This is a genomic window from Psychrosphaera algicola (assembly GCF_028401425.1).
Classification (GTDB): Bacteria; Pseudomonadota; Gammaproteobacteria; order Enterobacterales; family Alteromonadaceae; genus Psychrosphaera; species Psychrosphaera algicola.
On record NZ_JAQOMS010000002.1, the window covers coordinates 2,941,247 to 2,998,917 of the forward strand.

Genomic DNA, 57,671 nt, shown 5'->3' on the forward strand with positions numbered 1-57,671 from the left:
TTAAATAAAATGCCAGATTACGTTTGTGACGAAGGTAATAATTAACACCAACAATTTCACCCCTGCGGATAAAACTGCGATACAGGCGTTGTCTAACTTTTGCCGAATAAAGCGGGAGTGAAAATCCTGAAATGTATCGTTATTAAAGCCACTTGGAGTGGCAGTACCTTCCCATTTGGTTATGTGCCAATGGGAGAGTTGTTCTAACGTATTAAGTATTGCTGTGGGATCGGTAACAAATTCAAAGGTTAAGTCATTATCTTGGTTTAAACGACGAATGGTACGTTCTACATGCTTATATGTAGAGTTTGAAATTTCCTGTGGAAACCGCGAGCTATCTTTTATCGCATTTATAGCGAGTAAATAGCCGACGTCGATATTTTCTTTTACTAATTGATAGTCCGTGTTGTGGGTGGTAATTCCAATGGATGTTTCATCAAGAGCGACGTTAACAATAAATTCATCAACATCAGGCTGATTCAAAAAAGGTGTTGCCACATTGCGGACGTAATTTGACGTGAATTTTGGTCACTTACTAAAAAGTTGTTTTTCTCGATCCAAATTTGGTCTAACTTGTCATCACCTGTTCGGTGTAAATACCACTGTTTAGATTTAAAAAACCCATGCCTTGTGACGTGTTTCTCAACAAATATTCCAATACCAACACACTGGTTGTGGTTTGAAGCAGTAATAACATAAGTATCATTTTGGTCTTTTAATAAAGACAACCAGCTGTCGATCCACGGCCAACTCAAAAATATATTGGGAATTGCCGTTTGTGCGACGGTAAACCACATGTTTTTTAGGTCGGAATGTGTAAAATGAGACAGCCGTTTTAATTCGATAAAATACACTACGTATTACCATTTTAAATTTTGTTAAAAAGCTTAGTTTCAAATATACGAGAAAATAAACATTTTATGAAAGCACAAAAGACAGAAATACAAAAGATAGTGCATCTTGTCCCTAGCTTTGGTTGCGGTGGTTTAGAGAAAGTTATTGTCAATCTGGTCAATCATTCCCGTGATTATCCAGTTAAACATGTTTTAATTTCCTTAACCAGCGAATTTGGCCTGATCAAAGCGTTCGATGTGCCAGTTGATGTGTATTGTATTGGAAAAAACTAAGGCAACGATTTATTTAGTCACTATAAGTTACTCCGCCTCTTACGTCGTCTCAAGCCTAAGGCAATGCATACTTATAATTTTGGCACGATAGAATACCATTTGGCTGCCAAGTTAGCGGGTGTACCTACCACCGTTCACTGTGATCATGGTCGTGGAGGAGATGATCCAAAAGGCCTAAACCAGTTTAACAATCGTTTCAGAAAGCTCATTTCGACCTTTATCAATCACTATACCGTAGTGTCATACGATTTATATAACTGGGTCATCAACGACTTAGGTATTAATAACAAAAAGGTAAGTCTGGTTTTTAATGGGGTTAATGTCCCTGCGCAAATGCCGATACAAGATCGAACCAATAACGCTAAGGTGATTACAACCGTTGGCCGGCTCGACCCAATTAAAAATCAAACTATGTTGATGAAAGCGTTTCAATTAGCCAAAGAAACGTCAAACGTTATGGATACGACTATTCTACAATTTGTTGGAGATGGCCCTTCGTATCAGGAGCTCGATACGTTTAAATCGACCCTGACCCATCAAACCGATATTCATATGCTAGGTTATCGGTCAGATGTTGACGATATCTTGTCTGGCACCGATTTGTTTGCTTTGTCGTCTCATTATGAAGCAATGCCAATGACCATATTAGAATCCATGGCGCTTGGCATACCAGTTGTTACCACCAATGTGGGTGGGATATCTAAGTTTATCACCGACAACGAAGTGTGGTTTGTCGAGCCAAATAATGCAGAGCAAATGAGTGAATTGTTTGTTCAAATACTAAGTGGTTCAACGGATGTTCAGCAAAAAGTCGAGCGTGCCTACGACTTGGTTTCTAGTAAGTACAGTGTTGAGTCGATGGTCGCGCAGTACATGACGTTATATAAGGTTCTACCTAATAGCTAATACACTCTGCTTAACGCGCTGCATTGAGCGAGCTAAACAGAGTAACTATCATTACATGCTTCTACCAAATACATGTTTCTGCTGAGTGCATGCAAGCCATCAAATAACTGGAAGCATTAATTCACTGAAAGATTGTTTTAAGGTAGGTTTTTTACGATAGGAGGTCCTATCAATTTTGTTATCCCAAGAGGCAGTTTTTGCCAAATTTTAATGGCTAACTCAAACTTACTGTTGGTCGGGGATAAATTAGGAAGCGTTTTTCCATCTGGAACCCAGTGATACCAGTAACATTGGCTCGGTTCAGCGCCCCATTGTTTCTTAAACTTGTACGTACCCGCGTCGATAGTAGAACGTCCGAAGTCGAACTCTTTAAATTCTTGCTCGATAGCGTAGCTTAGGATTTGCCAGTAAAGGTACATATTTACTGAAATTCTATTTGCGTACCTTACGGTGCTCGCCCATGGAATTTCCATGCGATTATTGTGATGCAATAAGAACCCGGTTGAAACCGGTTTTCCTTCCCAATAGATCACGCACAATATGGCATTGCTCGCAAATGTCGTTAATATTTCTTGGAAAAACGACTTCGCGTAAACCGGTGTACCTAAATCTCGCATGTTAAGGCAGAATACTTCATAAAAATCGTCGAGCAGTTCTAAGCCACCAAATTTGTGACTGACACCTTCTCTAATCGGTCGTTTAATTTGTGAGCGACGTTTAGAGCCTATTGATTTACCAAGCAACTCTGCAGTTTCAGGGAGTTGCAGGATCATATTCACTTTGCTGGTGGATACTTCTAGCGTTGAATCTGGGTCGGCCTGATTTTCTCTAAACTGGACATAGTCAATGCCTTGCTGTTTAGCAAATTCAATCGTTGCTTGAGTGAGTTTTTGTGCAATTTCGGTTGAGTCTGCAATGGCGCCACCGTAATTGAAATAAGGCATAGAGATTAGATTATTGCCAAATAGGGCACTTTTAACGTTTACCGCAGGCAATACGCCACAGATCTTGCCAGACTCATTGATAGCGTAAAGGTACGAGGCTTTGTGGCCAAAACACTTTTCAATTAACGGTTTCCAACTCATGAGATGATAAATAGAACCATTGTCATGTGACTTAACGTACTCGTCCCATTCAGCATCGATGGCGCTGTTGTATGTTTTAACTAAAATCGTCATTTATTAGGTCCATTTAATCACAGTAATAAAATCTTATGGTTGCTCGGCGGTCCCATAAGTTGTTGCTCTAAAGATAATATCATCAAAATCTTCTAATTTTGGAATATATGGCAATTCAGCAATAAATGCCTTATTTCTCGATGAATACCAAGTGTTATTTGGTAAAAAATCAGTGGTGTACAAAAAGTCACCAATATAAACGTTGTCTGTTATTTCAATTTTATCCGCAAGTCGATAGCTAACAATGACACTGGATTTTGCTCTATCTAGGATAAAAATATTATTTTTAATTTCAATTGAATTAACATCAAATAACCGCTCTACTTTTTCTCAAGGCCGTAGGCTATGAGTTGTCGGTTAGTCGAATTATCACCTTGCTGCAAAATACTCTTTTGAACAATAAGTTCGCCAAAGTTTGCAGTGTCTATTAATCGACTATCATCACCATTAATTGTTGCAAGTCTCGACTCCAATATGACGGTTTTTTAGAACGACTTTTGATCCCAGAACCGCTTCCTCGCATCGAAAGAATCTCAGAGCGATAAATTCGGAGCTCGTCTGCAAAAGCATACACCGCATGAGCATAACCCACTCCTTTGCCTTTCCCGCCTAAACGTTCAAACTTAGAATATTCAATGGTTATATTGCCTGCATCTCTATTTGTTAAAATGCCAGCTTGGCTGTCGTGGGCGTATAGGTTGCGAACAGTGAGATGTTGACCTTCAAATCGAATACAAGCGCCGTTTTTGTCTTTTACTGCAATATTGCGGCACTCAATGGATTCAACAGTAATATTATTGCCGGTAAATACCAAAGCGGCTTTGTCGTCGGCAATGGCATTGTCAAAAACAACGCCTTCTTCGCCAATGAGTTCTATATCGCTTGCTTTAATATAAGCGCCTACGGCATAAACGCCTTTTTGGAGGTAAATACGGCTACCATCTTTAATGGCCGTGCGTGCTGCAGATAGTGAGGTAAAGTCGACTCCATCTACCGTCACCATTGCCGCGAGGCAATGATGACTAAGTAATGTGATGAGCAGTAGGAGCGACTTCATAAAAGCGATGCTTTTATAAAAGACCGCGTGTATCGATAACGACTTTTTGGCAAACAATGAGCGGTCCGCTGCTTTAAATTCTTTGTGATCAACCAAAATGACCACAACATTGGCAACTTCTAGTGCTGCAGCAACAGACGCAAGAGTGACATTTGCATCCGAAAGTGAACCCGGAAGCTCGCTAATATTAGGCTCAACCGCAATTATTTCGCCAACTTTGGCTTGGGCAAGATCTTCAACGATTTGTACCGCTGGGCTCTCTCTGAGGTCGTCGATATCGGCTTTAAATGCTAGGCCTAAACAAGCAATAACTGGGCGTTTAAACTGATCAGCCGCTTCTTTAATTTGATTAACAACGTAATGAGGTTTTGCATCGTTTGTTAATCGGGCTTGTTTGATTAGTTTTGCATGTTCCGGGCAGCTATCAACAATAAACCATGGGTCTACAGCGATACAATGGCCACCAACACTAAGATCCTGGGCTCAAGATATTTACGCGAGGGTGCCTGTTTGCTAATTTGATCAGCTCCCATACATTAATACGCAGTTGGTCACATATGGTGGATAATTCATTGGCAAAGGCAATGTTAACGTCTCTAAATGAATTTTCAGTTAACTTAGCCATTTCTGCTGTTCTAGCATTGGTGATAATACACTCACCGCGCACAAATGTTTTATACAAACCTGCAGCTGCGGCGCTGCATGCAGGGAGATACCACCAATGACACGGTCGTTAGACACTAATTCTTGTAATACATAACCAGTAAAACACGTTCTGGGCAATGCGCGACTTTAATGTCTGCTTGATCGCCAGCATCCTGTGGGAAGGTTAAGTCTGGGCGTGCTTCTTTTAACCAACCCGCGAGTTTTTCAGTTGCGCCCACAGGTGAGGTAGATTCTAAAATGACCAAATTACCGGCTTCAATCACAGGTGCAATGGCTTTTGCCGCTGACTCAATATAGCTTAGGTCAGGTGAATGTGAGTCATCATCACCGTGTTTAAACGGTGTAGGAACTGCAATCATAAAAGCGTCGGCTTTTTCAACGATTGTAGTCGCTCTGAGATAACCGGTAGAAACAACACTTTTAACCACTATGTCTAAGTCTGGTTCTACAATATGAATTTTACCAGCATTGATTGTATCAACTGCGTGTTGATTTATCTCAACACCAACAACCTTGATACCACGGGAAGCAATAACGGCGGCCGTTGGCAAGCCTATGTAACCCAAACCAATAACTGAAACTGTCTTAAAGTCCATGACTATAATTCCTCTACTAATGTTTGTACTATTCTTTGACAAGCTTGACCGTCACCATATGGGTTATGGGCCTGCGACATCGTATTATATTTAACTTCATCGTCTAGCAATGTAATTGTTTGCTCAACAATGCGTTGTTCATCGGTTCCTACTAATATGACAGTACCTGCATCAACGGCTTCTGGGCGCTCTGTTGTATCACGCATAACCAGTACTGGTTTACCTATTGAAGGCGCTTCTTCTTGAACACCACCTGAGTCAGTAATGATCAAATAGGATTGATTCATTAAATAAACAAATGGCAGGTAATCTTGTGGTTCAATTAAAAATACGTTGTCTAAGCCAGATAATAATCGGTTTACCGGTTCCCTAACGTTAGGATTCATGTGCATTGGGTAAACGATTTGTACATCTGGACGTTGTCTAGCAATAGTCGCTAACGCACTACATATCCGTTCAAATCCGTCACCAAAACTTTCACGTCGGTGACCGGTGACTAACACTAATTTTTTATCAGGGTTAATAAATGAGAACTTTTCAGTAAACGCAGAGCGCAACGCGTCATTGTTGTCTAATTTTTGTTTAACCCACAATAATGCGTCGATTACCGTGTTACCAGTGACATAAATATTAGACGCTGGCGTATTTTCTTTAAGTAGGTTTGATTCAGACGATGCTGTTGGCGCAAAGTGGAATTGGGTGATTGCACCTGTTAATTTGCGGTTGGCTTCTTCTGGCCAAGGAGAATAAATATTGCCAGTACGCAGTCCGGCTTCAACGTGTCCTACTTTTACTTGCTGATAAAAGGCCGCTAAAGCAGCACTAAATGTTGTGCTAGTGTCGCCGTGAACCAAAACAATATCAGGTTTAAAATCGGCAATGACCGCTTTTATGTCGGTAAGGATCTTGGTTGTCACATCGTATAGGTCTTGGCCCGGCTTCATGATATTGAGATCGTAGTCAGGGGTGATTTCAAACAACTTCAACACCTGATCTAGCATTTCTCTGTGTTGTGCTGTAACACATACGCGGGATTCAATTAAATTAGACTCGGCTAATTTGTGAACAAGGGAGCCATTTTGATTGCTTCTGGCCGTGTACCAAATACCGTGAGGACTTTTTCATTAACCTTGCCTATTAAAAAAGAGTGTTCCGTAACTAATTTACCATATTGTTTAAGTTATTTTCCTTTTCGTCCAGCACTAAATGGATTAATTTACCATTAACTAATATATAAGCGTGGTTCACAATAAATTAAACAGCGTGTACTCTAAGCTTGTTTGCAATTCAATCGTAATGGATTATAGGGATTTATTAACAATGCTGAGCTGGGGTTTGAATATTTTAGCCTGGATAAACTTTCGAAAACATCGAGAGTATCCTTTGGCCGTTTTGTATTTTCATCGCGTTTTAGATAAAGCGGACCCGTTTTGCCCAGACGACTTAGATGTTGCTGGTTTTGAGCAACTCATCGCAGCGCTAAGCAAACACTTTACTATTTATCCCCTGTCCAAAGCCTTGGCACTGCAAAAAAGGGTAAGCTACCTAAATTAGCTTTGGCGCTCACGTTCGACGACGGTTACTTAGATAACTACACCAACGCACTCCCTATTTTAGAAAAGTACAATATCAAAGCGAGTTTTTTGTTGCAACTCATGGCACCCAACAAGGGTGGTTATGGAATGATCAACTCGAAACCTGCTTACGAAAAGCTGCATTAGCCAACCTAGATTTTGAAAACCAACATTATTCTTTAGCAACTGAACAAGCTCGTGCTAATACTTATTTAACCCTAGTTTCAAAAATCAAATTTTTACCTAATGCGTTACGAGACAAAGCTGTGGATACCATTGTAGGATTGTGTGGCGATCCTGTTGTTGAGCGCTGTATGATGACCGAATCGCAGCTCAAAAATTTGGTGAGTCGCGGACATGATGTCGGGGCACACACTGCCAGTCATAGTATTTTGGGTTTTCAGCAAGACGCTGTGGCGGAGGAGGAGATTTCAACCTCGATTCGTTATTTAAACGATGTATTAGGTACAACCACCACCATTTTTGCCTATCCAAATGGCTGGTTTGACCGAGATTTTAGTAATAAACATGCCTCTATGGTAAAAAAATGTGGTGTTGAATACGCTGTTGCAACAAACGATGGTGGTATTGTGCAAACCAGTAACAACTTAGCCTTGCCTAGGTTTATGCCGTATCGGAAAAAAATAACGCCATTTTGTTTATCTTTAGAAAAGATAGCCGGAGAAGTGACCATTAATGAATGAGCAAATCAAAATGAAAAAACAAAAAACAATATTAATGGTCGTATTTGAGTTTCCGCCGAGTAATGGTGCGTCGGTGCCAAGAATTGAGAGCTTTTACCGCTATTTAAAGCAATGGGGGTGGAATGTAGTGGTATTAACTGCGACTGACCGAGCTTATTCAAAAATTGACCGCACCTACACTGACGCGGCTGACGACAAGATTTATCGAGCCAACGCCTATGACGTACAAAGGGATTTGTCTTATAAAGGTAAATATCTATCTATTATGGAAACGCCCGACCGCTGGGGGCTTACATGGATCCCGGCGGCGTTAAAAACAGGCAAAAAACTGTTAAAAAATACCAGCCAGATGTTATTTGGTCATCGTCTCCAATTCCAAGTACACATTACATTGCAAATAAACTGGCGGCGTCAAATAAAACGCCCCGGTCGCTGATTATCGTGATCCTTGCCATTACATGAATGGCTCTGCTGGAAAATGGTTAGACTACATTCATAAAAAAATTGATACAAAAGTAATGACAAATGCCGCGCAAATTACGTTCGCCACAAGTGCCGTGAGAGATTTGTATCAAACCGAATATGGCGAGTTGGTCTCATTAAAAAATACCGTTATAGAAAATGGCTACGATGAAGCCAATTTTGAGAAACTCGCCGGTATGCCAGATAATTCGACACCGTTTTCTGCCGATAAGTTTACCTTATATTACAGTGGTGTTTTGTATCCAAATGGGCGAGATCCAGAGCCGATATTTGAGGCGTTGTCGGCAATAAAAGCGGACGGTTTAATTACAGCTGACAATTTTGAACTAATATTTCAAGGTGCCGGGGACGGCAACGATTTTGCACAAAAGTTAACGCAACTCGGCATTGACGACCTTGTTCGATTTATTGAGCCAGTGCCGTTTATCAACGCTTTAAATAATATGACCTGAGACCAATGCTTTATTGCTAATACAAGATGCTAGGTTTAATAAACAAATTCCGGGCAAAGTATACGAATATCTGCGGACTCAAAGAGCGATGTTGGTTAAGGCCGATGATGCAGGCGCAACCTATAATTTATCGAAACAATTTGACGGCGTGTATTTGGGACAAACAAAAGACAATTTAACCGTTGCAATTGTTGATTTGTTGCAGGCAAATGGGGGTAATGACATTACATCATTTGACCGTGATTTGTCGCTGTATAGTCGCAAACAGAAAGCAGAGCAATTGGATAAGATTCTGCAAAATGTATCTGATAGGTAAAATAAATAATTTGCGTAATTTTATAACACCCTTTTTTATTCGGGGTTGTACGATTTTTCATCATTGTTAATGCGAAAATTCGATTCTTGGGTTATATTCAATTACGCTTTTATGGTAGTTAGCTACCTCACTTAAAATAAATTCTAGGCTTCCAAACTAATGTTAATTTCTTCATCTTTTATAACGACGCCCATGGCAAAGCGGTTTATTAGTACAAGCCTAATAATGATTTCTATTTTTGGAATATCTGCCTGTAGTGGCTCTGGCTCTTCTGACGATAATGAGAAAAGAATCGATACTATTTTATCGGAAATTACTGATAAAAATGCAGAGTTGAATTTTATCGCAGATAGTGTTGCCACAAATGGAGGTGAGGTTGGGATTACTGCCAACGCAGAAGAAGATGGACAAACCATTACCTATGCATTAGTTGACGACGGCCAACCTACATTTGGTGCTTTTGCTATTGATAGCGCAACAGGCGTAATTACTGTCGCAGATTATCGTTTGGTTGACGGGTTTATCGCCCCAGAAATTAGCTTGACGGTGGAAGCGACAAGTTCATCAGCTAAAAAGTTCAAGCTTCCTTCAGTGTTAAAGTAACCAATGTTGAATTAAGTAACATAGCCGATGTTGACCAATTGCCCAACGTAATTGACGATATAAACTCCGTAAATGGCTTAGCAGTGGGTGTTAGAGCAAATGCAATCCACGACGGTAATACTGTAACTTATAGCCTTACTGATTCTGCCGGTGGTCGATTTTCAATTGATGAAGTTACTGGTGTTATCAGCGTTTTAGATCATACCTTGATTGATAGAAGCGAAAATCCTAATCACGTGGTCGAAGTAATGGCAATGAGCACATCAGGGACTGTGGTAAGTCAAACATTCACGATAAATGTGGAGTATTTATATCTAACATCTGTGGTAGATAAAAACGAAATGGAAAACCACATTAAAGAAGCTGAAATTATAAATGACTTAAGCGTTGGAATTACAGGCCGTGCTTTTCACGACAACAACACCATTAGCTATTCATTAACACGCGGTGAGGAATACGGTTTTACCGTAAATTCTGAAACGGGTGAAGTATCTATAAAAGATAAAGACGTATTGATAGATAAAATACAAACCTATTATATTTTAGAAATTACAGCGACTAGTTCGAGTGGCGATACCTCTGCATCGCAATTTAAATTAAAGATGACTCCTGTGCCATTTATGTCTTTTGATTTTGACGATAATAAAGTTGAAAACGGTTTCGACAATTGGAGTTATTCAGATATTGGCGCTAACGAATGCGACATTTATGCTGGTATCGGGCAATCAAAGCTTTGCAATGAAGATGGCTCGAAATTTTTTCCTTATTACAACCCTCATAATAATTCACATATTGGCTGGACCCGTTATGGCTTCTTTGATTCAGAGCCCACATTAAGCGTTTCGGGCAACTCCATGAAAGTTTTAATGACAGGCGGAGTATATGAAGATAATGCTGGGTTGCTACAAGAAGCAGGTATTGAGATTAAGTCTAAATCTCAATATTTAGAAAACTTAAGCGAAGCAAACCTGATTGGCGACCGAGATGTCGACGGAAGAATCTTTTTTATTACAAAACAAAAACCAATTCTACCCTTATTCCACAATTTAAGGGCCATAATCGACTTTCAATTTGGGTGTTAATGCCGCCTAATTATCTCAATTTTGATGATTATGCTAAGTCGAACCTATCTAGACCGGATTTGACAGTTTCATTTTATCCTTTTATTGATACCAGTGTAGGTGGTCACTATTATCATAGAGCGGCTAATATTCCCATGGGCGGCTGGACCAAGGTATTAGTCGATGCTCACCCAACACACCACAATGGTGGCGCTCACAATCCATATAGCTCATTTAGTGAAGGTGGCGATCATTATCCAGGAGATGGTCAGAAGTATTTCGATAGTATGGCGACAATTTCTTTAGGAGTTGCAACACCGGGAACAAAGTCTTCTCCAATAGCGTTTTATGTCGATGAACTAGCCGCATACTCTATGCCATATGAAAATGAAGAAACAATTAGTAATTTGGCAGTGGGTTTCTCACCTCAAACCAAACGTTTTGATGTCAGCTTTAGCGATAAATATCGATGTATTGAATGTAACGCTGAATATGAAGTTCGATATTCGTTTTTTCCTATCGACAACGGAAATTATGAACAGGCATACCTACCTGACTATGTTGTTAACTTTGACCGAGAGGACAACAATGAGCAAGGGAAAATCATAAAGCCAAGTCCCGGATATAATCAGATTTGGGCAGCGTTTGATATTCAAGCAGAACACAAAACAATGTTAACCGAAGGGCAAACTATCTTTATTGCTATAAAAGACAAATCGGAACGCAGTGAAATTGAACAACAACCCGCTGATTTTGAAATTGTAAGTGTACTATAGGGGTGGGCGATATCCAAAAAATGGATCTAGTGAAAACAATAGACTATCAAATAATTACGCCACTTTTTCCTTTAGAACTTAAAACGAAACAGTTGAATCAAGCAATAGTGGGTCAATCATTTAGCCAACAAATAGATGTTTTTGGCGCGTTGCCGCCTTACCAGTTCTCGTCTTCTGCTTTACCAGATGGACTAACATTAACCGAAGATGGTTTGCTTGCAGGGACACCGACAAGTACCGGCGATTTTGAAATTGAACTTAGTATAAAAGCGGCAAACGGCACAACATTAACGTCCAAATTAGCATTGCCGATTAATAATAAAAGCGATTTTGATACGCTATTTTGCTCAACAATTGTTGACTTTGGAGATTCATTAGAGGCCTCTGATATCCTCGATGGTCGATTCGATACTATCATACTAGACAAGTACACAAGTTTTGTTAATTTTGGTACAGCAATTACAACGGGTGATAGCGGAGCGTATAATTATCAAGGTGTAAAAGCCATTGAAAATGTCTCGTTGAATATAGGGGATGTCGTGCGCCTAATATGGTTTAATAGCGGTGATAGCGATATTCTGTTTTCGCCAAAGATTAGCTTCAATGATGCCGATCGCGTCAGTTCAGACGATGATGAAATATGGCATACAGTTGATGAAGTTAGAGTTAAAGCGAATCACTTTGGGGTTAGTCAATTTATTATTACCGAGTCGACTGATGCTAGTGTGATTAACGTTAATAACAACTATGATAATAATAATATTTTGGTGATGGATAGAATTGAGTTGGTGCAACCTACCAAGTTATTAACAGATGTATGTTTATATCCGTTTGTTGAATTTTAGGTTGGATTTGTTGCAGTTATTTTTAGTTAAAACTGCTTAATAGTATTCAGCTATTATGGACTAGGCCAACGATAGCCTAGTCCATAAAGGAAAATTCACATTTTGGGAATGCATAGTTAGTGAAAATTCAGCAACTATGGACAGGCATTAGATTAGGGAAATAGGAATTTATTAACCGTGGCTGCACACCAATCCCAAGTGTATTTATTGAAGCGTTTAGCCGCTTCTTCTCGGTCATAGGTATTAGACAACACGACGTCCAAAGCCTTAGTTAAACCGGCTAAGTCGTCATTTTCAACAACGTCTCCTAAGTCAGGTTCACTGGCCATTATCTCTGGCACACTACCCACCTTTGTCGCCACTGCGGGAGTACCACAGGCGAGCGCTTCGGTTAAAACATTAGGACTGCCTTCGCCACGACTAGACAAACAAAAGACGTCTACGGCGTTATACCAAGGTTATAAGTTGCTGGTTTGCTACGGCGCCTTGAAATACCACATGCTCTTGCAGGTTATGTTCCATTACATAGTGTTTTAGTTCGGTACGGTAATCCCCTTCGGCCCCTTCTGAACCCAAAATATAGAATACTAGATTGTGAAACTTTGGTTGCTGAGTCAAGGTAGACAGCGCTTTAATAACTAAATCAAATCCTTTGCGATGAATAAGAGCGCCGACACCCAGAATAATCTGTTTATCGCTAGGGTAATCCCAATGTCGTTCGACATTCAGTTTTGTCCAAATAGTAAAATTTATCGGTATCCACACCGTTTCTAATTACCGTTGTGCGGCTGCCCGTTTGTGCCAATTCATTAGCGGTTGTTGCCATCTCTTCACTTAATGAAATCACTTTAGTGACATTTTTTAAATATTTCTTAACAACTTGTTGTCGTACATCTTTGTCTTGGAAGTGGAAGGCTTCCATTCCTCTTAACGTGACATTAAAAGGTACATCATAACGATTACTCAAATAATGCCCTGTGGGTAAATCTGGGAACGTCCAGTGCAAATCAACTACGTCAAAATCAAAACCTATCGTATCAATAACTTTTTGAACCGCCCGTTTGTAACTATTTATCTCAATGGATTTTAAATAACCCGGTATGGATAAAAAACGAGGATGGTATACGGTTAAACCGTTCATTGTCTCCGTCTCAGGAATGTTTTTTAGTGACTTGAATTTCCCGATAAAACCATGAAAAGGAGAATCAGGGATCGGGTTGATAATAGTTACATCCGCATACTTGCTCATGGCTGTTAATCTATTTAATACAAAAATGCCATGATTAGGCTGCTGACAATTTGGAAATAGATAGCTTATTGCGAGTATTCTTTTTCTATTATTAGACATCACTTTAATGTGTTTCCTGTTTAACGTGTTTGCTACCGTATTTGGCCAATTGCCTGTTTAAAAATAGCTTTATTGTTATCTTTTGTTTTTCAGACCAGCGACCAAGTATAACAACAATAAGTAGCGGTATTAAAAATAAAGTGATTAGAAATATTAGGTTGTTTTTATCTCCTAGGTTTAACGCGGCGATTGTTTGAATTATTGGCCGATGAAACAGGTATAACGAGAATGTGAGAGACGCCAACCAGTTTATAATAGACTTATATTTAATTAATGGTTTCGAAAAATACATTAGCAGCGAAGGGGAATAATAAATATGAATACAAAATAGAAGGGCGTCAAAGTAGTCTCCAAATAACTCAGTTCTAGCAATAAAATCTGATGTAAACGCTATATCCCTAACTATTGGCCCTAACAAAATCATTAAAATAAGTGAAACCATTGAAGCAACTGCTTTGAGCTGCTTATTTTTTACAGGGTTATTGCTTGGCATCAACTTAAAAAGCACAAAACCTGCAATCCAAATTGGTAATAAAGCAACAATAGTTGGACCAGCTATTAGGCAGAAAATAGCAATTGCTACATATTTCAAATTAGATCGAATAAAAAACGCACATGCAAAAATAATGTAATAAAACCATTCAAAAGTGAGCGACCAAAAGGGTTGGTTAATACTATAGGTTAAACCCAATATTCCAAATATTCTGAACCATAAAAAAGAAAGAACATAGTTTAAAAATGAATGTTCTGTTTCAAAGGGCCATGCGCCCTCTAGGTAAAACTCCGGATTATATGAGAAACCAATATAGTCAAAGGTAAACGTGAGGATTAAAGCGGGAATTAGGATTGAATAAAGACGACTAATACGCGCTACAGCGTAAGTCGATATGTTCTTTTCTTTTTCAGCTGTAACAAACGCAATTACAAATCCAGACATTACAAAAAAATCATCACAGCTGTTTGATCATAAGCTTTGAGTTGCCAAAACATACCCCCGCTAATATCTTGCGAAGCAATATGAGACAAAAAACGACAAATGCCGCACTAAACCGACATATATCTAGGTAAATTGACAGCGATTTATTCATTAAAGAACTCCAGTTTAGGAACTGTCAAACTTTCTCCTAGAGCCCATGAAGAACTAATTTCAATGTGGCTATTATCAAAATAAATCGGTCTACCGTCCTTATAAGGACTGCAACTGTTGCCCGCACAAATTTCAGAATTAAAATCAAGATATTTAATATTAGGGTATTTATTTGCGAATATTGATAGTCGTAAGTTAATACCTTCAATTTCTGTTTTATAACTTTGCTCTACGGCAAAACAATTAACGCCAATATATGACAGGCTTTTCGCAAAGCAATTTCGGTCAAATTTGTTGAATACAGGGGCCTTACCAATTATAAAAATTTTGTGCCGATTTTCAGCAAGCATTAAAATTGTTTTTTCAAAATTAGTCAGGAAGTTACTGTGTTTTCTACTGTAATGATCATAAGAGGCAGATACAAAAATTGTTTTGTAATTACTGATTTTAGTTTTAATTAACGAAAGTGAACTACCGCAGTCATCCAGCCTTTTACCTTCAACGAAATTGCTAATACCATAAAATATTGGAGGGCAGCCTGCGTGAGCAATATTACGAAACGACCAATTTTGTTTCCGCGCAATACTTCCAATTAATCCAATATAATGTGTGGCATTACTATCACCCCAAAGTAAAACTGTAGTCTGTTTGTTACTCCCCAATACGCAATCGGGATTATTGAAATGTTTTTCTTCTATTCTCCAAAATTGGCAGATATAGTCGTATTTATTTGCGGATATTGGGTAATTTTCAACGTTAGATAGTCTTTCAATATACGCAGTGCTGCCTATTCGGACACCTAATCCATCTGTCTTTATCACGAATATCGAAAGCAATGTAACAATTAAACACGGTGCAAGGATAAAGTTGACGAACAGTTTAAAGCGACTGACTTCTAAATGCCTGAATTTTTCTTCTACAAATTTCCAATTTAGCCATGCTAATAGAAGTATTGTAAAAAGAATGACAACAGATTCTCCCAAAGAGGGTTCACCATAGCCATATCTATAAAATGCCAAAATTGGCCAATGAACAAGGTAGGCAGAATAAGAGATTTTTCCTAACCACAAAACGACTTTTGAATTTAATAGAGAACGGTTGAACAAAGAATTATCAAAGCCAGACCAAATGAACAATGCTGCGCCAATAGTTGGGACCAAATAAAGCCAGTATCAGGAATATATCGCTAGGCTTAATTAGCAAGCAAGAACCAAGAATGACAACAATCGATAGTACAAATACGAAATAGCTGTTTTTAGGTTTTTGAATAAACTCAAAATGTAATAATGCTGCTAGTAGTACCCCCACTAGCAGCTCTCCAGCGCGACTCGGTAGCATATAATAGATAAATGAATGATGCTCTAGAAGCAGCAGTTGCGAAGCGGTTGCAGATCCTAATATGAGCAATATAAGTATTAAAACAATGGAGTATTTATTTAACTTAGGCAGTAAAAGTAGGCAGGCAAGGGGAAAAAAGATAAAACTGTTCCTCAACACTTAAACTCCAGTAGTGTAACAAAGGCGTTGTATAGCTAGCTGAAGCAAAATAACCAGTATCTAGAAATTTCCAAAAGTAGAAATTAGACATCGAAAATGCCGACCAAACACCGGATTGCGCGGTTTTAATAGCATCCTCTGGCAAAAATAATATTTGTGCTAGCAAGATTGTTATCAATATTACGGAAAAGGCTGCCGGCAAAATTCGTTTAATTCTACGAACGTAAAACTCTCTCAAGGAAAACGTTTGTCGTTCTATAGACTCAAATAATTGTTTTGATATTAAATATCCAGAGATTACAAAGAAAATATCAACACCCACAAATCCACCCGGTAGGTAGTCGTGGTCTATATGAAAGATAATTACTACCAATACAGCAATTGCTCTCAAAGCATCGATATGTTGGTAGTAATTACCTTTAGATTTCGTCATGTTAGTCTGTATTTCTTCTTAACCATTCTTCTAATACCACAAGTTGCCATAGCGTTTTATGGTGGTCGTATTTATTGGCATTGTGCTCTGTTATAAGCTGCTCAATTCGGTCTTTCTTAAAAAAGAATGCAGCTTTGAATCGTCAGATAACAAAAGGTCCTGAGCATATTCGCGCATTTCATTTTGGAACATTAGTTTGAGCGGTGTAGGGAAGCCCATCTTTTTACGATAAATGATGTCATTAGGTAATATCCCTTCCATCATTTTTTTAAGTGGGTACTTACCTTCACCTTTTTTGATTTTGTGATGCGATGGAATTGTTGCAGCAAATTCAACTAGACGGTAATCCAAAAAAGGGACTCTGAGTTCTATCGACGTTGCCATACTCATTCGGTCTGCTTTAATAAGCAAGTCATCAACGAGCCATGTTTTTGTATCAAAATAGAGCATCTTATTAAGCTGGTCTTGACCTTTCATGTTCTCAAATAATTGTTTTGAGAAAGCGCCATGATTAGTCTTTTGCTTTTCTGCGTCTAGTTTTGCCTTAAAGTCTGGTTTGTATAACGCTTCTTTTGACGCATCTGGGTAGGTCGACATACCTTTGTATCGTTGCTCAATTGGCTGTGTTGCCATATTTAGGTATTTAGATACTTTGTGGCTTTCGCCTAGTATTTTATTGGAAATCCCAGCAAAAAACTCACTTCCAGATTGACCAACAACGCCACGATATTTTTCGAGGACGTTCATATATTGGTATAGGTCGTAGCCAGCAAATATCTCATCTGAACCTTCACCAGATAGGGCGACAGTGACTTTTTCTTTAGCGAGTTTGGACACAAAAAACAGTGAAATGGCTGCCGCTTCAGTCACAGGCTCATCCATTAACTCAATGTATTGTGGAATGAAGTCTTTAAATTGTTGCGGAGTTATCTTTAATTCGTGATGGTCGGTACCAAACTTTTCTGCAATCATTCGTGCGTATTGCGTTTCGTCAAAGTTCTTACCAAAGTCGTAGGCGATGGAAAACGTTTTTAATGGTTCTTTAACTTTATCGGCCAATAGTCCGACAACGGCACTTGAATCAATGCCTCCGCTTAAAAATATGCCGAGTGGCACGTCACTTCGAAGTCGCAGGTCGATGGCACTTTCAAGCAAGGTTTTACTTTGATTTAAATAGTAGTCAAAACCTTTATCGGTTTGATTGTCGAATTTTAGATCCCACCACTTAGTCGTGGTCATGACTTGGTCTTTAACAATGGCAAAATGACCGGGCATTAAACGGTTTATGCCTTGATGTAAGGTTTTTCCCATGGGATATACCCAAAGCTCATGTAGTCGTCTATAAGTTCGATGTTCAGCGCTGGTAGCTCTGATAAACCTTTTAAAATGGCTTTGGTTTCTGATGCGAAGATAAATTCATTGGCATTTTGGTAATAATAGACAGGTTTGATGCCTAAACGGTCGCGGGCCAAAAACAGCTCACGGGTTTCATTATCCCAAATTGCAATGGCAAACATGCCATTAAACAAAGACAAACACTCAGTGCCATATTCAATATAGGCTTGAAGGATTACCTCAGTATCGGTGCCAGTTTCAAAGGTGTAACCTTTGGTTTCAAGCTCCGCACGAATTTCGATGTAATTGTAGACTTCTCCATTGTACGAAATGACATACCGCCCACTTTGTTCAACTCTTGGTTGATGGCCCGCAGGTGAGGGGTCTAAAATACTCAGTCGTAAATGGGCTAGGCCGCAGTATTTGTCGTCAGATAGCCAAACGCCGTTATCGTCTGGTCCACGATAAGGCATAGTATCGCGCATTGCGGAAAGTTTGTTGGCATCCGCTGCATTTTGGTAATTCAGTGTTCCGAGTATTCCGCACATGTTATTTCTACTTTAATGAAAATTTAGATTTAAAAGAATTAGATATTTTTTACCAAATAAATAAGGTTTCATAACCGCTTTTATTTGGCTAACGAGCCCAGTTCTCCAACGGTCACTGAAGTTATCTCCAGTGGCAAGTAAATATGTCACCAAGTTTTCTGAACTTCTGGTGTAACTTTGGTTATTATTTTCGAAGAACTTGTATATATTCATATGTCGGTATTTAGTCCATGGAAGGTCATGTATATATTGTAAATCAGCAGACGGAGGGAAACTAAAAGTACTAGGTTTTACAACGACTACCGATCCACATAATTGATCCATTTCATTGGTTTCAATTATTCTTTGCGCCGATTGATAATAAATATAACCACCTTCAACAATGATTGCATCTGTTGGAGGCACGATATTTATTTGTTCAATAAAATCATTTCTGATTAGGTCATCAGAGTCTAGCTGATATATCCATGATAAAGGCTCGTCTTTAATCGCAATTAAACCAGTCATTATTTTTAGAACTTTATCGTTTATCAGTTCTTGGGTTTTGAAGTTTGGTGCATTACGGTCGGGGGCATCATAGTCAACTTTAGTGAAACGAAACCGTTCATTCAGCATGTTTTTGAAAAACTCAGGGCAATCATGACCGGCAACTGACACGACAAAGTTTTGGTCGGTTTGATTTTGTATTGAGCGAATAGTGCCTTCTAAAGCCGCGCTGGTAACCGCCCAATCTCTAGAAATCTTTTTTGATTTTAAAGGTATTACGATGCCGAATTTCATGTACTATTTTTCCTATTGGGAATTGGAAGTTTACTTATAATAGGTTTTACCAATTTCGCTAAATCATTATATTCTGTAGTCTTTTTGAATAGGACAACAATCAAAGAGAAGCTGACTAAAAATATTAGTCCAAAAATTGAGGCACTAATGATAAAACTGAATATACTGCCATTGGTTTCGCCATATGCATTACTAGCCATGGCGGCTAAGACCGATGCTGCCATGCTGGGTATGGATAACAAGTAAACTCTAGTTATGGATAAATTACAAAGTTGTTTAAGTGCAACAGCTAAAATAGTGAGGGATACAATCAGGGCAGTTGTTCTTATAGTAACAACAGTTGATAGAGTGATTGTTGTAATCACTAGAAACGGTACAACATGCATGAGTAATGCAATCACATCAGTCCAAAATGTAATTTTAACTTTTTGCTTCGCAACTAATGCATGCACCAAAACAGGCGCAAGGCATGATAAATACATCAGAGGGATAAATGACAAAAATATGGGCTCTATATGGAGCCACTTTTCACCTAATAGTATGCTAATAATATTAGAAGAATAAGTGTACATAAAAACCCCAACTGGTATGGCTAAAAGGTTTATAAAAAGCAGCGAGAAGGAAACCCTATAAGCAAAGTGGTCAGGTTCGTTAGCTGATTTAGCTAATGCAGGTAGTAATGGTGCAACGGCTTTATTCAATAGGTCGAACGCTGGTAGTAATGCGATATCCCGAGCCATATAAAAGCTACCGACGGTACTGGTAGGGAACATTTTTGTCACAAACATTTGGTCCAAATTAGCCTTGGAAAACCCTATTATTCCTTTGGAAAACATCCATTTTGAAAAATTCCACTGAGGCTTAATATTAACTAATGTTAAAGTCGGTCGGTGTCCATGTAACAGATATGAACCTACAGTTACAAAAGTGGCTAATACAATATCACCTATAACAATCGCCCAATATGACTCTGTATAAATACCTAACAAAATAACGGTTGTTACCGAAACGACTTTTGCGGTTAATTCTAACTTAAATAATACTGCGTAATTCAGTTCTTTTTGATGCATTAAAAATCCTAGGTTTTTTAATGCTTTTATAATTAAAACGGAAGATAAAACAATTAGAGCGAATTGTGCTTCTGGCATATTAAAGTAGAGGGAAATATTTTCTGAGAAAAATAGTAGTAGTAGCCAAAATGTACCCTTCATTAGTAGGTCGAGAGATAGCGCCGTATTTAGGTCGTTTTCATCAACTTCCGATTTACTGAGCAAATACTGCTGCGTCCCAGTAATGGCGATTGCATTAAAAAAATTGACGGTTAGTGCCAAAAACGCAACGATGCCAAAATCGTCAGGCGTTAGGATTCGAGCTAATATGAGTGTGCTTAGGAGGCCCGCGACTTTTTGAAAAAGGCTCCCTGCAACCATAAATCCTGAACTTTTCATTACTTGACGTAAAATTGACATGGTCTTTTAACGATTTCCAGTTGGGGTTTCGGTAATTTTTAGGTTACTAAGGACCTTTAATGCACCTGCTATTGAAAGGTGATTATCATCAAAGTAAAAAATGCTGTTTTCATTGGTTGCAAAACATTTAACTTGATCACATAACGCTTGTATTGTTGATACTACCTCTAAAGATTGCTTTGTTACTATCCTTTTTAAGTTAGTCAACACATCAGCATTCCGACTCCGATAATTTAATAGGTTTTCACTAACTATATTTGCCCCGGACTTTGAAAATATTGAATGAGGGACAAGTAACTTATCTATATGTTCAGAAAGCTCTGGAACTGGCATCAGAATGATTACTTTTTTCCCTGAGTTCGATAAGGTTTCCAATAATGTTGAAAGGTATTGCCAGTACTCACTTACATCATGGTTTGGTTCTGCGACAAACCTTTTGATGTGATATTGATGCCTAAATGTGACTAATACGTTTTTAATATTATCGTTTGATATTAAATATTGTAGTGCTTCATTCAACCATGCGTGACATCCTGATGTCGTATTTTCAGAAGAGAGCACTGGTCCGCAATCTGAAAATGTTAATTGCTTAACTCCAGTGTGCGCTGCTTTTAAACTCAACGCTGATGAAATCTCAACCCCATGGCTATCGCCAAACACAGCCCAACTTTCCGTATTTTCTCCTAAAATACAAGCATCAACTGGCGATAGATAATTAACTCCGCTCGTATGGCATTTATAGCGCACTGAACTTACAGCCTGTGTAGAGTAGTCTAAAGTGGAATTAACTCTACTAGGATAGCCTTTAGTTAAATGACCGACGAGACCGATTAAAATTAATACACCAAGAATAATCCCAGTTAAAAAAACAAACGAGTGGTGTTAAATGAAAAGTGTCGGAAGGGGGTTTCTACAAATTTAAAAGTAAAATAGCTTAGAATACCGGTAACCATTGTCGCTAAAATTAAGGTTTCAGTATGTGGCAAATTATAAAATTTGATGGATAAAAATGCCATTACAGGTTGATGCCATAAATATAAGGAATATGAAATCAAGCCTATAAATCGAATGGGTTTTATATCTAATATTCTCGAAACACTCGTTCCGTTTGAACAGCCGATCACTATGCAAACTGCAAGTATTGGAATAATTGTTGGCCAACCTGGGTGTTGTGTTTCTTTTGTAAATACACAAACTGAAACTCCAATAGTAGCTAGCCCTATTACTGAAAGCCTATTTCTAGTTTTTAAGTTGATACCCGCCAAAATAGGGTAGTAAATAGCGACAAGTGAGCCAGCCATTAACTCCCAAATGCGTGATGGGGTAAAATAAAAATTGAGTGATGGATTGTTAAAAGAAAAGTAAATTGCACTAAATAAGGAGGCAATGGTCAGAAATGAAATTACAACCAGTCTTTGATATTTGGTCCTAATGAATAGCAATAATAATGGGAAAAATATATAAAATTGTTCCTCTACTGCAAGGCTCCAGGTGTGTAAAAATATCGTTTCTTCTGCGGTTGAGGAGAAATAGTTTTGCGTAAATAAATAATAAAAGTTAGATGAGAATGTGGCGACTGCGACTAATTCTTGTGATAAATCCTTTACTTTACTGGGTGCTAAAGTAAAAAAGCAATTAAATAGGATGTAAGTATGACAACAATTAGCGCGGGTAATATGCGCTTAATTCTTCTGATATAGAAGTCGTTGATAGTAAAACGTTCTTTTTCTAAATCGTTTATGATAATCGATGTAATTAAATAGCCGCTAATAACAAAAAAATATCTACGCCTAAGAAGCCACCTGTAATTGACTCTATTCCAAAGTGAAACAAAATAACTGTTGAGATTGCTATTGCTCTCAACCCATCAATTTCAGGCCTATACTTCATTCGTGTCGGCTTCTTTTAAGTTTTTCTGTAGGATAATACAACAACTCGCGATGATTGCCGTTAACCAAATCGAAATCTCTAACACTTTACTATTTGAGAACTGGCTAGATACCATTACTCCAAGCAAACCTGAGGTGCAACTCAGTAGGATTATGGATACATTTGGATTTTGCGCAAAACACGATTTAACCATAGAAACTTTTTGATTGCAAAGAAGATAAGCAAGAAGTAAAGCGATGCCCCTATTAAACCATGGTCGACTAAAAATGCCATTGTAATATTGTGCGATGCCCGTCGTCCCCCTGCTTTTGTTTTAGTCATGAATTCTTCAGCAATATACATGGGGCTCAAAATTAACGTTCCTCTGTGACCATATCCAGTTAATAAGTGGTCCTTGAACATCTCAAGTTGGCCCTCGATAATTACAAACCTTGAATAAGCACTTTTATCAACGGATTCAGTATCGTCAGCTTTTACCACTTGATTAACCCGTTCCATAATGAGAGGGCCGACTAACATAGAACCTAAGACAAGTGCAGCGAGGGCCCACTTTCTTATTTGTCCTCTTTTTTCTTTTGGGCTATACCAAATTAGAAATAATCCAGAAAATAGTAGCCCTAATAAGCCTCCACGGCTTCCAGCCATAAAAAATAGATTAGCAGTTAGTGCAAGGGGGATAAATATGAAGTACTTACGTTTTACATTCGTCAATATGATTGTCGAGGACATTAGTATTATTGGAATAAGGTGGATGCATAAAGGTTACTGTCTTCTATGCCCGGTAGTCCGGCGGCCTCAAATCTGCCTCTTTGATGCGTTTGTAATGCATTTAGCCCTATATATGCACTACCTAAGACATTAGCAACAATTACTGCTAACAGCCTTTGCTCTGAGTTGACCAAAGTTACTATTAAAAAATAAAGCACTATAAGCTTAAAGAGTAGAATGACATACACTTGCTGTAAAGCAGGTATGTCGACCCACATCAATTGCAAGCAAATATAAACAAATAGTACTAGTAGGAGTTTGGTTTCTTTTGGTTTTAACCAAGCCTTTAAATCTTTTTCGTGAATTAGTGTACTAATAAGTGTTAGTAACGCGACGATTAACGTCCAGCGTATTTCAGGTAAAAACTGGCCCCAGTACTTACCTTGGTGGGTGCATATAAAATACAAAAAAGTACAGCAATAGCCCAACAAATGGCCTTTTAATCGTTAGGATACAACCAAGGCCAAATATCGCTAAGAAAAATAGTGCAGTAATTGGCATTTGCTATTTTCTCTGGGAACTTTTAATTAAATTTGCTATTTCAATCACACGTTTTGAATTTTCATGCCAGACAAAGCGTTTTTCAATAACGCTGTTTTTGACGGCTTCGCGTTTTTCAATGTAGTTTTGGTAATTAACAATGGCGTCATTTAAGCTAGATTTGAATGAGGCTTGATTGCCTTTTTCAAAAAACACGGCGGTATCGTCACTTAGTATTTCTTCGATGTTTGGTGTTTTTGGGGCGATTATTAAGCTACCGACTGCCATGTATTCAAACATTTTTAAAGGCGAGGCATAGGCGGTTACGTCCGGCTGTAAAGATATGTCGAACTGTTTTACGAAGTCCAAAACTTTATCGCGTGTGATCAGGCCTTTAAACTCAACTTTGTCGGCAATACCGAGGTCAGCGGCTTGTTGCTTTAGTTCTGGCAGGATTGTGCCGTCACCTATGCATACTAGCTTTAATGGCAAATCTTTATGTTCTGCAATGGCTTCAATGGCCTTGTCCATGCCGTGCCACGGGTGAATAAAGCCGGTAAAACCAATAATGATTTGTTGCTTGTCTAAATCAATCGGTGTTGCCAACATTTCGTCAATAAACGGTTGGCGAACACCATTATGGATAACGGTTATCTTGTCTTCATCTACCCCGGCATCTCGCAAGTGTTCAGCAAGTACGTCAGTGACCGGAAGGCAATGGTCGGCACCTTTCCAGGTATAATTTTCTATCCATTTGGCGAAGCGTTTTAACGATAAGCCGCTATAACGACTGCGTTCTTCCACAAGCGGCGCGTTTACTTCTAGGATTAAGGGGACGTTAAATAACTTAGCGGCTAAGATGCCCGCTGGTTGATATAGGTTGTAACGCTCATAGATAAATTCGGGTTTAAACGCTTTAATGGCTTTTACCAACTTGATAAAAATCCAAAGGCTGTAGGTCAGTTCTAACAATTCATAAATAAACGCTGGTAATGCGTTTTTTAATTTACTGACAAATCCGCCGTCGTGACCAAAGTCTGATTGCTCGTTAACTTGAGGTGCAACAAACTTTAATTCGTGGCCTTGATCTAAAAAGGCATTTGTCAGTTCTTCAACGTGAACATATTGTCCATCTTTTGAAGCGATTCTATGATGATATAAAATTTTCATATTAGTTTTTCGCGTTAGCCTTTTTTAAAAATCGCGCAAAGACTGCAATAGACCATAACGACATGCCAAGGTTATTTTTCCCTTTCAGGTGCAGTGTTATTAAGTTTTCAATATGGTCAGTGTTAAACATGCCAGCTTTACTCAATGTGTCAATGTCTACAATGTCCCTAACTTTTTCCGGTGGCATCATTCTAAACCACTCGTCCATTGGGGAAGTAAAACTCTTTTTACTCTTATGCAAAATTTTGTGGGGTAACAAGTTTTTGGCTATTTTACGGAGCAATAGTTTAGATTTGCTGCCTTTAATATTTTCGTTACTTGCGTGGCCAATCCAGTTTTGGACGAGTCGGTGATCTAAAAACGGAACTCGTACTTCTATTGAGTTTGCCATGCTGGTTCTATCTACCTTAGTGAGGATGTTGGAAGGTAAATACGTTTTAAAATCGATGTACTGGGCTTTTTTATTGGGTCGTTTATTTTGACTTTTGCCGCAAGGTTTTGAAAAATCTGCTTGCTAGAGTAACCATTGTTTTTGGTATTAAACTCACTATTAAAGATGAGTTGGGTTTGGCAATCTGAGTTGAGGCTCATTGCTTCATGGAAATTATCTATGATGTCGCCGGTTAAACTTTTAAATGTAGATTGCGCTCGTAAAAATTGTGGCGCCCATGCCAGCGTTGGATAAAACTTTGCGAGTGATCCAAAAATAACATTGTGAATTGGTTTTGGGAAAATGCGTCTTAATTGGGTTTCCAATTTTAACATTCGATAGTTTCGGTAACCTAAAAATAGCTCGTCGGCACCATCCCCTGACAATACAACTTTTACTCGTTTTGCAGCCTGCTTGGAGATCAAATAGGTTGGGATGGTCGAGTTATCGGCAAAAGGTTCGTCAAACATATCAATAATGTCATCTAAATATTCGAAGGCATTCGCAGAGACTATGATGTCAGTGTGGTCGGTATTAAAAAGGTTTGCAGTGGTTTGTGCATCTGCCGACTCGTCATATTCTTTTGTGTCAAACCCCATAGAGTAAGTACAGACTTTAGACGTTTTAGACATAGTTGAAACAATCACTGAAGAGTCCAGTCCGCCGGATAAAAACGCGCCTACTGGCACATCGGCAACTGTTCGCATGTTGATGCTGTCGGTTAGGGTTTTGAGTCCGTTGTCGATATCTGAATCTGGAGTTTCTGACAGATGCTTGTTGATAGAATCTAAACAATCCCAATATTGCACGGGTTCGGCATTTGTTATGTCATCGAGATGGGCTGAAATATAATGCCCAGCTTCAAGCTTGTTGTAATTGTCGTAGATGCATTTAGGTTCTGGAACATACCCCAATGAAAAATAATCATGAATAGCGGAAGTATTGAGTATTTTGTTGTTGTCGTTGAGGATTAACGATTTTAATTCTGAGGCGAAATAAATGGAATTGTCATCTGGTTTAGTCCAGAACAAAGGTTTAATACCGAGTCGGTCCCGTGCAGCAAAAAACAAATTGGCGGCTTGATCCCAAACGACAAACGAGAACATGCCATTGAGGTGTTTTAAACAATCATGTTGCCACTGTAGCCAGCAATGTAGGAGTACTTCGGTATCACTGTCTGAATGAAAGGTGTGACCCAATTTGACTAAGGTTTGTTTTAATTCTTTGTAGTTGTAAATTTCGCCGTTAAAGACAATTTGTACATTGCCGCAGTCGGATGCTGCGGGTTGTTGACCATTTGCTAAATCAATTATAGATAGGCGCTTATGCCCGAGTGCAACCGTATTATCATCGTTAAAATAGTAGCCAGTTTCATCCGGACCACGATGATGCAACGTTTCGGTCATCTCAATAAACTGAGATTGTGGATATAGGTTTGTTTTACTATTTACAAACCCTGCAACAAGTCCGCACATATCTACTTATGCCTCGGCATTGTTTTATATAAAGAACGCAAACTCCAGAAATATTTATGTTTGTTAAAAAGGTAGAACAAGCCTTTTAAATGTGAAAAGTGGAATTTGGTCAGTTTAAAGCCACGGGACAATTCTTGAGCGTCGTGCACCATTTCTTGCATCGGCACGTAGGTAATTTGAAAACCTGCTTTCCATACTCTTACGCAGTAATCTACGTCTTCTGGAGAATAGAATATGTTTTCATCCAAAAGGCCCGTTGCGTCTGTGCATTCTTTAGTTAATAACCAACAGGCTGAAATTGCGTAGTCGACGGCAATAGGATGGGTTAGTTGACTTAGTTCTTCGTTCTTTTTTCAATGGTTTTTAAGAACAAAAAGCGTTTGGCTTTTTGCAACAGCGTTGGGAATTGGTCACAAGACAATTGAAAGTTACCACTGGCGTAGGTCAGCTTAGGTACTGCCATGCCGGTCTGAGGGTTGTCTTGTAAGTTTGTGATTAGTTCTTCTAACACATTGATATTAATATATGCGTCGGAGTCTAAAACGAGAATGTACTTACCTGTTGCCTGTTTGATAGCTGAATTGCGGGAAAAGGTAGTACCGGTATTTTCTTTAAAAATGATTGGCTTAATTAAGTCGGGATATTGCGCTTTATAATCGTCGATTATTGCCGGACTATTGTCTTTTGAACCGTTCTCTACGACGAAAATTTCAGCCAACTCATTTTTTTCATTAAGTGTTTCAATCAAGCTATCTAAACATTTTGGAAGTGTTTTTGCTGAATTGAACGACAAAATAACCACTGATATATACATGTTAAGACCTATTAAGTTGATTTAACTGGACTGAAAATAATGTTTTTAATTGTTCGACTGAAACTATCGACTCTTCTGCTGAGATGATGTGCGCCGTGCCACCATGGTCAGTGCTTTTAATTTTGGCGATAAGTTGCAACAATTTCACTTTGCCCACATTGGTTTCGAAGTTTTCACCAACTTGGTAAGTCACTAAGATATTAATTTTTAAGCCAGAGAGACTGACAATGTGGATATGCTTCACCTGTAAGGTGCTGTTATTCACTTCGATTTCAGCCGTTTTAACATACTTCTGGCTAAATATTTCATCACTAAATATACGATTATTAAAGGTAATTAGTTCTTTTTCACCGAGTTCGTCAAAATACGAAATGACAAAATAATGCGCTGGATTTATACCAACTTGCACTGGTTTGTAGTCATAGAGGTCGGGGCTGTCAAATACAGGTGCCCATGGGATCGACTTTTGTACTTTGGCAATATCGAGTTGTTGTGAGTCCGTTTTGTTATTAACGGTAACGCTTTCTTGCTGGTCTGGTTCAATTACGTGAAGCATAACTGGAAATACAAGTAGGCTTAATGCAATTGCTGTTGCGAGCAGAGGGGTTGGCGGCACATAATTTAACGCGTCTTCTTTCTCACTTGGTTGTTCAGAGCTTTTGTCTTGAAGCCTAGAGCCGATATAAAAAAGTGACAGTAAAACAAAACTGAAGAATATCCATCCATACACTAAATGGTCAAACCCAGTTGCGGCTTCCACGCTTACATAATAGCCGATAACAACGATGATAAAGACCCGCATCCCATTTGCTAGAATTGGGAAGATAAAGCTAAGTAGGATAAAGAACCATCGTTTTTTGACGTCGGTAATTGCTAACAACGCAAAAAAGATACCTAACGTAAATGACGAAATTAAAAACCGTATACCACTACAGGCCTCTGCCACTAAAAAGTTAGCGTTAGGAATAGAGATATATAGGCCGTCATTGTATACAGGGATACCAATGAGATTAACCAACCAGACTGAAATGACAGCGGTTATTTGCTGCAAATGAGGTATCAGAAAGTCACCAAAGGGGACAGCAAAAAGAGGAACAGTAATGGCCCTTTAAATTGGTTTAATATTGTAAACCCAAAACGGAATAAGACATAGCTAGGAACCAGAGCAACAATAGAGAAGTGACTGATTAAATTGATTTTTACGAGATTACCGCAAAGCCACATAAAGCCAAAAAAGAGAATAGCTACTAGGCCAATGAGATTGGGCTTGGTGGCGGGCAGTTGCAAATATTTACAGCGTTGCCAAATGAGGTAGATTGACATCGGGATGATTAAGATCCCATGACTGTAGGTTTCTGACGTTGTCCACAATTCGTATATCGCAAACGATGTATTGGCATACGCGACTACGATCATAATCGTTAGGAGGATCAGTTCAAAAACAACTCCTTGTTTGATAAATTTACTGGCAAACGTCCTGTTCATTGTTGTCATAGAAACTCACTGTACACCGACTTCATTGACGACCATTCATAATCGTCGAGTAAATGGATTAGTTTATTCTCCATTCGAGACAAATTAACGTAATGTCTGAATTTTGAAAGCAATGGTGCACCTTTAACGCGAGGTTGGTCAGGATCTATTTCCCACGGGTGGAAATAAAAACTGTAGGGTGCGTTTTCTTCTTTTAAAAATCGTTCAATTCGTCTTTTAGATAACCAATAAGGGTAAAGTCTAAAAAGCCGCCGCCGCCAATTCCTTGGTTTTTATCATTATTACGAAGTGTTGGGATAGGGATCTCTAAAATCCCTTCTGGGCGAATGTGGGCAAATCGTGGCCAATCTGGTGTGCCGTATAAGTCATGTTCTATCGGGTAAGTACTGGAACTGTACTTGAATCCAAGTTCAACCAACAGCTCAAACGCCCATTGGTTGTCTTTACCAATAGAAAAACTCGGGGCGCGATAGCCTATAACTTTTTCACCAGTTAATGATTCAAGTCTGTCTAAGCTTTGACTAATGTCGTCTTTAAGCTCTGGGCGAGTCATTGTTGTAGCACGGCGATGATTTGTGCCGTGACTCGCAATTTCATGACCCTGAGCATGGATTTCTTTTATCAACTCTGGAAATGCTTCCGCAACCCAACCTAAGATAAAAACGTCGCTTTAGTGTCTTTTTTGCAAATAAATCGAGCAGACGTCGAGTATTGTAGTCGACAGTCGGTTTGCAACTTGACCAATCACTTGGTGAAATTTGCTTCTCAAAAGCAGAAACGTGGAAGTAATCTTCCACGTCCACTGTCATTGCATGTTTTGTGTTGACGTTGATTGTCATTAACGTCCTTTACCAAACAAGATGATTTCAATAGTTCTGACCAGTATTAACAGGTCTAATAAAATACTTCTGCGCTTAATGTAGTACAAGTCAAACTTTAATTTTTCTAGTGAATCATTAACACTTGAACCGTATGGGTAGTTTAATTGCGCCCAGCCAGTTAACCCTAGTTTTACATTATGGCGGTGATTGTAATACGGGATTTCTTTGATAAGTTCTTTAACAAATTCAGGACGTTCAGGGCGTGGCCCCACAAAGTCCATTTCGCCTTTAAAGACGTTAAATAGCTGTGGTAACTCATCAATTCGATATTTTCTAAGCGCAGCGCCAATTTTAGTCACACGATTGTCTGACTTAGTGGCCCATTGAGCTCCATCTTTTTCCGCATCTTGGCGCATGCTTCTAAACTTGATGATCTCAAACAAGTTGCCGTCCATTCCAACGCGCGTTTGTTTATAAAATATTGTGCCGCCCTTTTTATGCCCATCTTCGATATAAATGAGTAACGAAGTAACGAGGATAATTGGCCAAGTAAACAAGAACACAAGAACCGCCAAAACTACATTTAACGTATAGTCCAATGCGACACGAATATAATGGCGTGACTGGAAACCGTTTGAGTAGATAACCTAGGAAGGGTAAATGAGATTAACCGCAACTTGGCCTGTTTCTTCTTCAATAAAATCTAAGATGTCTTTGACGACAACCCCTGTCATTTTACAGTCGAATAACGATTCTAATGGTAATGAACCACGGCGTTCGTCAGGTGCGATAACAATTTCATCGATACGATTTTCAGCGACATAAGCTTGAAGGTTGTCCAAAGAACCAATTTCCAAAATGTTTTCATTTCTTAATTGATCTTCTTTGTCGGTATTGAGTTTGATAAAGCCAACTAGCTTAAAGCCGCGTCTGTCGGCCTCTCGGCGCATTCTTTTCTCGATAATTGAAGCGCGTTCACCACTGCCGATGACAATGACACGTTTTTTCGTGATACCAAACATTTCGAATGTATTGGCCATAAATCGACTGATGAAAATAACGCTGACGGTTGCTAATAAGAATAAAGCAAATGCAATAGGGGCAATTTCGAGTTTTTGGAATGCATTAAACACTAAAATTTCGAATATACAGAAAGTCATGGCACCACTGACTAAACAGCGGCGATAAAGTCCGATATTACTGTCGCGTAATTTTACGTCGTATAGACCTACGGACAAATTGGTAATGTTTAGCAAAAGCGCGGTGGATAAGGGCATTAGCCACCATGCGTGATCGTAAACAGGCATGGTTAGACTGTTTTTAGATACAACAAAAAATGCGACCATACCTAACATTGTCGCCATTAATACGTCCAATACCATTAAGGTATTACTTCTGTGATTTATCGTTTTTTGGTGGAATACCTTTTTCAAAACGAATCCTAATTTTGTTGGAGTTTATAGTTATTATTGCACACATGATAATCAAATTGATTTTTGAAAGCTACGTCAATTTTGTAGTATTTTTACATCAATGGATTAATTTATGTACTTGATATCGAAATATAACAGTTCACATTTGCTTTAGTTTGATTACAATTCATTAATGACCTTTATTAAATAGAGTGGAACTGCTGTGAAATTGTTATTATTGGCTTCGTTGATAGTCCTTATTGCGGGATGTGCGTCTAAATCAAATTTACCCCCTGCAACAATTACCCCGTCTGCTATTAAAAGTGTAGAACAATATCAGTACCTTATTGGTCCTGAGGACTCAGTAAATATATTTGTTTGGCGTAACCCAGAGGTGTCGGGTTCGTTTGTTGTTCGTCCAGACGGAAAGATAACGACGTCGTTAGTCGAAGACATTCCGGTTAGTGGCAAAACAGCAACGCAGCTAGCAAGACAAATTGAAACCGTTTTAGGTCAATATATTAAGTCACCTATCGTAACGGTTAGTGTGGGCACATTTATTGGTCCTTTTAGCGAACAGGTTCGAGTCATCGGTGAAGCTGCCAATCCACAGGCGGTAAATTATCGACAAAATATGACGTTGTTAGATTTAATGATTCAGGTTGGCGGTTTAACTGAATACGCAGACGGCAATAGTGCTGTGTTAATCAGGGTTGAAAATGGACTGCAAAAAGAATATCAAGTTTCATTAAATGATTTAATTAAAGAAGGCGATATAAGCGCCAACGTCGACATCTTGCCGGGTGATATTATTATTGTTCCAGAAGATTGGTTCTAAATAATTTTTAGTAGCGTTTTGGCCGACGAATATTAGGGTTTAAAAGGATAAATAAATGCAAGATCTTCAAGCCACCATACAAATGGTGCTCGATTACATCAAAGGGATTTGGATAAAGAAGCGCTTTATAATCATGTCTTCATGGTTAATCGTTCCACTCGGCCTTTTTTAGTTGCGCAAATGCCGGACGTTTACGAATCGAAAGCAAAAGTCTTTGCTGACACGCGTTCAATGTTGCGCCCCTTATTACGTGGCTTGGCAATTCAGACCGATGCCAGTACTGAAATTCAACTCATCGCTAAAACACTTTTAAGCCGTCCTAATTTGGAAGAAATCGCCCGTAATACCGACATGGATATTAAGGCGAGTTCACCTCAAGAGTTCAACGAGATTGTTGAAAAACTGCGTGAAGACATTAATTTTAATTCTGGCGGTAGAGAAAATATTTATACCATTTCTTATACTGGGCAAGATCCTCAGTTGGCGAAACGTGTGGTATCAGCCACGCTGGATAAGTTTGTTGAAAGTTCGCTAGGGCAAAATCGTCAAGACTCGGACACCGCGTCTAAATTTTTAGATGAACAACTTGAAGAATATTCGCAACGTCTTTCCGCTGCAGAGCAACGACTAGCAACGTTTAAAAAGCAATATGGCGATATGATGGCGGGCAGTGGTAGTGGCTACTATCAAGAAGTGTCAAATCTAAAAGCCGTATAGAGGCAATTGATTTAGAAATTTCTGAAAAATCAACACAACTGCAAAGCTTGAAAGACAAATTTTCTAGCAGCACAAATATTGACAACAAGTCAGAACATTCAAACATTGCCACTCAATACGATGCTCGTATTAAACAACTGCAAGCGAACTTAGATGACCTGCAAATTCGTTTTACGGATAAACACCCAGATGTTGTGCAAACTCGTGAAAAGCTTGATCATTTAGTTAACTTAAGAAAAACAGAAATCGAAGAGTTAATGACCAGTGTTGCAGATGGGCAAGTTGCGTCGGGCACGTTGAGTGAAAATGCGATTGTGCAGGATTTATCAATCGCGATGAATAATCTCGACAGTAACATTGCATCGTTAACCGTTCGTCGTCAAAGCTTTAAAGAGAAGTTAGATGAGCTAGACCAAAAACTCGATCTTATTCCAGACATCGAAGCTAAGCAGTCTGCTTTAAACCGTGACTACGGTATTACAAAAGGCAAATACGAAGAGCTATTGAGTCGTAAAGAATCGGCAGACTTGTCGCGTAAAGCTGATATGTCTGCAGAAGAAGTTAAATTTAGAATAATTGAGCCACCTATGGTGCCTCTGCAACCTACTGGGCCAAAACGTTTAATACTTTATACTGTGGTCACCATTTTGGGCTTTGTAGCAGGTATTGCAGTTGCGTTTTTAGTTAGCCAATTGAACCCGGTCGTGGTCAGTGCAAACGCCTTAACTGAACTCACAAACCGACCTGTATTTGGTATGGTGACTGATATTCATCTAGAAGATGTTAAGAAACGAGATAAAAAACGTTTGTACGTATTTATTGCCTCAAGTGTTGTTGTGTTTGGAATGTATTTACTATTTATGGCAACGGAAATTGTAATGGAGACAACCCCGTTGAAGCTATTGGAGAGATTTCTATGAGTAGTATAGAAAAGGCGATGCAACGCCAAAAAGTGCCGCCAAAATAGATAAGGATCAAACTTCAATAGAAGCCGCAGTGGATAATAAGAAAGTCTCTGCACCGACTGAGCAAACAGCCGACGCTATACAGACTCCAGCAGCGAGTGCCAAACCGTCTCAACCTGTAACGGCAAAGGTTAATAAGCAACTAGGCGCGGGTATATCTGAAGCTGAATTAGTCGCGGCAGGCATTGTTGAAGGTGAAAAAGTCAGTGCGTCGCAGCCAGTTATTAAGCCGACAAATGCACACCGCGCCAGTGACAATACGCATATTTCTGCTGATAAAAAGTCTAAATCGTCTAGACCACCTTTGGTCATTGACTTAGAAGCGTTAGAAAAACGTGGTTTTGTTACGCTGCGAAACAAGCGTTCACTTATTAATGAAGAGTACCGAAGCATAAAACGTAAGTTACTTAGTAATGCGTTTGGTCCAATTTCAAAAACCATCAAACACAGTAATCTTATTTTGGTCAGTAGTTCAAAACCAAATGAAGGTAAGACATTTACGTCACTTAATTTGGCATTAAGCATTGCTTTAGAACAAGATAAAACCGTGTTGTTAGTTGACTCAGACGTGTTAAAACCGAGTGTATCTCGCGAATTAAACATAGGTAAAAATGTTGGTTTAATTGAATACCTATTGGGTGAAGAAAAAGACGTTGCGTCGATTATGTATCACACCAATATTGACGGTTTAAGAGTTATTCCGGCTGGTTTACCGCATCATTTGTCAAACGAGCTTTTGTCGAGCGACAAAATGATGAAGTTAATCGAGGAATTTGCCACACGTTATCCAGACCGTATTGTTGTATTTGACGCACCACCTTTGTTAGGTGTGAACGAAACCGCCATTATGGCAGAGCAATGTGGCCAAGGCGTGGTTGTAGTTGAAGAGCACAAGTCTAAACTGGCGGATGTCAAAAAAGCGGTTGATTTATTACCTGCGGAAATGGCCGTTGGTTTTGTCATTAATAAAGTAACCAGTAGCTCGGAAGATCAGGGATATGGTTATTATTATGGCGCGTCTGAAGAGGACGAAGAAAAAGACGCTAAAGACGACGGAAAAAATAAAGGTAAAGACAAAGCTGCTAAAAAATCTAAGTCCGATGATAAAGCAAAAACAGACGACAAGAAAAACCTGAAGACAAGGTAATAGCAGAAAAGGCTGAACCTGACTTAGCCAAAACCGACAAAAAGTAGATCTGATGTTTATGGCCAATATCTTTAAAAAGCAATATGTATACCGCGTAATAGGGGTATCAATAGCGACTTTTTTAATGTTGGCCATGCGGCAGAAATTGATTTCAAACCCGCTGTTGAAATTAATTATATCCATGTCTTAGATACAGAAATCAGTCAGTTTAATTTTTCTAATCATGATGTTCTAACGGCAAGTCCGTCGTTTACCCTAGCTGGCCGAAGTCCAAATTGGCAGGGAAGTGTCACGGCGGACCATACTCAAATTAAGCAAATAGACGACGGCTTTGACGATGCCTCGTATTCCAACTTTGCGATTAATAACTTGCTCAATATGTATAAAGGGCGAGTCAATCTTACCGTTAATGCCTCTCGAAAAAACACCAATATTGATAGTTCGTTTGGTACTGTGTCTGATCCTATTTTTGGGCAGTCTGAATATGTTGATGTTGATTCTGTAAACTCAAGATTAACGCTAAGTACGTCTAGCAAATCTGTATGGCAGAATTCGTTGTCATTAGGGGTGAGCAAAACCATATTTGACGAATCGCAAATTACCGATACGACAGCGACCACCTCTAATATTGTTAATGGTACAACAAAAACCGCCAGTGCTTCGCTTGGCTATGGTCAAAGGGCAAATCAGGTTCGCGGCGCGTTGCAGGCAAGTATGTCTCGCACTGACAGAGAAAACCGCGGTGAGCAGGACAGTATTTCGATGTATGCCAATATTGGGGTGCCTATTTGGCGAACCATTGATCTGGTACTTACGGGGTCAAAATTCAAAAATCTTATTGAAAACTCAGTATTAGACGATGAAGATCTTGAGTCTGAAAGTTACGGGGCTGGTCTCGCTTGGCGCTTTGGGCAACGTTCAAACATAGAGATTACTAGAAACAAAGAAACCCGCGGCTAGGATGATGAATATACGGGTTATAAACTTGAGTTTTATCCAAGTGCGCGGACAAGTTTAAGCTATGAAAAGAGCCAACGGTTTTATGGTGAATCCCATGCATTTAGGTTGCAGCATCAGGCGAAACGCTGGGGCATGAATATTAACTATGACGAAACGTTAGGTAGCCAAACCCGATTTAATCGAATTGAAGTGTCCCTAGGGGATTTTTTATGTCCCGAAGATGCCGCAACACAAGATGATTGTCAGCCGCTCGCAGAGTTACCGGACGCTATTGATGATGGGGAATTTGTTGCTGAGTTTTTCCAACCTGAATTTTCACTTGATGAGTTAGTAACATTAAGTAAAACCGGTACGGCTTCTGTCAATTATCGAATGAAAAAGGCAAATATCAGCTTTACATATAACCGTGGTGAAACCGAGTACTTAGAAACAAATGCGGTGCGTGAAACGTCTTCACGGACATTTAATTACGACCACACCATGTCGAGACGAAACAGTTTTGCCATCTCGTTGTCTGACTCAGATTCAACAGAGCAGGGCACTGGCGTGAGTCGTGAAGGTTATAAAGTTGATGTTAGTTTTAAACGTAAATTGACACGAAAAGCACTTGGTACAATTGCATTCAAACGTATTAGTAATACCACGTCTACAGGGCAACAAGACCGAAGAGATACTCGTGTCGAATTAACCTATCGCTACGCTTTTTAGCCTATTGTCATTTTGGCATCTTCAACGACAGCAATTACACCGAACAACAGTTAAGATGGAAGAAACAATGCAGAGGTACAGCTCTGCATTGTTTTTTAGCCAATACCAATACACTACAACGATAATACTTTTACACTGCCGCCGCTGGTACGCAATTTCAGTGTTGGCCCACCACCATTGATTTCACCGCGGATAGAACGTTTTTTAACACTTCCTGTTACCGCGAAATCGGTTTTTACACGCCCGCCACTTGTTGAAGCGTCAAGGTCAACTTTTACATCTTCAATTAAATACGCAGTAATTGAGCCGCCCGATGTATCGAGTTTGGCATCGTCTTTTAATTGCTCAGCAAAAGTCACTCTAATGCTGCCGCCAGACGTATGGGCATTTAGTGAACCGTATACGTCTTCCGTTCTAATTGAACCGCCTGCGGTGTCGAGTCTTACATCTCCTTTAATGGTTCCAACATTAATAGAACCACCCGACGTATGTGCGATGACGTTACCGTTAAGATCGGAAATTTCAATTGAGCCACCAGAGGTGTCGACTTCGATATCAAACTCTTTTGGAATTGTAATGGTCAGCTCGACTTTCAGATCGCGATTCCATGAGCGTCCTTCTAATTCACCTCTGACTTTAAGGCTATTGCCCTTGAGGTCAGAATTAATGCTGAAATCGTCGCTATCTCTTCCTGTTATCCTAGCTTCGACCAACGCTGTAGCTGCGTTGTGGGTCTGAATTTTGATCGAACCAGACTCTATTTTGACATTAAGTTTACCGCCAGCGGCAACGTTGAACTCTTGTTCATAGTCAGCAGCCATTGCGGAGAAAGCAACTAAAAGCGTTAGTAGCGTGAATGCCATGAGTTGTGACGTAATCTTGTGTATGTTCATTATGCGAACCCTATATTTTATTTGATTACTGACTTTGTCGCAGTAAATCACAAAAGGGTTTAAAAAAGATAAAAATAAATATTTAGGTAGGAATTTATCGTCATGAAAGCAGAAAGCAGAAAGCAGAAAGCAGAAAGCAGAAAATAAGAAGTTGGTGACGTTTATGGTCACCAACTTGTTATTTTTAGGCTGTAATTAAATTACGTGCTGTTCACTAAAAGTGAAACTGCGTAGAGTCGAGAGAGTTAGAGATTAAAACTGACCTCTAACTCCCACTGTAAATCCTCTGCTTGGTAACAAGGTTTCGTTTTTAAGAAACGATGTATGTACTCGGGCTTCAGAGTTCAGCAAGTTGTTGCCTTTCACAAAGGCCGTTAAGTCGAGTTGGTTAAAGCTAACGTGATGGCTCACAACAAAGTCCAACATTGAATAGCCATCGGTTGGCGTTTCGCTGTCTGTTACTTCACTTTGCTTCATTGTTTCCATATAGCTCATTTCGATGCTAGTGGCATCAAGCTCATAGTTAAGTCTAAACCCAACACGTGATGGTGGAATACGAGGAAGTGCGTCACCATTGGATAGTTCACCAATTATTGAATCAAACTGGGTTGTTAGTTTAAAGTCTGGATTTAAACGCCAAGTAAACTGGCCTTCTATGCCCATGAATTTCACATCTTCTGGAGAATATAAGTAAACAGGTAAACCTGATCCTTCATGTTCTTCATGATCGTCTTCATCCACTTCTTCTTCGCCGTGGCTGTGTTCGAATTCGTATTCCCAGTTTTGGTTTTGCTGGTAATAGTAATTGTCGATTTGGTTGTAAAAGGCATTAAATACAAAACCAAAATCACCGCTGAATTTTCGTAGACTCAATTCAAGATTGTTGGCGGTTTCGAGTTTGACATCGTCACTTTGTATATCGCCATGGTTAAGCAACTCTACGTGATACTCGTCGCCCTCTTGCTCGATGTCGTATAACGCACCTATTTCAAAGGTTTTGGTGCCGATATGTGGACCAAACGCGACTAATTCACCTGCTGACGGTGCACGTTCTGAACGGCTATAGGATAATCCAAGGTTATAACCTTTTGCGAAATCCCACACGATGCCAGCGGATAAGCTTACAGGTGTCATTGAAAGGTCTAGTGCTTCATGACCATGTGCTTCATGATCATGCTCATCTTCTTCTTCATCATGCTCAATCTCTGACAATTCATCGACAGTTAAGGTCGTTGACTCGATTCGAGCGCCAAGTTGGACAAGAATATTGTCAAAGTGTTTTTCGGCTAACATGCCTAATCCAATTGACTGGGTGGTTGAAGGCGGGGTGAATGCTTCGTCGCCAATTGCTTCAAAATCGTTTTGTTTGTATTCGAGACTTATTGCTCCGTGCCAGCCAGCAATCTCGGCCAGTAAAAAGTCTGATTTAAGCTGAGTTGTGTCACTGTTGAAAGTGGTGCCAACTTGACCGTCTTCTATTTCTGCGTGTTGGTAGTTAGTAAGCGCAAACTTTGTGTTTATCGCTGAGATAAGTTGGTTATCAAAAGATAACTCACTGATCATTTGGAAACGTTTTTGCTCCATGTCACCTACTACACCGGCTTCATGCTCGTCATGTTCTTCCTCTGATTCTTCTTCAGAATGTTCAGCGTGGCATGGAATGCCGTACGTTTTTGTGAGTTCACCATAAGAAACGCCAACAAAACCATTATCTAAAAGGTAACTAGTACCAAAGGTATAACCCGATGACTCACTTGCGCTATTCTCTAATGTGCCGTCAAAATCATCGTGTTCGTCATGATCTTCTTCGTCATGGTCATCATGATCGTCTTCGTCGTGCTCGTCGTGCTCATCTTCGACGGTAGGATTGGCGGGTACTTTTAAGTCGTCACTGTCACGCCAGAAGGCGTCAAGGTGAAAAGCAAACTGTTCGTATGTTGTATTGGCGTCAAAGGCAAATTCGGTCTCATTGGAAGCAGAATTAACACTGGTTTGGAAATTGAGTGAATCTTCTGCTTCGGTTGGAATGCGATTATCGACAATATTAATAACGCCGCCAATTGCACCGCTACCATAGAATAAGGTGGCTGGGCCACGCAGAATTTCTATTTGTTTTACCGTTGATGTTTCAGTTGAAACGACATGGTCGGGACCAACACGAGACGCGTCGCCAACATCTAACCCATTTTGAGATATCATCACCCGTGGTCCATCTAAACCTCGAATGATTGGACTGCTGCTGACCGGACCGTAATAAGTTGAATGAACCCCCACTTCCGCTTTAAGGGTTTCGCCTAATGTTGCGCTGTGTTTGTTTTTAAATCACTGTCGCTCAATACTGTTATTGGTGTTGCCGACTCTAAGGTAGAGCCATGCAATGGTGTTGCATAAACATCGATGTGTTCAATAATGGCAGGTGTTAGTACGATAGTTTGGTCAAGGAATATCGATGATAACGTCTTGTCTGTTTGATCTTCTAGTTTAAACGAAAGGTGGTTGTAGCCTCTGGCACTAATATGGATTTCATCGACATGGTCAATGGATTCAGAAACAGAAAACTGGCCTTGTTTATCGCTATAAATGGTTAAGTTACTGCCATGAAATTCGATTTTTACATTGGCAATTGGGTTTCCCGATTGATCAACGATTTTGCCTGAAATGTCGTGTGCCGAATAGGCAGGGGCGATTAAAATGGCTGCGATAGACGCAACAAAAAACTTGTTCATAATATTATCCAATAAAAACGTTTAAAAATTTAAGACTGTTGTAAATCGATAGGATAATTAACTGGAGGTGCACGAATAGCGGTCGCACGGTAAACGAGTTTGGCGAATACGGTCGGAACTTTGGTTGTTGACTTAACCGCGAAAAATTCAACCGGTGGGGCCGTTGTGATGTTTTGAAATGTAAAGTCTTCTAGCTGGCCTGAGTTGTGACAATACGTACACTCGACAACATTTGTTTCGGCGCTTTGGTGCTCCATGTGTTGCTGCAAACTGAAAATCTGCAACGCGACCATTAGCACAAAACTTAATGTTAGCTTAATAGAGAGACGGGTCATTTATTACATTCATAAAATTGATACCATGCGATGATATATTGTATCAAGTGTAAAATGCAACCTTGTTCTTTGTTTCTGTCATCGAAATACGTCAGTACGCACGTATTTGAGGTTAAACTGTTTTTTATCGCGGTTTAAGTTGATGCAATTGCAGAGATTGACGACCGTAGAACATAAAGATGGGTGAAATATAAACGTCCAAAATAGGAGTGCCAACGCTAGGTTGGCACTCAGTTGGATGTCATTAATAAGTTCATATTAGGCTTCATGCCCGTTTTTCTCGTCTGGTTTTGAATGGACGACTTTAGAAATAAAGTACCAAGCGTAAAAGCCCATTAAAAATACAGTCAGACCTAAAATGCTGAAGCTCAAATATAATACTGGGTCACTAAAAAATCTCTAAACATGATTTATCTCCTAACTTTTGTTGATGGAGTGAGTTTAGATCTCTTTTAAATTGGCATTATGATCTGAGATCAAGTTTGCTATTGCAGTGTGCTCTGAATGCAGTTGAAACTTGATTTGGATCATAAAAAGGCGGTTGGAACGATTAAAGTGGCCGTTAATAAAATCGAAATTTCACCAATCGAAGTTGCATGTTTGTGCAAAAGTCATGTAGTTGTGCTTAGAGTTGCTTTAAATAGTTTTGGTAGTTAAGCCAGTTGTCGGCAGTCTTTGTTTGTAATTTTAGTGTGTTGCAGGTGTCAATTAAAATGGCTTGTTGTTGTTTTTCGAGTTCTAACTCGGCACTCAAGAGTGCCTATAGCGAATGGTTTTGTAATGACTAAGTGCTGATTGATTGGCTTTATACATTTTCCGCAGTTCGCGAAGGGGCGGGTATATGACCGGTCACACTCAATGACCTTGTTGTGTAATGCCGCGATGTTGTCTCTTGACAAGGACAGCGAGTTTTCAGTTAAGTAAATGCACAACAAGGCCAAGTTAACGTTGGCCCCGTAGTTGTCTTGCCAACTCAACATTGTAGCTTGGACATTAGGTTGTTGATAATGTGCTAGGCTAAACTGCCAAAATTGGTCTTGGGCTATCATACATTTTCAATATCAAATTTAGCTTTGATATCTTCCATTTGCTCTTCACATTCGAACCATTGCATTTCAACGTCGTCGAGTTCAGATTTCAATTCGCCTTGCTTGAGCAATAATTGGTTTAGCTCGCCTTTACGCTTATCGGAATATAAGTCACTGTCAGACATTGCTTGTTCGATTTCTACTAGTTGCTGTTCTAACTTGCTTTGTTTAACTGCAAGTTTGTCGGCAATTTTTTGATTGGCGATATTTCTTTGCGCATCTCTGCTTCAAGACGCTTGATTTCTTTTTTAGCCGCGGCCGTGTTTTCTTTTGGTTCTTCGTCTGAAAGTTGGTTTTCGATACTTTCCAGCTTTTGCTGGTCGAGCAACCACTTATGGTAATCTTCAAGATCACTGAGGAAGGGTGACACTGTGCCGTTGTCGACTAAATATAAATCGTCACAGGTCGCTTTAAGCAAGTGTCTGTCATGGGCAATTAGGATCATTGCGCCTTCAAATTCCTGCAGTGCCATTGTTAAGGCGTGACGCATTTCAATGTCGAGGTGGTTAGTTGGTTCATCCATGAGTAATAGGTTCGGGCGCTGGAAAACCATTAAGGCCAATACGAGGCGGGCTTTTTCACCCCCGGAAAACTGGTCAATTGGGTCAAGTGCTTGGTCGCCGTTAAAGCCAAATCCACCTAAATAGTTTCTGGCTTCTTGTTCGGTTAATCCATCTTGCAACTGAATAAGGTGCTGAATCGGTGAATTACCTAACTGCAAGGTGTCTAGTTGATGCTGTGCAAAATAGCCAATTTTTAAATGTTTACTGTGCTCAAACTCGCCGCCTAACGGCGCTAAGCTTCGAGATAGGGTTTTGATCAAGGTCGACTTACCCGCGCCATTACGACCCAATAATCCAATTCGGCTGCCTTAGCACTAAGTTAAGTTTAATATCGGTTAGTATGGTTTTAGTTTCGTAACCAGCACTGACTTTATCCATTTTTATAATTGGATTAGGCAAATTGGTTGGCTGTTTAAACTCAAAATTAAATTGTGAATCGACATGAGCAGGGGCAATTAATTCCATGCGTTCAAGCATTTTAACCCGGCTTTGGGCTTGTTTGGCTTTTGACGCTTTAGCTTTAAAACGGTCGATAAAAGACTGAATGTGTTGAATTTCGGTTTGTTGCTTTTGAAAAACAGCTTGCTGTTGGGCGAGCTTTTCCATGCGTTGGCGTTCGAAATTAGAATAGTTACCTGAGTAGAAGTTAAGCTTTTGGGCTTCCACATGTAAAATGCCCTGGCAGATATTGTCAATAAAGTCTCTGTCATGGGAAATAAGTAACATTGTACCTTGGTAACGAGTGAGCCATTTCTCTAACCAAATAACCGCGTCCAAGTCTAAATGGTTAGTTGGTTCGTCGAGTAATAGTAGGTCACTGTTGATCATTAGAGCTTGCGCTAAGTTAAGTCGCATGCGCCAACCACCGGAGAAACTCATTACAGACTGTTGCTGCGCTTCGGTATCAAATCCAAGACCATTTAATAATTCACCGGCTCGTGAACGAATTGTATAAGCGTGAATTAAATCCATTTCGTGGTGAATGTGGGCAATTTTAGCGCCGTCGTCTTCTTGCTCGGCTTGTTCAAGTTGTTGTTGTAACTCTCGATATTTAACATCGCCGTCAATAACGTATTCTAAAGCAGACTTGGCTAGGGCAGGCGTTTCTTGTTTTACCCATGCCAGCGTCCAGCTATTTGGCATACTAACTTCGCCGTCGTCGCCACCAAGTTCACCTCTGATGAGGTTAAATAATGTGGATTTGCCCGAGCCATTCGCACCAACGATACCTATTTTGTGCCCGGGATAAATAATCGCGTCGGCTTTATCGAAAAGTACTTTGTTTCCGAGTTGCAGGTAAAGTTGTGAAATGTTCAACATAGTAAAATAGTACTCCTAACCAATAGGCTGTGAATACTACCGTTAAGCTATATCCAAAGGAACCAAATTTTGTTTAAATGTGCCGCAATTGGTTATATCCAGAGAGAAATTTGATGGCTAAGCAGAAAAAACGTTTTATCGCCGGTGCAACGTGTCCTGAATGTAAAAAATGGATACTATGATGTTGTTTAAAGAAAACAGTGTTGAGAAGGTTGAATGCCAAAGTTGTGGACACACGATGACGCAGCCAGAGGGGGCTGTACAAGGTGCCACTAGGCAGTTTGAACAAGTCATTGGGGTGTTTACCCTAGGAGAAGATTGATTTGTGATTTAATGGCGTTAGAGCCTTGTTACTTAGGCTCTAGTACCAAATAAACGAGCCGTATCAGCGGTATAAACTGTGTTGGCCTTAATAATGTGGCGGTGGTGTTTCATCCGCTTCGCTGCCGACAACAGAGGTTTTGGTTTCTTTAAATTTTTCCGCAAGCATTTGCAACTGTCGTTTCATTAAGCGATTGTCTAAATTAAGGCTAGTGATTTCGCTATTGAGTTGATCCAATGTGTCGTCTTGAAACGCCACTTTGTTTTCTAAGTCGTCTATTCGTTTTATTAATAATGCTATATCGGCGTTATTCACGGTTTGATTTCCCATACTTCGCTTAACCCAGCGGAACTTTCAGAAACAATTTGCTGGTCTTGGTTTATAAAGGCGGCACTATACACTACTGCATTTGCCGGACGAGAATCTTTTTAGGCGAGACATACCAACGTTGTAATAATTCGCCAGTTTGCACACTCCAAAGGCTGAGTTCTCTATTCGGCGCGCCGGTAACTAAGTATTCTCCGGATTGAGAAAACCTTGCGGTAGTGAATATTTCCTGCCGATTAAGATAGTGTAACTGAGTGATGGCGTTGCCTGTTTTTAAGTCCCAAATTGTTGAACGTCCTTTGCTGTCAGACGTAAACGCAAAGCGAGCTTTGGCGTCGAGGGCAACCTGTACCACACGTGCGCCGTGTCTAAATTTAAACACGACTTGTCCTGTTTTGGTATCCCATAAATAGGCGGTTTGGTCACTCGAACCGGTCAATACATAACGGCCATTGGGTGAAATTGCTAAACTGTTGATGGCATTGTTAACATGTATTGCATTGCCTTCGTTGTCGGTGATAGGCGTATGGTGGGCAAGGAATTCTAAGCGACGGCCGGTATCTACAGACATATGAACAACTATGCCATTGCTTTTACCTATAACGATGTGGCGTCCCATATTAGAGACATCAATTGCGCGGATACGTCCAAGGATCACGCATTTCTCGCCTTTACTCTCGTCTGGGTTCAAACATTTGTTTTGATCAATAATCACCTGATCAATTAATCCAGCGCTAGATGATTTATGGCGACTGTGCCAATAAGATTCGTCTTCGCTTTGAGTTAGTTTTACTTTAGATTTTCTGGCTTGCCAATAACCAATGTTTTTGCCGGAATTTACATCCCAAAGTGAAAACGTCTCTTTGTCTGCAAGTACCACGTGGGAGTCGTCGTCCGCTATTGATGTGGCGAAAACGAAGTTGCTGCTGGCCATTGAATTGGTCGTTTCACCGTCTTTAAAAGTTACCTGACTGCCAACTGGGGTTTGTTGCCAAATGTATTTAAGACCATTTTTGTTTAAATCCCAAAGCGCAACGCCGTGATATAACGATGAAACAACAGCAAAATTACCGCTACGGGATACGCTAGCAGCAAAGGACCCGTCCTGGGCGTGTTGATTTTGTTTCATCGGTCGGGAACTTTCAGGTGTGCAAGCACCCAAAAGGAGCGAAGATATAAACAAAATGGCTAAAGTCGGGAGTTTATTGAGCAATCTTTTGCCTCTTAACAAAAATAAGGTTTTTCTTTCGAAAGTTAATCGCTAGTATAGGTCACTTTGAACTGAAAATGATATTAATGGAATTGGCATTTTTAGCCAAATATTGAGTACATCAAAATTTATTTTATTAAGTATGTCATAGAGATACTTATTTACGTATTGATATTCTGAGATATGGCCGCACAAGTGAGTCATTATATATTTACTTTAGACAATGGAATGTTCGTCTAAACAATTTGGAGAAACAAATGAAAAAAGCGTTAAAGCTTTCCTTGATAGCCGCATCAATTGGCCTAATGAGTGCCTGCGGAAGTGCAGAGCAAGCTAATACCCCTGCTAAATTAGATTCTGATGCTGACAAACAAAGTTATGCACTTGGTGCATCTATGGGGACATACCTTAAGAAAAACCTTGATAGCAATGCTGAAATTGGGATTTCTTTAAAACAAGAATTGATCATTGCCGGTATTCAAGATGCGTTAGTCGCTAAATCGCAACTGAGTGATGAAGAAATTCAAACTGTGATGCAAGCGTTACAGCAACAAGTGTCTGAGCTTAAAACAAAAGAAGCGCGCGAGGCTGGTTTAACGTTTTTAGCTGAAAATGCGAAACGTGAAGGCGTTGTTGTTACAGACAGTGGCCTACAGTACGAAGTGCTTGTAGCGGCTGAAGGTGCTAAACCTGCGGCAACGGACACTGTTGAAGTTCATTATCACGGTACATTATTAGACGGAACGGTATTTGATTCTTCTGTCGATCGTGGTGAAAAGATTAGCTTCCCACTTAACCGTGTTATTCCTAGTTGGACTGAAGGTCTACAATACATGAGTATTGGATCTAAATATAAATTCTTTATTCCTTCAGAGTTAGCTTACGGCTCTCGTAATGCAGGTCAGATCCCACCAAATTCGACATTGATTTTTGAAGTTGAATTATTTGATATCAAAAAGAAGGCTAGTTAACGTAAGTTAACAGGCACTAAAAAGGCGCTATGTAAAAATAGCGCCTTTTTTATTTTTATTTTGTCGCGAATCAAAATGTAGATTGCAAACTCATCCAAAACGGGCGTGTTTAACTATGTTTGCTATATAGCGTTTGGATTAGCTCATCTTCAAGTTCTAATTGTGATTCTAGTATTTGGCCTATTGCAGACAGGTCACTGTCAAAATCACCGAGGTCTGCAGACACATTCATCGCCATATATTTATCATTAAATTCGACAAGCTTGTTTGTTGTTTCTGTTATTTTTGGATAGATATTTTCTGCCAATTTTGCGCTTTCTGGTCCGTGTTCACGACATTGCTTAACAATATCATTAAAAATTTCAAAATGGCCGGCAGAAAGATAATCAATTAAAACCTGACAAAAGTCATTCACGTTTGCGACATCAGGTAACTGTTTTGCTTCTGTATCATAAGGTGGTAGTGCTGCCAATTTACAATACTTAACCAACAATTCTTGGCGTTCTGTTAACCAATTATCGATGATGTGATTTGCACCACCGTACTTTTGTTGAGTTTGTTCCAAACGAGATAACATGAATATGCCCTTTTTAATTCATTATTAATCCATAACACTGGAATTTAACAAAAAGATCAATCTATTTTGATTCCAGAATCCGTAAGTATAAGACATTAAATGTAATTTAACATTGTTAATTATGACTAGATCCAAGGTAAACTTGCCGAAAAGTACAGGTGGAAAAATATGATTAAACACAACATCTTATTCAATAATGAGTTAAACGGCTGGTGGTGCTTAGTGCATCAGCATCGGGTGTATTTAACGTCTCCGGTTAACCAACTTCCAAGTGGCTGTTTTGACGAACTTGGTTTGCCTGTTAAAGCGCCAGAATCGGTTCATCAAATTGGTGAACATCAAGATTTACCTGTGTACATGATAGATGTTAAAAGCGCCGATTTAATCGACGAAATGGATCATGAGCTATTTGTTGGTATTCGCAGTGTGTTGTTTAATCACAATGAGATGTTTGAATTTGCCGCAAGGGCTTATCAAGTTGCTTTGTTTCTGCGCACACATAAATATTGTGGCGAGTGTGGGGAGCAAATGACCCTTGTCGATTGGGAACTGGCGACCTTGTGTGAGCCATGTAAACATCGATGTTATCCCCGTATCTCGCCGGTGGTGATAGTGGCAATACGGAACAAAGATAAGATCCTATTGGCTCAGGGGACACGTTCTACTACTGGGCTTTATAGTGTTTTAGCCGGTTTTGTTGAGAGTGGTGAAACGTTAGAGCAAACAGTACATCGTGAAGTATTTGAAGAAGTAGGTATTAAAGTTAAAAATCTTAAGTACCAATTGAGCCAACCTTGGCCGTTTCCGCATTCATTAATGGTTGGGTTTTTGGCTGAATACGACAGCGGCGAGATAAATATTTGTGAAGACGAAATTGTTACTGCGGATTGGTTTTCAATTAAGGATCTGCCGCAAGTACCGCAACAGCAAACGATTGCTGGTAAATTGATTCATACCACGAAAAAGATGATGGCTTTAGCTCGTAGGTAATTGAAAGTACAATTATGGGGTCCTAGAAAAGAAAAAACCACTCGTAAAGAGTGGTCAAATTTTTCTAGCGCGTGAGCTGTTTATAGAGCTTCTTTTTTATAATTCGTGAGCGCGAACTATTTATAGCAAAGCAGACTTTAGTGCGCAAGAACTTAATAATGATTGATTTAGAATAAAGAAATCGTTTTTTAGGTCGTTTCTTTCTATGGAGGAGTTGCTCTGTTCCTGATAGAATCTCACCGAAATTTTTAGGGTGAATTATGACTGAATTAAAAAATGATCGTTATCTAAAAGCGTTATTGCAACAACCAGTTGACCGTACTCCAGTATGGATGATGCGTCAGGCAGGCCGTTATTTACCAGAATATCGTGCGACTCGTGCTATTGCTGGTGACTTTGTTTCTTTAATGAAAAATCCTGAGTTGGCGTGTGAAGTGACCATGCAACCGCTTCGTCGCTATCCAATTGACGCGGCTATCTTGTTTTCAGATATTTTGACCATCCCAGATGCCATGGGTTTAGGTTTGTATTTTGAAACAGGCGAGGGCCCTAAATTTCAAAATCCAATTAAGACTCAAGCTGACGTCGCTAAAATTGGTATTCCAGATCCTGAAACAGAATTACGTTATGTTATGGATGCTGTTCGTACTATTCGTAAAGAATTAAACGGATCAGTACCACTTATTGGTTTTTCAGGGAGTCCTTGGACGCTTGCGACTTATATGGTTGAAGGCGGTAGCACTAAGACATTTTCTAAAATCAAAGGCATGATGTATTCAGAACCGGCTTTAATGCACCAGTTACTTGATAAAGTCGCTGACTCAGTGACAAGCTATCTAAATGCTCAAATTGCCGCTGGTGCGCAATCGGTAATGATATTTGATACATGGGGTGGCGTATTAACCCCGCGTGATTACAAAGATTTCTCTTTAAATTACATGAGCAAGATCATTGATGGTTTAACTCGTGAAAATGATGGGCGTAAAGTTCCTGTGACCTTGTTTACTAAAAATGGTGGTCAGTGGTTAGAGCTCATGGCTGAAACAGGTTGTGATGCATTAGGACTTGATTGGACCATTAATATTGCTGAAGCTAAACGACGTGTTGGCGATAAAGTGGCTTTGCAGGGGAATATGGACCCGTCAATGTTATATGCGACACCAGATAGAATTCGTCAGGAAGTTAAGTCTATCTTAACTGACTACGGTCATTCCGGGACTGGTCACGTATTTAACCTAGGTCACGGCATTACGCCAGATGTGACTCCGGAAAATGCCGGCGTATTTTTTGACTCCGTTGTTGAATTCAGCCCTGAATTCCATAAATAATCTTAGCTTAAAATAATGACTACCATTTAAATTTAGGTTAATCATCAAAAGCATCTAAAATTCGCTGCCTTAATTTGGGCAGCGTTTTTGTTTCAAACCACCTATTTTTACTAATCCAAATATTGTTTCTTGGTGATGGGTGCGGTAAAACGATTGTTTTGTTTGTAAAGTCGTTGTTTCGGATCGAACTGGTTAAGTTCTCGAAGTTATCCACATATTTTTGCGCCGCATAGCGACCTATAATCAGCGTTAGTTCTATATTACCCAAATTACCTAGTATTTGTTGGTGCCAAGTCTGACTACAAATTTTAGGCGGGGCTTTGTCGCCTGAGCTATTAGTGACTTTTCATAGGTAACAAAATGCCATCGGCATAATTGCCAATATCTGCTCATTATAAAATTGTTCGCGAGTCATCCCTAACCATTCGCGCAATCTGTCACCCGATGCGTCGTCAAAGGCTTGGTTCTTTTGATGGGTTTTTAATCCAGGCGCTTGTCCAATGATTAATATTTTAGCTTTGCTGTGAAGTTGAAATATAGGTCTTGGCGGTAAAGGGAGGGTTTCTTTACATAAAGTACAGTTGGAGAGCGCTGAAATAACTGCGTTATTGTCAGTCATATCGTGCTGGTGGTTGTAAAAGTCAAATGACGTTTCATAGGATAAAAAAATGCAGCGGTTGTTATCACCGCTGCATTTAAATGTTTAGAACAATCTATTTAAGCCATTTAGCGCAGCTACACGGTATGCCTCAGCCATCGTTGGATAGTTGAATGTTGTGCGTACAAAGTACTCTATGGTATTGGCAGCGCCTTTTTGTTGCATAATCGCCTTAGCCGATATGCACGATTTCAGCAGAACGTTCTCCAAAGCAGTGAATACCCAAAATTTCTTTAGTTTCACAGTGGAACAAGATCTTTAAGCTACCAACGGCACTCGCCCCGATTTGTGCACGAGCAAGATGTTTAAATGATGCACGACCTACTTCGTAAGGGATTTTCTTCGCCGTTAATTCGAGTTCAGTTTTACCAACCGATGACATTTCTGGGATGGTATAAATACCCGTTGGAATGTCCTCGATGAGTTGGCCTTCATTAGCAATATTCAACATATAGTCTGCCGCGATGCGACCTTGGTCATATGCTGCGCTTGCTAAGCTTGGGTAGCCGATAACATCACCTACAGCAAATATATTGTCGACTTCTGTGCGATAGTTTTTATTAACGCCTAAAGAACCACGACTATTTGCTTTAACACCGAGGTTTTCAAGTTTTAAGCTGTCAGTATTACCTGTACGACCATTGGCAAATAACAAACAGTCGGCTTTCATTCTTTTGCCTGACTTCAAGGTCATTATAACGCCGTCTTCAGTACCTTCGATTTTGTCGTATTCTTCACCGTGACGAATGACTATACCGCTATTCCAAAAGTGATAGCTTAGTGAGTCAGTCATTTCTGCGTCCATAAAGGACAACAAGCGGTCACGTGTATTTATCAAGTCAACTTTACAACCTAATCCACGGAAGATTGATGCGTACTCACAGCCAATGACACCGGCACCATAGATAATGATGCTTTTAGGATCGTGTTTTAAAGATAAAATAGTATCGGAGTCATAAACACGAGGGTGGTTAAAGTCGACGTCATGTGGTCGGTATGGACGTGAGCCCGATGCGATAACGATTTTTTCTGCAGTTAGTTGGTCAATACTGCCGTCAGGTGTTTGAATTGATAACGTGTTTTTATCAATAAACGAGGCAGAACCATGATAAATCTTTACGCTATTTCGGTTATAAAAACCGGCGCGGAGTCTAACTTGGTCGCTAATAACTTTTGTCGTGTGTTGAAGAATGTCGTGAAACGTTAGTGTCGCGGCCTTTTCAGAACGATTAAATAGCGGGTTCGAGTTATATTCAACAAGTCGACTAACCGAGTGTCTTAACGCTTTAGATGGGATGGTTCCCCAATGAGTACAACCACCACCAACTTGAGAATGCTTTTCGATAACCGCAACTTTTTACCAGCTTTGGTTAAGTTCATTGCGGCGCCTTCGCCACCCGGCCCGGTGCCGATAACAATCACATCGTAATCGTATTTTGTGGTAGAAGTTGTGGTTACTTTCGCTTCAGTTCTTTTACTTTTTGCGGTCACAGTTTCGCCCTATGTAATTTATTTTCATAACAGTATGAATCATAGAAACTTTTGAGTGATCAGCCAAGTCTTATTCGCGGATAACGGCTATAAATAACGAAAATGGGCAGTTTTAGCTGCCCATTTCTTACATTTTTGGAATTATGCTACTTGCATTAACATTTGTTGCCACTGAGATTGTTGGCTAGCGAGTTGTGCTTTTAATAGTTGATATTGTTTTTTAACTCAACAACGGTCATTTTTGGCGCATTTTGACGTTTCGCCATCAGGTATTCTTTTCGGGCGTTAACAAAGGCTTTTAGTCTTGCCATTAAAATGTCGTATTCAGCTTCAAGTCTCGTTAAAATTTCCTGTTTGTGTGGAAGCTCCACGACCTTAGTTTCGGTTTTGTATTTTTGCATTTTCCATTTTGCCGCTTGAATACGTTCAAATGGAACCTTTCGTAGATTTTTGGTTAGGCCGATAAAACTAGCTGCTTTGATAAACCATTTGCTTGGGTCGTATTGATACCAGCGAATACCATTTCGATAGTCTGATTCAAAAATATGGTGATAGTTATGATAGCCCTCACCGTAAGTGACAAACGCAAGTAAACCATTATCGCGCGCAGTGTTCTTATCTGTATATGGCTGTGAACCCCAAATATGGGCTAACGAATTAATGAAAAACGTAAAATGGTGGCTCAGAACCAGTCGTAAAAAACCGACAGTAATTAAGAATCCAAGAATGTCGTCAAATATAAGGCCTAATAAAAGTGGTACACCAAAGTTAGTGATAAGCGTTAAGGCCAAATAATGTTTGTGTTGCCACATTACAATTCGGTTTTTTTGTAGATCGCGGCAATTACTGTAGTCGCAATATTTTTCGCCTTGGTAATCTCGTAACATCCAACCGATGTGACTAAACCAAAATCCTTTTTTGCAGAATATGGGTCCTTGTCATTTTGGTCGACAAATTTATGATGTATTCTATGGTCTGACGACCAATGTAGGGCGCTGTTTTGCAATGCAAATGCACCGCCTAACGCCAGAATAAATTCAAGGATTGGGTGTGCTTCGTAGGTTTTATGCGCCCACAGACGGTGATAACCAACTGTGATGGACATTCCCGCGAATCCCAATGTTAAAACAGTGGCGACAATATGCGTCATTGTAAAACCATAGAAATAACCGTACAAAGGTACGCTTATGATGGTTATTAAAAATGTTAGTGAAAACACTAAAACATTTGTCCAGATAATAGGTGCTTTTTTCATAATCTTATTTGAGCTTACATGTGTACGCTGAATTTTAACTGGCTTTACTTAAAAATCAACTAATATGTTTATATTTTAGTGAACAGCTGTTCGCAGGAAAAAATTGCAATGACAAAAAACGGTACCAATCCCCGCACAATAGGACGAGGGCAGAGCAAAAAGAGCAAACTCGCAGAGCAATTGTTGATGCTGCATTTAGAATGTTAAGCGCAGATCACAGTTATGCCAACTTAAGTTTGCGTGAAGTTGCTCGTGAAGCTGGAATTGCACCGACGTCATTTTATCGCCACTTTAAAGATATGGACGAGCTTGGATTAACATTAGTTGATGAAGCAGGTTTAATGTTGCGGCAGTTGATGCGCCAGGCGCGCGCAAGGATCGCGAGGGGCGGTGGCAGTGTTGTACGTACGTCTGTGGAAACCTTCATGGAGTTTGTCGACACTAATAGTAATGAATTCCGGTTATTGCTTCGAGAACGTTCAGGTACTTCAAAAGCATTTCGTTCTGCTGTACAGCGAGAAATGATGCATTTTATCCAAGAGCTTTCTGATTACATTAGACAAAAAACTCATTCGAACCATAAAAGTGCTTTGTGGGAAGCGGATGCGTTGGTGACAATTGTATTTAATGCCGGTGCAGATGCCCTTGATTTACCCAAGGCACAACGTGAAGAATTATCTAATAAAGTCATTCAACAATTACGTTATGTCACAAGAGGAGCAGAGGCGGGTAGAAAATAACAAGTTGTGTTATTTTTAAGGCGAGGTTTTTAGGTAGAAACCGCCTAATTGCCTTTTGAGTAATGTGACTAAGATACGCCACGCCGCTTTATCATTTAAATATTGATGGTAAAAAACAAACTCTATTTCGCTACAAACCCCAGTACAATAGCCTTTTGGGTATATGACACAGGTATGTCACATGACATTTGGTATGACTGTCGTTCACTTGTCATCACTATTCAGCAAAATTTCGGTTTAACTTGAACTCGTCAAAACGAAGCGAGAGGAAACGCATAATGGACAATAATCAAACTATAGAGACAAACTCTAACGATAATTCAACGAGCAATCCAATGGACGAATCTAGTGATAACCATCAAGAAGTAAACCAAATAGGAACTATGGCTTTATTCAGTGATGGCTTTAGTTTCAATTTCGAATTTGGTGGTCACAAAATTCTTGCTTAGGGCTCTGCGAAATCGGGAAAAGAAAAAGTATTTGTGGATGGCCAAGTTGTTGGTGAAAAACGAAGTTTTACAAGACGATCTGTTATCCCTTTTACAATAGGTAAAGATGAACTTGAAATTGAGTTTCATACGGTAAGCCTGCTTACTGCAGAATTGCACTGTACGTTAATTAAAAATGGGGTTCATGTTGAAACCCAAAAACAGGTTCCGAAATATACAGCTAATAAAAAGAAATCTAAATGGCGTATCGCGTTTTGGTTTGCCATTGGTTTTGTATTTGGTTTTTTGCTATCGATGAAATTGTCGCGTTTTTCTCTTAATCACTCTGTATAGGTAATAGTAATGAACATAAATGCAGAGTTAATTAAAATCCATAGAACTAAGCATAATTGGACTCAACAAGTATTGGCCGAGTCCTGTGGCGTAAGTTTAAGAACCATACAACGTGTTGAACGTTATGGTAATGCGTCACATGAAACGGTAATGGCATTAGCGTCGGTATTTGAAATTGAGCAGTCAGAAATAGTTATTCCCGAAAGCCCTGTGGTTGAGCTTGAAATGAAAAACACCGAGGGCAGCAAACTAGTGGAACAGGCAATACAGTTTGTTATTACACTTATCACGGGTATGTTGATTGGTGCCGCACTGATGCGATTTTTGAATTAGCCGTTTAGCTGTAATAAGAGTCTATCTTGGTGAACATAGGAATAAATATGAAAAATGTAACTGGTAAAACTGCGGATACTGCTGATAGTGACAAAGAAAGCAGAGGGATTATTACGCTGGTGGCCATTACGGTGGCGATAATGATATTTGGATTAGGTGTTTCTGTTGGGCAGTTTATTGCTTGATGGCATTTATCAAAGAGTCAACAACGTGAATTGGTTTATGCATTTAAAAAGCCCACATTAAGTATATTAATAGTGGGCTTTTCGTTCTAAGTTTATCCGCTGTCTGTCTGACTTACTTACTTATTTATCGATTAGATTTAGCGGTTAGAACAACGCCGCATTCTAAATGGTCGGTATAAGGGAACTGATCAAATACGGCAAATTTAGCAATGTTGTGCGTTTTACTTAGTTCCTGCAAATTGTCGTAAAGCGTATTTGGGTTACAACTTATGTAAATAATGTTTGGGTAGTTTGCCACCATCTTTACGGTATCTTCATCTAATCCCGCACGTGGTGGGTCGACGAATATTGTTTCACATTTATAGTCATCAAGTTCGATACCTTCTAAACGTGTAAATTTACGTGTTTTATTTACCGCTTCGGTAAACTCTTCGGCTGACATTCTTATGATCTTAAGATTGTCTATGTTGTTTTGTTCAATATTGTACTGTGCCGAACGCACTGATGTTTTAGATATCTCAGTTGCGAGAACTTTGTCAAATTTGTCTGCCAATGCAATTGAAAAATTACCATTACCACAATAAAGCTCTAGTAAGTCACCTTTATAAGGAATAGCATTCTTTGCCCAACTCAACATTTGTTCGCAAACTTTTGCGTTAGGTTGCGTAAAACTGTTTTCCACTTGCTTATATATGTACTGCTTGCCGTCAACTGTCAGGTTTTCGATCACATAGTCCTTATCCAATACGATCTTTTGCTTTTTAGCACGTCCAACAAAGTTAATTGTATATTTGTCACTTAACTGTTGTTTTAACACTTTTGCTGCGGCGAGCCATTCATCGTCAAGTTGCTTGTGATAAAGCAGAGAAACTAAGATTTCACCTGATAGGGTAGATAAGTAATCAATCTGAAATAGCTTGCGGCGCAATATTTCATTTGGCTTTAATAGCTCAGTTAAGTCGGTCATTACACTATTAATAAGTGTACTAGCTGGTGGGAACTGATCGATACGCACTTTTTGCTTGGTTTCTTTCTCAAACATTATATGAAAAAGATCGTCGTCGTCATGCCAAACTCTAAACTCACAGCGCATTCGATAATTTAATGTAGGAGATTTGAATTTGTCGATTTTAGGAATTGAAAACTCTGCGAATTGATCATTGATCAAATCCAACTTATTAGAGAGTAGAAGATCGTAATTGTCTGGATCGATTTGGCTTAATGGCATGGGTTATTTTGTCTATAAAGGTTGATTGTAGGTATTTTAATGCAAAAGCAGCAAAATATTAAATTTTCCAATAAAAAAGGCTGCACTAGGCAGCCTTTTTCTTAAGGACTTAACTACTTTTCGTTAGCAAGGCGAACTTTTAAGACGCGCTCTTGAAATTCAAAGTCGTTTAATGCGGCAATAGCGCTTTTGCTATCGCTGGTTGCGATTTCAACGAAACCAAACCCGCGACGCTTACCAGTTTGTTTGTCTCGCAACAAACGTACTGAAAACACTGTACCGTGTTCGCTAAACAAATCGCGAACACTGCCTTCGTTTGCACGGTAAGGCAAATTGCCTACATATAATGTAGTAGTATCTGCTTTTGCTGAGTCTTCTGACTTAGCGAAAGCGGCTGCTAAACCAGCCAATATTGAACCGGCAGCGAATACAACGGCGCCTGACAATGAAATATCTATAAAAGATAATAAAATGGCACCTATTACTGCAACAATTACTGACGGTATGAAAACCGAAGAGTTGAACGACATAACTAATTACTCTCAAAAAAATGACTAAATAAAGAAATAGCTGATACGTGAAGGATTCACGTAAAGCTTATCTTATTATCTTAATTATCTATTACAAGCACTTTCTAATATTAATTAATGTACAGGATCCTGATGAAAAAACAGCACTTTGTACAAGGATCAAACAAACAGTCATTAAAGTGTAATATTATTGAAAAAAGGGCTTGCGTTAAATTCTAAAGTCCCTAAAATGCGCCCCACGTTGTCAGGGAGACATCAACCGCTCAAAACAATATGTTTAGTAGCAGGAATGTCGTCTAAATCGGCTAGGAAGTTTGAAAAAATCTTTCAAAAAGATTTAAATAAAACGTTGACAACAAAAACAGGAAGCGTATTATACGCCTCCCGGTTGAGACAGAGTCTTAACCCAGAGGAAACCCTCTAAACCGTTCTTTAACAATTTGTAATTAATTATCTGTGTGGGCACTCCGTAGAGTAGTGACAACAAATATATATGTATAAAGCTACTTATATAGAATGTCTGCACAAATTTATTTGAACAGTATTTTTATTAAGTAGCCGATTAAACTTTTAAGTGAAGAGTTTGATCATGGCTCAGATTGAACGCTGGCGGCAGGCCTAACACATGCAAGTCGAACGGTAACATGAACTAGCTTGCTAGTTTGATGACGAGTGGCGGACGGGTGAGTAATGCTTGGGAATTTGCCTTTAGGTGGGGGACAACAGTTGGAAACGACTGCTAATACCGCATAGTAGCTACGGCTTAAAGAGGGCTTCGGCTCTCGCCTTTAGAGAAGCCCAAGTGGGATTAGGTAGTTGGTGAGGTAAAGGCTCACCAAGCCGACGATCCCTAGCTGGTCTGAGAGGATGATCAGCCACACTGGAACTG

59 protein-coding genes, 1 rRNA gene and 12 pseudogenes (2 of these 72 running past the window's edge) are annotated in these 57,671 nt (G+C 39.5%); 28 read left to right on the forward strand and 44 right to left on the reverse strand.

The window, feature by feature from the left end:
• Positions 1-498, reverse strand: a pseudogene (locus tag PN838_RS16100) (GNAT family N-acetyltransferase); its annotated part reaches 71 nt to the left of the window's first position; the annotation flags it as partial.
• The gene (locus tag PN838_RS16105) at positions 480-797 is read right to left on the reverse strand and encodes a GNAT family N-acetyltransferase (RefSeq protein WP_272181314.1); all 318 of its coding nucleotides are present in this window, start codon (positions 795-797) and stop codon (positions 480-482) included. The pseudogene PN838_RS16100 and the gene PN838_RS16105, both read right to left, overlap by 19 nt.
• A gap of 78 nt (positions 798-875) precedes the next feature.
• Between PN838_RS16105 and PN838_RS16110 the strand changes: the two genes are divergently transcribed.
• The gene (locus tag PN838_RS16110) at positions 876-1,127 is read left to right on the forward strand and encodes a hypothetical protein (protein ID WP_272181315.1); all 252 of its coding nucleotides are present in this window, start codon (positions 876-878) and stop codon (positions 1,125-1,127) included.
• 18 nt (positions 1,128-1,145) lie between these two features.
• Positions 1,146-2,033 (forward strand): annotated as a pseudogene (locus PN838_RS26545) (glycosyltransferase); the annotation flags it as partial.
• Positions 2,034-2,170: 137 nt separating this feature from the next.
• Here the strand turns inward: PN838_RS26545 and PN838_RS16125 are convergent.
• The 5 genes and pseudogenes from PN838_RS16125 to wecB form a co-directional block, all read right to left on the reverse strand.
• Positions 2,171-3,211, reverse strand: a complete 1,041-nt coding sequence (locus tag PN838_RS16125) for a FemAB family XrtA/PEP-CTERM system-associated protein (protein ID WP_272181316.1) — start codon at positions 3,209-3,211, stop codon at positions 2,171-2,173.
• Positions 3,212-3,244: 33 nt separating this feature from the next.
• On the reverse strand, positions 3,245-3,394 hold the full coding sequence (locus PN838_RS16130; protein WP_272181317.1) for a hypothetical protein: 150 nt from the start codon (positions 3,392-3,394) through the stop codon (positions 3,245-3,247).
• A 244-nt stretch (positions 3,395-3,638) separates the two neighbouring features.
• The gene (locus PN838_RS16135; RefSeq protein ID WP_272181318.1) at positions 3,639-4,268 is read right to left on the reverse strand and encodes a right-handed parallel beta-helix repeat-containing protein; all 630 of its coding nucleotides are present in this window, start codon (positions 4,266-4,268) and stop codon (positions 3,639-3,641) included.
• Positions 4,269-4,281: 13 nt separating this feature from the next.
• A pseudogene (gene wecC, locus PN838_RS16140) lies at positions 4,282-5,530 on the reverse strand (UDP-N-acetyl-D-mannosamine dehydrogenase).
• A gap of 2 nt (positions 5,531-5,532) precedes the next feature.
• Positions 5,533-6,608, reverse strand: a pseudogene (gene wecB / locus PN838_RS16145) (non-hydrolyzing UDP-N-acetylglucosamine 2-epimerase).
• Positions 6,609-6,913: 305 nt separating this feature from the next.
• Between wecB and PN838_RS16150 the strand changes: the two are divergent.
• The 10 genes from PN838_RS16150 (at position 6,914) to PN838_RS16195 (ending at position 12,344) form a co-directional block, all read left to right on the forward strand.
• Positions 6,914-7,084, forward strand: coding sequence for a hypothetical protein (locus PN838_RS16150; RefSeq protein WP_272181319.1), 171 nt, complete (start codon positions 6,914-6,916; stop codon positions 7,082-7,084).
• Positions 7,085-7,086: 2 nt separating this feature from the next.
• Positions 7,087-7,251: a polysaccharide deacetylase family protein gene (locus PN838_RS16155; protein WP_272181320.1), complete on the forward strand. Its 165-nt coding sequence runs from the start codon at positions 7,087-7,089 to the stop codon at positions 7,249-7,251.
• Between the two features lie 119 nt (positions 7,252-7,370).
• Positions 7,371-7,808 (forward strand): polysaccharide deacetylase family protein, encoded by a 438-nt coding sequence (locus PN838_RS16160; protein ID WP_272181321.1) that lies wholly within the window; start codon positions 7,371-7,373, stop codon positions 7,806-7,808.
• Positions 7,801-8,244: a glycosyltransferase family protein gene (locus PN838_RS16165; RefSeq protein ID WP_272181322.1), complete on the forward strand. Its 444-nt coding sequence runs from the start codon at positions 7,801-7,803 to the stop codon at positions 8,242-8,244. The genes PN838_RS16160 and PN838_RS16165 overlap by 8 nt, the downstream gene beginning before the upstream one ends.
• A gap of 22 nt (positions 8,245-8,266) precedes the next feature.
• On the forward strand, positions 8,267-8,743 hold the full coding sequence (locus tag PN838_RS16170) for a glycosyltransferase family protein (RefSeq protein WP_272181323.1): 477 nt from the start codon (positions 8,267-8,269) through the stop codon (positions 8,741-8,743).
• A gap of 13 nt (positions 8,744-8,756) precedes the next feature.
• A complete protein-coding gene (locus PN838_RS16175; RefSeq protein WP_272181324.1) occupies positions 8,757-9,059 on the forward strand; it encodes a hypothetical protein in 303 nt (100 codons plus the stop codon).
• Between the two features lie 225 nt (positions 9,060-9,284).
• The gene (locus PN838_RS16180; RefSeq protein ID WP_272181325.1) at positions 9,285-9,662 is read left to right on the forward strand and encodes a cadherin repeat domain-containing protein; all 378 of its coding nucleotides are present in this window, start codon (positions 9,285-9,287) and stop codon (positions 9,660-9,662) included.
• 38 nt (positions 9,663-9,700) lie between these two features.
• A complete protein-coding gene (locus PN838_RS16185; RefSeq protein WP_272181326.1) occupies positions 9,701-10,744 on the forward strand; it encodes a hypothetical protein in 1,044 nt (347 codons plus the stop codon).
• Positions 10,744-11,499, forward strand: coding sequence for a hypothetical protein (locus PN838_RS16190; RefSeq protein ID WP_272181327.1), 756 nt, complete (start codon positions 10,744-10,746; stop codon positions 11,497-11,499). The genes PN838_RS16185 and PN838_RS16190 overlap by 1 nt, the downstream gene beginning before the upstream one ends.
• 20 nt (positions 11,500-11,519) lie before the next feature.
• Entirely contained in the window at positions 11,520-12,344 is an 825-nt protein-coding gene (locus PN838_RS16195) for a putative Ig domain-containing protein (RefSeq protein WP_272181328.1), read from the forward strand.
• A gap of 152 nt (positions 12,345-12,496) precedes the next feature.
• Here PN838_RS16195 and PN838_RS16200 read toward each other — a convergent pair whose 3' ends face one another.
• The 23 genes and pseudogenes from PN838_RS16200 to PN838_RS27485 all read right to left on the reverse strand — a co-directional run bounded on the left by PN838_RS16200 (position 12,497) and on the right by PN838_RS27485 (position 31,565).
• Positions 12,497-12,772 carry a glycosyltransferase gene (locus PN838_RS16200; RefSeq protein WP_272181329.1) on the reverse strand — a complete coding sequence of 92 codons (276 nt, stop codon included), beginning with the start codon at positions 12,770-12,772 and terminating at the stop codon, positions 12,497-12,499.
• A 19-nt stretch (positions 12,773-12,791) separates the two neighbouring features.
• Positions 12,792-13,109, reverse strand: coding sequence for a glycosyltransferase (locus tag PN838_RS16205; protein ID WP_272181330.1), 318 nt, complete (start codon positions 13,107-13,109; stop codon positions 12,792-12,794).
• On the reverse strand, positions 13,042-13,593 hold the full coding sequence (locus PN838_RS16210; RefSeq protein WP_272182622.1) for a glycosyltransferase: 552 nt from the start codon (positions 13,591-13,593) through the stop codon (positions 13,042-13,044). The genes PN838_RS16205 and PN838_RS16210 overlap by 68 nt, the downstream gene beginning before the upstream one ends.
• A gap of 103 nt (positions 13,594-13,696) precedes the next feature.
• The gene (locus PN838_RS16215; RefSeq protein ID WP_272181331.1) at positions 13,697-14,629 is read right to left on the reverse strand and encodes an acyltransferase family protein; all 933 of its coding nucleotides are present in this window, start codon (positions 14,627-14,629) and stop codon (positions 13,697-13,699) included.
• A gap of 143 nt (positions 14,630-14,772) precedes the next feature.
• Positions 14,773-15,939: an acyltransferase family protein gene (locus PN838_RS16220; RefSeq protein ID WP_272181332.1), complete on the reverse strand. Its 1,167-nt coding sequence runs from the start codon at positions 15,937-15,939 to the stop codon at positions 14,773-14,775.
• 281 nt (positions 15,940-16,220) lie between these two features.
• Positions 16,221-16,709 carry an acyltransferase family protein gene (locus PN838_RS16225; RefSeq protein WP_272181333.1) on the reverse strand — a complete coding sequence of 163 codons (489 nt, stop codon included), beginning with the start codon at positions 16,707-16,709 and terminating at the stop codon, positions 16,221-16,223.
• A 90-nt stretch (positions 16,710-16,799) separates the two neighbouring features.
• Positions 16,800-18,020, reverse strand: a complete 1,221-nt coding sequence (gene asnB / locus PN838_RS16230) for an asparagine synthase (glutamine-hydrolyzing) (protein WP_272181334.1) — start codon at positions 18,018-18,020, stop codon at positions 16,800-16,802.
• Complete coding sequence (locus PN838_RS16235; RefSeq protein WP_272181335.1) at positions 17,993-18,592, reverse strand: asparagine synthetase B family protein; 600 nt, start codon at positions 18,590-18,592, stop codon at positions 17,993-17,995. Before PN838_RS16235 ends, asnB (PN838_RS16230) begins: the two co-directional genes overlap by 28 nt.
• Positions 18,593-18,604: 12 nt before the next feature.
• On the reverse strand, positions 18,605-19,372 hold the full coding sequence (locus tag PN838_RS16240) for a hypothetical protein (protein WP_272181336.1): 768 nt from the start codon (positions 19,370-19,372) through the stop codon (positions 18,605-18,607).
• A complete protein-coding gene (locus tag PN838_RS16245; protein WP_272181337.1) occupies positions 19,369-20,841 on the reverse strand; it encodes an oligosaccharide flippase family protein in 1,473 nt (490 codons plus the stop codon). The genes PN838_RS16240 and PN838_RS16245 overlap by 4 nt, the downstream gene beginning before the upstream one ends.
• A gap of 6 nt (positions 20,842-20,847) precedes the next feature.
• On the reverse strand, positions 20,848-21,588 hold the full coding sequence (locus PN838_RS16250; RefSeq protein WP_272181338.1) for an SGNH hydrolase domain-containing protein: 741 nt from the start codon (positions 21,586-21,588) through the stop codon (positions 20,848-20,850).
• Positions 21,589-21,701: 113 nt separating this feature from the next.
• A complete protein-coding gene (locus tag PN838_RS16255; RefSeq protein ID WP_334313530.1) occupies positions 21,702-22,517 on the reverse strand; it encodes an acyltransferase family protein in 816 nt (271 codons plus the stop codon).
• 203 nt (positions 22,518-22,720) lie between these two features.
• Positions 22,721-22,846: a hypothetical protein gene (locus PN838_RS16260; protein ID WP_272181339.1), complete on the reverse strand. Its 126-nt coding sequence runs from the start codon at positions 22,844-22,846 to the stop codon at positions 22,721-22,723.
• A gap of 35 nt (positions 22,847-22,881) precedes the next feature.
• On the reverse strand, positions 22,882-23,442 hold the full coding sequence (locus tag PN838_RS16265; RefSeq protein ID WP_272181340.1) for an O-antigen ligase family protein: 561 nt from the start codon (positions 23,440-23,442) through the stop codon (positions 22,882-22,884).
• A 23-nt stretch (positions 23,443-23,465) separates the two neighbouring features.
• Positions 23,466-23,906: a hypothetical protein gene (locus PN838_RS16270; protein ID WP_272181341.1), complete on the reverse strand. Its 441-nt coding sequence runs from the start codon at positions 23,904-23,906 to the stop codon at positions 23,466-23,468.
• A 97-nt stretch (positions 23,907-24,003) separates the two neighbouring features.
• Positions 24,004-25,149, reverse strand: a complete 1,146-nt coding sequence (locus PN838_RS16275) for a glycosyltransferase family 4 protein (RefSeq protein ID WP_272181342.1) — start codon at positions 25,147-25,149, stop codon at positions 24,004-24,006.
• Between the two features lies 1 nt (position 25,150).
• Positions 25,151-25,597, reverse strand: coding sequence for an asparagine synthase-related protein (locus PN838_RS16280; protein ID WP_272182624.1), 447 nt, complete (start codon positions 25,595-25,597; stop codon positions 25,151-25,153).
• Positions 25,552-27,054, reverse strand: coding sequence for an asparagine synthase (glutamine-hydrolyzing) (gene asnB / locus PN838_RS16285; RefSeq protein ID WP_272181343.1), 1,503 nt, complete (start codon positions 27,052-27,054; stop codon positions 25,552-25,554). The genes PN838_RS16280 and asnB (PN838_RS16285) overlap by 46 nt, the downstream gene beginning before the upstream one ends.
• A 2-nt stretch (positions 27,055-27,056) precedes the next feature.
• Positions 27,057-27,302, reverse strand: a complete 246-nt coding sequence (locus tag PN838_RS16290) for a glycosyltransferase family 2 protein (RefSeq protein WP_272181344.1) — start codon at positions 27,300-27,302, stop codon at positions 27,057-27,059.
• An 86-nt stretch (positions 27,303-27,388) separates the two neighbouring features.
• Positions 27,389-27,868, reverse strand: coding sequence for a glycosyltransferase family 2 protein (locus tag PN838_RS16295; protein WP_272181345.1), 480 nt, complete (start codon positions 27,866-27,868; stop codon positions 27,389-27,391).
• 1 nt (position 27,869) lies between these two features.
• Positions 27,870-29,362 (reverse strand): annotated as a pseudogene (gene xrtA / locus PN838_RS16300) (exosortase A).
• Positions 29,359-30,201, reverse strand: a pseudogene (locus PN838_RS16310) (XrtA system polysaccharide deacetylase). Before PN838_RS16310 ends, xrtA begins: the two co-directional pseudogenes overlap by 4 nt.
• Positions 30,201-31,565, reverse strand: a pseudogene (locus PN838_RS27485) (TIGR03013 family XrtA/PEP-CTERM system glycosyltransferase). Before PN838_RS27485 ends, PN838_RS16310 begins: the two co-directional pseudogenes overlap by 1 nt.
• Before the next feature lie 253 nt (positions 31,566-31,818).
• Here PN838_RS27485 and PN838_RS16325 point away from each other — a divergent pair.
• The 6 genes from PN838_RS16325 to PN838_RS16350 all read left to right on the forward strand — a co-directional run bounded on the left by PN838_RS16325 (position 31,819) and on the right by PN838_RS16350 (position 36,930).
• Positions 31,819-32,433, forward strand: a complete 615-nt coding sequence (locus tag PN838_RS16325; RefSeq protein WP_272181350.1) for an XrtA/PEP-CTERM system exopolysaccharide export protein — start codon at positions 31,819-31,821, stop codon at positions 32,431-32,433.
• 180 nt (positions 32,434-32,613) lie between these two features.
• Complete coding sequence (locus tag PN838_RS16330; protein ID WP_272181351.1) at positions 32,614-33,150, forward strand: hypothetical protein; 537 nt, start codon at positions 32,614-32,616, stop codon at positions 33,148-33,150.
• A 47-nt stretch (positions 33,151-33,197) separates the two neighbouring features.
• Positions 33,198-34,070, forward strand: coding sequence for a hypothetical protein (locus tag PN838_RS16335; protein WP_272181352.1), 873 nt, complete (start codon positions 33,198-33,200; stop codon positions 34,068-34,070).
• 76 nt (positions 34,071-34,146) lie between these two features.
• On the forward strand, positions 34,147-35,262 hold the full coding sequence (locus PN838_RS16340; protein WP_272181353.1) for an XrtA-associated tyrosine autokinase: 1,116 nt from the start codon (positions 34,147-34,149) through the stop codon (positions 35,260-35,262).
• 378 nt (positions 35,263-35,640) lie between these two features.
• Positions 35,641-36,222, forward strand: coding sequence for a hypothetical protein (locus PN838_RS16345; RefSeq protein WP_272181354.1), 582 nt, complete (start codon positions 35,641-35,643; stop codon positions 36,220-36,222).
• Positions 36,223-36,354: 132 nt separating this feature from the next.
• Positions 36,355-36,930: a hypothetical protein gene (locus tag PN838_RS16350; RefSeq protein WP_272181355.1), complete on the forward strand. Its 576-nt coding sequence runs from the start codon at positions 36,355-36,357 to the stop codon at positions 36,928-36,930.
• A gap of 113 nt (positions 36,931-37,043) precedes the next feature.
• Here the strand turns inward: PN838_RS16350 and PN838_RS16355 are convergent, their stop codons facing one another.
• From PN838_RS16355 to PN838_RS16375, 6 genes and pseudogenes are all read right to left on the reverse strand, one after another.
• Entirely contained in the window at positions 37,044-37,823 is a 780-nt protein-coding gene (locus PN838_RS16355; RefSeq protein WP_272181356.1) for a DUF4097 family beta strand repeat-containing protein, read from the reverse strand.
• 252 nt (positions 37,824-38,075) lie between these two features.
• Positions 38,076-40,097, reverse strand: coding sequence for a TonB-dependent receptor (locus tag PN838_RS16360; protein ID WP_272181357.1), 2,022 nt, complete (start codon positions 40,095-40,097; stop codon positions 38,076-38,078).
• A 20-nt stretch (positions 40,098-40,117) separates the two neighbouring features.
• Positions 40,118-40,549, reverse strand: a complete 432-nt coding sequence (locus tag PN838_RS16365) for a carboxypeptidase-like regulatory domain-containing protein (RefSeq protein ID WP_272181358.1) — start codon at positions 40,547-40,549, stop codon at positions 40,118-40,120.
• Between the two features lie 29 nt (positions 40,550-40,578).
• Positions 40,579-40,842, reverse strand: coding sequence for a hypothetical protein (locus PN838_RS16370; protein WP_272181359.1), 264 nt, complete (start codon positions 40,840-40,842; stop codon positions 40,579-40,581).
• Positions 40,843-41,588: 746 nt separating this feature from the next.
• Positions 41,589-41,933, reverse strand: a complete 345-nt coding sequence (locus PN838_RS27490; RefSeq protein WP_370661049.1) for a TIGR02444 family protein — start codon at positions 41,931-41,933, stop codon at positions 41,589-41,591.
• A pseudogene (locus PN838_RS16375) lies at positions 41,930-43,855 on the reverse strand (ABC transporter ATP-binding protein). Before PN838_RS16375 ends, PN838_RS27490 begins: the two are co-directional and overlap by 4 nt.
• A gap of 113 nt (positions 43,856-43,968) precedes the next feature.
• Between PN838_RS16375 and PN838_RS16380 the strand changes: the two are divergent.
• Positions 43,969-44,177, forward strand: a pseudogene (locus PN838_RS16380) (YheV family putative zinc ribbon protein).
• Between the two features lie 87 nt (positions 44,178-44,264).
• Here PN838_RS16380 and PN838_RS16385 read toward each other — a convergent pair.
• Together PN838_RS16385 and PN838_RS16390 are read right to left on the reverse strand one after the other, a co-directional pair.
• The gene (locus PN838_RS16385) at positions 44,265-44,492 is read right to left on the reverse strand and encodes a SlyX family protein (protein ID WP_272181360.1); all 228 of its coding nucleotides are present in this window, start codon (positions 44,490-44,492) and stop codon (positions 44,265-44,267) included.
• A gap of 85 nt (positions 44,493-44,577) precedes the next feature.
• Positions 44,578-45,633, reverse strand: coding sequence for a WD40 repeat domain-containing protein (locus PN838_RS16390; protein WP_272181361.1), 1,056 nt, complete (start codon positions 45,631-45,633; stop codon positions 44,578-44,580).
• Positions 45,634-45,971: 338 nt separating this feature from the next.
• Here PN838_RS16390 and fkpA point away from each other — a divergent pair, with 338 nt between their 5' ends.
• Positions 45,972-46,685 carry an FKBP-type peptidyl-prolyl cis-trans isomerase gene (fkpA, locus tag PN838_RS16395; protein ID WP_272181362.1) on the forward strand — a complete coding sequence of 238 codons (714 nt, stop codon included), beginning with the start codon at positions 45,972-45,974 and terminating at the stop codon, positions 46,683-46,685.
• A 109-nt stretch (positions 46,686-46,794) separates the two neighbouring features.
• Here the strand turns inward: fkpA and rsd are convergent, their stop codons facing one another.
• Positions 46,795-47,262, reverse strand: a complete 468-nt coding sequence (rsd, locus tag PN838_RS16400) for a sigma D regulator (protein ID WP_272181363.1) — start codon at positions 47,260-47,262, stop codon at positions 46,795-46,797.
• A gap of 168 nt (positions 47,263-47,430) precedes the next feature.
• Between rsd and nudC the strand changes: the two genes are divergently transcribed.
• Positions 47,431-48,252: an NAD(+) diphosphatase gene (gene nudC / locus PN838_RS16405; protein ID WP_215961968.1), complete on the forward strand. Its 822-nt coding sequence runs from the start codon at positions 47,431-47,433 to the stop codon at positions 48,250-48,252.
• 260 nt (positions 48,253-48,512) lie between these two features.
• Positions 48,513-49,580, forward strand: coding sequence for a uroporphyrinogen decarboxylase (gene hemE / locus PN838_RS16410; protein ID WP_215961969.1), 1,068 nt, complete (start codon positions 48,513-48,515; stop codon positions 49,578-49,580).
• A gap of 37 nt (positions 49,581-49,617) precedes the next feature.
• Here hemE and PN838_RS16415 read toward each other — a convergent pair.
• The 3 pseudogenes from PN838_RS16415 to PN838_RS16425 all read right to left on the reverse strand — a co-directional run bounded on the left by PN838_RS16415 (position 49,618) and on the right by PN838_RS16425 (position 52,984).
• A pseudogene (locus tag PN838_RS16415) lies at positions 49,618-50,199 on the reverse strand (uracil-DNA glycosylase family protein).
• Positions 50,200-50,283: 84 nt separating this feature from the next.
• Positions 50,284-51,618 (reverse strand): annotated as a pseudogene (gene sthA, locus PN838_RS16420) (Si-specific NAD(P)(+) transhydrogenase).
• Positions 51,619-51,870: 252 nt separating this feature from the next.
• Positions 51,871-52,984, reverse strand: a pseudogene (locus PN838_RS16425) (acyl-CoA desaturase).
• A gap of 86 nt (positions 52,985-53,070) precedes the next feature.
• Between PN838_RS16425 and fabR the strand changes: the two are divergent.
• From fabR to PN838_RS16450, 5 genes are all read left to right on the forward strand, one after another.
• The gene (gene fabR / locus PN838_RS16430) at positions 53,071-53,724 is read left to right on the forward strand and encodes an HTH-type transcriptional repressor FabR (protein ID WP_272182625.1); all 654 of its coding nucleotides are present in this window, start codon (positions 53,071-53,073) and stop codon (positions 53,722-53,724) included.
• Positions 53,725-54,002: 278 nt separating this feature from the next.
• Positions 54,003-54,173, forward strand: coding sequence for a hypothetical protein (locus PN838_RS16435; protein ID WP_272181364.1), 171 nt, complete (start codon positions 54,003-54,005; stop codon positions 54,171-54,173).
• A 33-nt stretch (positions 54,174-54,206) separates the two neighbouring features.
• Positions 54,207-54,506: a hypothetical protein gene (locus tag PN838_RS16440; protein WP_272181365.1), complete on the forward strand. Its 300-nt coding sequence runs from the start codon at positions 54,207-54,209 to the stop codon at positions 54,504-54,506.
• Between the two features lie 9 nt (positions 54,507-54,515).
• The gene (locus PN838_RS16445) at positions 54,516-54,839 is read left to right on the forward strand and encodes a helix-turn-helix transcriptional regulator (RefSeq protein ID WP_272181366.1); all 324 of its coding nucleotides are present in this window, start codon (positions 54,516-54,518) and stop codon (positions 54,837-54,839) included.
• Between the two features lie 47 nt (positions 54,840-54,886).
• Entirely contained in the window at positions 54,887-55,024 is a 138-nt protein-coding gene (locus tag PN838_RS16450; RefSeq protein WP_215961976.1) for a hypothetical protein, read from the forward strand.
• A gap of 124 nt (positions 55,025-55,148) precedes the next feature.
• On the opposite strand, the gene trmA is transcribed toward PN838_RS16450, so the two are convergent.
• Together trmA and PN838_RS16460 are read right to left on the reverse strand one after the other, a co-directional pair.
• Positions 55,149-56,252, reverse strand: a complete 1,104-nt coding sequence (gene trmA / locus PN838_RS16455; RefSeq protein ID WP_272181367.1) for a tRNA (uridine(54)-C5)-methyltransferase TrmA — start codon at positions 56,250-56,252, stop codon at positions 55,149-55,151.
• A gap of 113 nt (positions 56,253-56,365) precedes the next feature.
• Entirely contained in the window at positions 56,366-56,782 is a 417-nt protein-coding gene (locus tag PN838_RS16460) for an RNA recognition motif domain-containing protein (RefSeq protein WP_215961978.1), read from the reverse strand.
• A 571-nt stretch (positions 56,783-57,353) separates the two neighbouring features.
• On the opposite strand from PN838_RS16460, the gene PN838_RS16465 reads away from it, so the two are divergent.
• Positions 57,354-57,671, forward strand: a 16S ribosomal RNA gene (locus PN838_RS16465) (it continues 1,218 nt past the right edge of the window).

What these genes read in the sequence shown, in the direction of transcription:
- PN838_RS16105 (WP_272181314.1), bottom strand. Translation starts at nt 797, where the DNA reads ATGTGGTTTACCGTCGCACAAACGGCAATTCCCAATATATTTTTGAGT.
- PN838_RS16125 (WP_272181316.1), bottom strand. Translation starts at nt 3,211, where the DNA reads ATGACGATTTTAGTTAAAACATACAACAGCGCCATCGATGCTGAATGG.
- PN838_RS16135 (WP_272181318.1), bottom strand. Translation starts at nt 4,268, where the DNA reads ATGAAGTCGCTCCTACTGCTCATCACATTACTTAGTCATCATTGCCTC.
- PN838_RS16165 (WP_272181322.1), top strand. Translation starts at nt 7,801, where the DNA reads ATGAATGAGCAAATCAAAATGAAAAAACAAAAAACAATATTAATGGTC.
- PN838_RS16170 (WP_272181323.1), top strand. Translation starts at nt 8,267, where the DNA reads ATGAATGGCTCTGCTGGAAAATGGTTAGACTACATTCATAAAAAAATT.
- PN838_RS16180 (WP_272181325.1), top strand. Translation starts at nt 9,285, where the DNA reads ATGATTTCTATTTTTGGAATATCTGCCTGTAGTGGCTCTGGCTCTTCT.
- PN838_RS16190 (WP_272181327.1), top strand. Translation starts at nt 10,744, where the DNA reads ATGCCGCCTAATTATCTCAATTTTGATGATTATGCTAAGTCGAACCTA.
- PN838_RS16195 (WP_272181328.1), top strand. Translation starts at nt 11,520, where the DNA reads ATGGATCTAGTGAAAACAATAGACTATCAAATAATTACGCCACTTTTT.
- PN838_RS16210 (WP_272182622.1), bottom strand. Translation starts at nt 13,593, where the DNA reads ATGAGCAAGTATGCGGATGTAACTATTATCAACCCGATCCCTGATTCT.
- PN838_RS16215 (WP_272181331.1), bottom strand. Translation starts at nt 14,629, where the DNA reads ATGTCTGGATTTGTAATTGCGTTTGTTACAGCTGAAAAAGAAAAGAAC.
- PN838_RS16225 (WP_272181333.1), bottom strand. Translation starts at nt 16,709, where the DNA reads ATGACGAAATCTAAAGGTAATTACTACCAACATATCGATGCTTTGAGA.
- asnB (WP_272181334.1), bottom strand. Translation starts at nt 18,020, where the DNA reads ATGGGAAAAACCTTACATCAAGGCATAAACCGTTTAATGCCCGGTCAT.
- PN838_RS16235 (WP_272181335.1), bottom strand. Translation starts at nt 18,592, where the DNA reads ATGTGCGGAATACTCGGAACACTGAATTACCAAAATGCAGCGGATGCC.
- PN838_RS16240 (WP_272181336.1), bottom strand. Translation starts at nt 19,372, where the DNA reads ATGAAATTCGGCATCGTAATACCTTTAAAATCAAAAAAGATTTCTAGA.
- PN838_RS16245 (WP_272181337.1), bottom strand. Translation starts at nt 20,841, where the DNA reads ATGTCAATTTTACGTCAAGTAATGAAAAGTTCAGGATTTATGGTTGCA.
- PN838_RS16260 (WP_272181339.1), bottom strand. Translation starts at nt 22,846, where the DNA reads ATGGTATCTAGCCAGTTCTCAAATAGTAAAGTGTTAGAGATTTCGATT.
- PN838_RS16275 (WP_272181342.1), bottom strand. Translation starts at nt 25,149, where the DNA reads ATGAAAATTTTATATCATCATAGAATCGCTTCAAAAGATGGACAATAT.
- asnB (WP_272181343.1), bottom strand. Translation starts at nt 27,054, where the DNA reads ATGTGCGGACTTGTTGCAGGGTTTGTAAATAGTAAAACAAACCTATAT.
- PN838_RS16295 (WP_272181345.1), bottom strand. Translation starts at nt 27,868, where the DNA reads ATGTATATATCAGTGGTTATTTTGTCGTTCAATTCAGCAAAAACACTT.
- PN838_RS16330 (WP_272181351.1), top strand. Translation starts at nt 32,614, where the DNA reads ATGCCGGACGTTTACGAATCGAAAGCAAAAGTCTTTGCTGACACGCGT.
- PN838_RS16345 (WP_272181354.1), top strand. Translation starts at nt 35,641, where the DNA reads ATGTATAAAGGGCGAGTCAATCTTACCGTTAATGCCTCTCGAAAAAAC.
- PN838_RS16350 (WP_272181355.1), top strand. Translation starts at nt 36,355, where the DNA reads ATGAATATTAACTATGACGAAACGTTAGGTAGCCAAACCCGATTTAAT.
- PN838_RS16355 (WP_272181356.1), bottom strand. Translation starts at nt 37,823, where the DNA reads ATGAACATACACAAGATTACGTCACAACTCATGGCATTCACGCTACTA.
- PN838_RS16365 (WP_272181358.1), bottom strand. Translation starts at nt 40,549, where the DNA reads ATGAACAAGTTTTTTGTTGCGTCTATCGCAGCCATTTTAATCGCCCCT.
- PN838_RS16370 (WP_272181359.1), bottom strand. Translation starts at nt 40,842, where the DNA reads ATGGTCGCGTTGCAGATTTTCAGTTTGCAGCAACACATGGAGCACCAA.
- PN838_RS27490 (WP_370661049.1), bottom strand. Translation starts at nt 41,933, where the DNA reads ATGATAGCCCAAGACCAATTTTGGCAGTTTAGCCTAGCACATTATCAA.
- PN838_RS16390 (WP_272181361.1), bottom strand. Translation starts at nt 45,633, where the DNA reads ATGAAACAAAATCAACACGCCCAGGACGGGTCCTTTGCTGCTAGCGTA.
- fkpA (WP_272181362.1), top strand. Translation starts at nt 45,972, where the DNA reads ATGAAAAAAGCGTTAAAGCTTTCCTTGATAGCCGCATCAATTGGCCTA.
- rsd (WP_272181363.1), bottom strand. Translation starts at nt 47,262, where the DNA reads ATGTTATCTCGTTTGGAACAAACTCAACAAAAGTACGGTGGTGCAAAT.
- nudC (WP_215961968.1), top strand. Translation starts at nt 47,431, where the DNA reads ATGATTAAACACAACATCTTATTCAATAATGAGTTAAACGGCTGGTGG.
- hemE (WP_215961969.1), top strand. Translation starts at nt 48,513, where the DNA reads ATGACTGAATTAAAAAATGATCGTTATCTAAAAGCGTTATTGCAACAA.
- PN838_RS16435 (WP_272181364.1), top strand. Translation starts at nt 54,003, where the DNA reads ATGGACAATAATCAAACTATAGAGACAAACTCTAACGATAATTCAACG.
- PN838_RS16445 (WP_272181366.1), top strand. Translation starts at nt 54,516, where the DNA reads ATGAACATAAATGCAGAGTTAATTAAAATCCATAGAACTAAGCATAAT.
- PN838_RS16450 (WP_215961976.1), top strand. Translation starts at nt 54,887, where the DNA reads ATGAAAAATGTAACTGGTAAAACTGCGGATACTGCTGATAGTGACAAA.
- trmA (WP_272181367.1), bottom strand. Translation starts at nt 56,252, where the DNA reads ATGCCATTAAGCCAAATCGATCCAGACAATTACGATCTTCTACTCTCT.
- PN838_RS16460 (WP_215961978.1), bottom strand. Translation starts at nt 56,782, where the DNA reads ATGTCGTTCAACTCTTCGGTTTTCATACCGTCAGTAATTGTTGCAGTA.